The organism is Nodularia sp. UHCC 0506 (genome assembly GCF_034931045.1).
Lineage (GTDB): Bacteria > Cyanobacteriota > Cyanobacteriia > Cyanobacteriales > Nostocaceae > Nodularia.
The window spans coordinates 59,387-117,057 of record NZ_JAYGHH010000003.1; the positions used below are offsets into that span (position 1 = coordinate 59,387).

Consider the following 57,671-nt stretch of genomic DNA (forward strand, 5'->3'; position numbering starts at 1 on the left):
TTTTCTCCCCCTGCTCCCCGCTCCCTGCCCCCTGCTCTCAAAACGACGGGGTATTTTTTTATTTGGAAGTCTCTATAAAGGTTCTTGTCCGTTCCTCTTCAATTCCCAGCATTCAAAGTCACAAAAAACCATTGACTATTTACTCATGAATCCTTACCTATACCGCATCTATAATAGTTAGTCAATTTCTCTCATCCTGGGAACTTGCCATATAAAATCCGTGTCGTTCAAAACACTGAGCAACTTATGTAACCGCAATGTCGAAAATCGTGCTAAACCAAGGGATAAGATTATCGTTGATGATAGTTACGCTCGGCATCACATCTGTAATTCATGCCGTATCTAACGCTCAAGAAGTATCACAGATATTTGGAGACATCACTATTCAACGGCAATTTTCTCCAGACCCTTTGACAGTTCGGGGCATGAGTGGTGGCTCAATAGCAGGAAAAATAATTTCTGGGCGGTCTAAAACACCTACTGGCCCATGTACCGGATTTGTCAGTGAAACCCCAGGACATATATTAAAATTAACCAGTGCATTTGACTACCTGAAGTTAGTTGTAGAAAGTCCTCAAGACACCACCATGATTATCAAAGGCCCTGGTGGTACTTGGTGCAATGACGATTTTGAGGGCAAGAATCCCGGCATAGTTGGGGAATGGCTACCGGGAGATTACAAAGTTTGGGTGGGTTCATACGAAAAAGACCAGTATTTTCCCTATACGCTACGAATTACGGAAGTTAACTAAATATCCAATAAATCGCATCTGCACAAGAAAGATGAGGAAGATGAAGGAGATAAAAAAACCAAATCTCCATTCCTCACCAGAATTTAGTAAATTTTTTAGTAATGTAAAAATGCTGCAATCACGGCTTGATAGTTATTGTGGCGATTTTACCTGTTTTTTAGTTTCCCCGAAGGCTTCTCTTCTAGTGCAAAGTTGTATTAAAATTAAGTTAACTTTAATTAAGATACTTTTTGACATCGCCTGAATACCCTATTGGTTATATGGCGATCTACGATCAAAGATCAGATTAAACAAAATGACACACCTCATCTAGTTACAGGTGATAGCATCATCAGTTTTTAGAGACGGTTAATTGTATTGGCATCTAGAGGCAAATTAAAATGAAATTCTCCTGGAGAGTCGCAGTACTCTGGACATTGCCTGCTTTGGTAATTGGCTTTTTCTTCTGGCAAGGGGCTTTTGCTGGCGCACCTGCTGACATGAGTAGAAATGCAGCCAACACCCGCATGACCTATGGTCGCTTTCTGGAATACCTGGATGCTAACCGTGTTACCAGTGTGGATCTGTATGAAGGCGGCAGAACGGCAATTGTCGAAGCAAACGATCAAGATATCGAAAATCGTGTCCAACGGTGGCGAGTGGACTTGCCAATTAATTCTCCTGAGTTAATTACCAAGCTCAAAGAAAAAAACATTAGTTTTGATGCCCACCCCATGCGTAATGATGGCGCTATCTGGGGACTGTTGGGGAATCTCATTTTTCCAATTTTATTGATTACTGGATTGTTCTTTCTGTTCCGTCGCTCTAGTAATATGCCCGGTGGCCCTGGTCAAGCGATGAACTTTGGCAAATCTAAGGCTCGTTTCCAAATGGAAGCCAAAACCGGAGTCAAATTTGACGACGTAGCAGGTATTGAAGAAGCTAAAGAAGAACTACAAGAAGTTGTAACTTTCTTGAAACAACCAGAAAGGTTTACTGCTGTAGGCGCACGTATTCCTAAAGGTGTGTTGTTAATTGGGCCTCCAGGAACTGGTAAAACTTTACTAGCTAAAGCTATATCTGGAGAAGCTGGTGTACCTTTCTTTAGTATTTCTGGTTCAGAATTTGTGGAAATGTTCGTTGGTGTGGGTGCATCCCGCGTCCGCGATTTGTTCAAGAAAGCTAAAGATAACGCACCCTGTATCATCTTTATTGATGAAATCGACGCTGTGGGACGGCAAAGGGGTGCTGGTATTGGTGGCGGTAATGACGAAAGAGAGCAAACCCTCAACCAATTGCTCACCGAAATGGATGGCTTTGAAGGCAATACAGGGATTATTATTATTGCTGCTACCAACCGTCCTGATGTATTAGACTCGGCTTTATTGCGTCCTGGTCGCTTTGACCGTCAGATTGGTGTTGATGCACCTGATATTAAAGGACGTTTGGAAGTTTTACAAGTTCACGCCCGGAATAAGAAGCTCGACCCTAGTGTATCGTTAGAAGCGATCGCTCGTCGAACTCCTGGTTTCACTGGTGCAGATTTAGCCAATTTGCTCAACGAAGCCGCAATTCTCACCGCTAGAAGACGTAAAGAAGCAATCACCATCCGCGAAATTGATGATGCGGTGGATAGAGTTGTCGCTGGTATGGAAGGTACTCCTTTAGTAGACAGCAAGAGCAAACGCTTGATTGCTTATCATGAAGTCGGACACGCTTTAGTCGGGACTTTGTTAAAAGAACATGATCCTGTGCAGAAAGTAACTCTCATTCCACGCGGTCAAGCACAGGGTTTAACGTGGTTTACTCCCGATGAAGAACAAGGGTTGATTTCCCGTTCTCAACTCAAAGCCAGAATTACTGGCGCGCTAGGTGGACGTGCTGCTGAAGAAGTCGTATTTGGTGCGGCGGAAGTTACAACTGGTGCCGGTGGAGACTTGCAGCAGTTATCAGGAATGGCTCGCCAAATGGTGACTCGTTTCGGGATGTCCGACTTAGGGCCACTATCCTTGGAAAGCCAACAGGGAGAAGTATTCTTAGGTCGTGATTGGACAACCCGTTCTGAATATTCTGAATCCATTGCGGCTCGAATTGATGCTCAAGTCCGGGAAATTGTAGAAAAGTGTTATGACAACGCTAAACAAATTATGCGTGATCATCGTACTGTCTGCGATCGCCTAGTAGATTTGCTCATCGAAAAAGAAACCATTGACGGTGAAGAATTCCGCCAAATTGTCGCTGAGTACGCTGAAGTACCTGAAAAAAACCAGTTTGTACCACAACTGTAAGGATTTGAATTGAATTTGAGATTAATGGGGATGGTTGATACCGTCCCTATTTTTTTTACTAAAGATAAATTCATACAGCACTTCCCGGTTTTATGAGATACACATCTAGCGGGCAAGATGCCCGCACCACAAGAGTTTTATGATTTAACTTTGTACCTCATTAGAGCGGAATCTGTTGTAAATCAAATAGGATGGATATATAATAGTATGTTATTTGTCAATGGTATTACTTAACTGAGGCATAAATAAAATTGAGGCTTTGATTTATTATGAATTTACAGAAAAAATCGCCAGAAGTTTTACATTTTAATTTGGATTTCTTTTGCTATTTACCAGATAATTTTAATCCTCATTCACGAGAATTTCAATTAACTTCTTCTTTGCATTTTATATCAAAACCTAACTCTGAGGTTTATATCATTATTTATGAAAATGTAATTTATACCGTTATAAATTTTTTTATGACAGTTGGAAATATAGGGGATTATATTCCGGTAATATTTAACCCTTGTCTCTCAATACCAAATGAAATATTGGATTCACAAAGTAGACTTTCAAATCAGGAATTACTTTATATTTTTTCTGAAATTAAAAATAATAAAGATATAAAAGACAAATTGCTTCACTCATCGAATAGTGAATCGAATAGTGAAAGGTTATATGAGTTATTGCTGGAAACAGGGAATCCAACAAAGCATTTATACTATCACGTTGATGCCTGGAATATAATATTGTCTTTTCTAACTTATTCTAATAGCTTCCCTGTCAAACCTGTAACTAAAACTTTTATTACCAACATTAAAGATAGATGGATATATTCAGGCTATGAAGAAAACATTAAGATTAATGGGAAGGTAATATCTTATTTGAAAAAAGTGGGAAGAAAATTTTGTTGTTTTACAGGCTTTGAAGGTGAATGTTTAGCAAAATATAGAGAATATACTTCAAAAATTGAATCTCAGTCACAGAAAACAATCAAAAGATTAAAATATAATAATTTATGGTTTTTTGAACCGTGGGATTATTCGGGTGTTATGGGTACTATTAAGAGTCATATACGTGATAAATTGAAATTAAAACAAGGAATAGAAAAAATTGAACATAAATGGGGAGAAATGTCAGATGGGAGAATATGGATAAAAGTAGAAGGAATTCATTTATATTCGGAAGGGGGATTTAGCAGTAAATATATAGACTATTCTAATCCTACTAGTTGGCCTGAAGATATGCAATATTCTATAAGAGATGACTGAAATTTATCAGCCTACTCAATATATAGCAATCCTGAATGATATATGAGAGTTTAATAAGCCTCAAACGCCTATAAAATAAGGATTTTTATCTCTGTATTTTCTCACATTTGGGCTAGGATGGCTATATATATATTGAGTAAGCTGATTTACACAACTAACGTGCCTTGTCCAATAGCTGAAAGCTCAATCATTTTTTCCCGAAGTAATTCTAGGACTTACGCGCGATTAACGTATTTGCGTCATTGCGATCAGAAGGAAGCAAACTCAAACCCACAGATTGTTTGTAAACCGTGCGTAAGCCCTGTAAGATATCCTTGGAAAGGCTTCTTATATCTTGTCAGAAAAATAGTAGGCCTCAAACTTACGGTTCGGTGCTATCGTTACCACCGCCACAGTATCTGGTCGATTTTTCCTGATATTAGGAATTAATTGTTGTATCTCCTGCTGGGATGGTTCCCAAGCGAACTTAACAACTGCTCTCTTGCTTATATAGGATATGGAGGGCATTTGTGGTTCTTGAATTTCAACTGGGATCAATTCAAAGTCACCACATTGATATGGACTAGATTCTTTTGCCCAGCGGCAAACAATAATATTGGGCTTATCTTCCAGCAATACTTGGCCCACCCACATAGAGTCCGATTTTCCCTTCTTTATCTCGGATATCTCTGTCATAAGGTCTTCGTCTTGAGCATCATACTTGAAAATACTGCCATGATTAGTCTTGAGCATCATACTTGAAAATACTGCCATGATTAAATTTGAAAGCCATGAACTTTACTTGTTTAGTTCTTAGAGCTTTATAATACCTACTGTATTTCGGATTACAATCAAGTCCAAATCCCATTTTAGTTTTACCTTTCCAAGTCTTTGACTTCTTTGGGAACCCCAGCCGTTAAAACTTCATGGCCGAATGCCGTTACCAAAACATCATCTTCAATGCGAATCCCAATCCCCACCCAGCGAGGGTGAGTTTCTGGTTGGTCTTCTGCGAGTTTGGTATCGGGAACTATATAAAGTCCTGGTTCCACAGTTAACACCTGTCCAGGTTGCAAAATCTGCGGTTGGTTGAATCTATAACTGCGATCGCCGCCTCAAGCACAGGTGTATAGTAGATGAAAGCATGATTGGGAGGCAGCAATCGTCATGAACGTAATTGTGGCTAAGTGGACAATTGACGAATATCACAGCATGATTGACTCTGGTATTTTAGACGATCGCAAGGTGGAATTACTGGAAGGAGAAATCGTCGAAATGCTTCCAGAAAGGGAACTTCACGCTTATTGTAGCCATGAAGCTGGTGAATATTTAGCAAAGTTATTGGACGATCGCGCTAAAATACGTCAAGCTAAACCCATTACCCTACCCAACGACTCAGAACCAGAACCTGATTTAGCCATTGTCCAACGTTTAGGACGGGAGTATCGAGAACATCATCCCTATCCAGAAAATATTTTTTGGTTAATTGAGTATGCTAACTCTAGTTTAGAGAAAGATTTAGCACTAAAATCCAAAATCTACGCCGCAGCAGGTATTTTAGAATATTGGGTTGTAAATCTCAAAAAGTTACATTTAGTGGTGTTTAAAGACATCATAGATGGAGAATACGCGACAAAACAAACCTTGACTACAGGAACAATTCAACCTCTGGCGTTTCCAGATATTTCTATTTCTGTAGAACAGATATGCGATCGCAATCAGTAAACAAGCCCTAATCATATCTTTGGGACGGCGTACACCATCCCATTTATTTTATCGTTCTACTTCCGCAACTTCTTTGGGAACCCCAGCCGTTAACACTTCATGGCCTGTAGGCGTTACCAAAACATCATCTTCAATGCGAATCCCAATCCCCACCCAGCGAGGATCTGTTTCTGGTTGGTCTTCTGTTAATTTAGTATCTGGAACAATATAAATTCCTGGTTCCACTGTCAGCACTTGACCGGCTTGTAAAATCTGCGGTTTATCTTCACCGTGTTGATAAACACCCACATCATGAACATCCAAACCTAACCAATGGCTGGTGCGGTGCATATAATAAGGTTTATATTTTTCTTCTTCAATTAACTTGTCAATTTCACCTTTGAGGATACCAATTTCTACTAATCCTTCAGTGATGACACGCACGGCAGCATCGTGAACTGCGTTAAAAGTATTACCGGGTTTTGCTTGCGCGATCGCTTGTTTTTGAGCCTCTAAGACAATTTCATATAATGTTTTTTGCTCTGGTGTAAACTTACCACCTACGGGAAATGTCCGGGTAATATCAGAGTTGTAATAACCATAAGCGCAACCAGCATCAATTAATAGCAATTCCTGATCCTGCATTTGCCGATGATTTTCAATGTAATGTAATACACAGGCATTTACACCAGAAGCCACAATGGAAGGATAGGCTGGCCCCATCGCACCCCGCATTTTAAAAATATGTTCTATTTCCGCCTGGATTTCATATTCATAACGCCCAGGTGCTGTAAATTCCCTAGCGCGATTGTGTGCTTCCACAGCAATGTCCGCAGCTTGGCGCATCAATTCTAATTCAGCTTCACTTTTCACCAATCTCATGCTGTTGAGGATGGTTCCAGTATCTTCAATACCAGTCGGGCCTGTACCACGCTTGGGATATGTCCGTAGTAGATTTTGGTAATGTCGGAGAACTGTATCATTAAAAGTGCGATCGCGTCCTAAATGATAGTAAATGCGATCAGCCTTTTCCAAATACTGAGGCAACTTTTCCTCTAGTTCAGCGATGGGGTAAGCTGCATCAGCACCATACTTTTCCTTGGCTGCATCCACCCCGCAAAGATAACCAGTCCAAACTTCCTTTTCTCGATCCTTCGGTTGAACAAACAACACAAACCGATGTTCTGCATGATGTGGTGCTAATACTGCAACTGCTTGCGGTTCATTAAAACCAGTTAGATAGAAAAAATCACTGTCTTGGCGATAAGTGTATTCCACATCGTTGTGCATGACGGCCATTGGCGCACTCCGAAAAATCGCCGTACCATTACCAATTTTTGCCATTAAGCGATCGCGACGCTGTTGGTATTCTGCTTGCATAGCTAATCAATTTGTAAATTTTAATATTATTCTACACTTCCGACAAATTTAGACTAGAGGAACTTGTGTCTAATTTCAATTATTTTAACCAATATTTCTGGCATTAATTACTTACACTTAGATTAATCTTTGGCTTGAATTCAAAAGCTATGCTTTTCATGTATTTAAAGTAACCGTATCTCTGCCAAAATAGCCGCTAATTAAATATAGTCTTTTCATGATAATTAGGATTAATAAATATTAGCTAATTGTCCATAAATCATGATAATTAATCAGGAGTATTAGAAATCATTCGCTAAAAAAAATAAATGTATAGAAACACTGATAATTATTAAAAATAAATGTTCATAAAGAAATATGGAAATAAGAAAAAAGGTTTTTAAAATACAGAAACCAATTCAAAAAATCAGGTAAAACTTATAGGACAACAAGTCATAAGATAAACCATGTTTGGACAACAAAAGCAACAAAGTTCATATGTTCAATCATTGCAACAATCAGTGTCTTTATTAGATTATTTTTCTACAGATGAAGACAACGGATTGACTAATACTTTACCAAGTAGCAATAGTTCCTCACCCTTAAATACTATACCAACGATTCCCAATTTATTTGGCGGAGCAAACCCTAACCCTAATCCTTACTTAACCAGTGCAGCGATTGTTCCTGATTTCAACGCTGATGGTAAAACAGATAAACTTTGGATAAATGCTGAAACAGGTGAAATCATCGTTCGCCTTATGGATGGGACAAGCATTAGCGAACAGGCTTCCTTGGGTCAATATGACCTATCATCTATGTCCTACAAAATTGCCGATTTCAACGGTGATGGCAAGACAGATTTCTTATTGCGTAACCAAGCGACAGGTGAGAATCGCATTGTGCTAATGGATGGCACACGAATTGCCAATACAATCGCACTAGAAACAGTTGACCCAACTTGGACGGCTAACATTGGCGATTTCAATGGCGATCGCAAAACCGATATTTTCTGGCATAATGCTGAAAGTGGTCAAAATGCTATCTGGACAATGGATGGCATCACAGTTATTGATGCAGCCGTTCTAGAAACCACAGACACAACATTTGCTCCCACCATTGTTGATTTCGACGGTAACGGCAAAAGTGATGTCTTCTGGCGCAATCAGACAACTGGTGAAAACACAGTCTGGTTTATGGATGGTAATAACAAGACCGAATTTGGTCTGCAATCGCAAGACTCATCTTGGGACTTTACCCTAGGTGATTTCAACGGTGACTTTAGAACTGATCTTCTGTGGCGCAACAGCGAAACAGGTGAGAACAAGATTTGGACAATGAATGGTATTTTTGTCACTGAAGGAGCGTTAGCAACACTAGACTCATCCTGGGCCTCTTCTATTGGTGACTTCAATGGCGATGGTACAACAGATATCTTCTGGCATAATCAAGTAACTGGTGAGAATACCGCCTGGTTGATGAATGGTACAACAGTCAGTACAGAAGCCTTCCTACCAAGCATTACTCCTGGTTTGTCCCTATCATTGGGTGACTTCGATGCTAATGGTACAACTGACATCTACTGGCGTGACCAACAAACAGGTGTAGATAGAATTTGGTCGATGAATGGCACAACAGCAACTGAGTCTTTTGTTGCTGAAGAAAATAGACTTACCCCAGAATGGTTTACCGCCTAAATCAGCGCTGAGTCTAAACTCAGTTTAAACCCTATGCTTCTTTTCCCCTCCTCGCTTGCGGGGTGGGGTTAGGGGGTGGGGTCTTTTATTAATGAAGATTTATCAATTAAAATTTGTAAGTTAAAACCTGAATTTCACTATTTTCGGGGAGATTACTAGAATTAATCGCAACAGTATCAGAGTTAGCACGACGTACTTTCATGCCTTCCATCAAACTTAAAAATTCATCCACTGGCACAATATCACAAGCAGCAGGATCAGCAGCCTGTGTACGGTAGTGAGTGGGAATTATCAACCGAGGATTTAACACCTCAGTGGCCTGCTTGGCTTCTTGGGCATTATACGCCTTATCACTGCCTCCCACTGGAATTAACGCCACATCAGGACGACCCATCAAAATTCTTTGTTCAGTGGAAATAGGTGCAGCCGCGCCTCCTAGATGCAAGATATTAATTCCCCCTTGCTGCCAACGCCAAGCCGTATTTATCCCAAATTGCCTACCACCTCTGCGGTCATGGTCTATAGCAATTCCCTGTAATCTTATACCTTGAAACTCGTAAGCACCAGGCGCATAGACTAACTTCGGGTTTCCTGGTAGTCCATCTACTGCACCTTCATCTAATAATTGACTACTTATTAAGACTAAATCTGCTGTGACTTTTGGTGAACGATAGCCAGCTGTACAGCCGACTGTGTGAAATGGATTGACAAGAATCCTCACTCCGCCACCAGTAAATAAAAAGCAAGTATGACCCAACCACTGAACTGATAAACCGCTAGATTGCGCATCAGCTTTCAGGTGGGAACCCAAATTAGTAACCAGTGCTGTGACTAAACCTGCCCCAGCATAGCCCATCAATTCTCGTCGTTTCATTAATTACTCTCTTGACTCTAATTGTTCCAGAAAATTGCGTAATAACTGCTTTCCTAAAGATGTTAAAACACTCTCTGGATGAAACTGGACTCCTTGAATGTGAGGATAGTTCCGGTGTCGCACTCCCATAATGGTGCCATCTTCAACCCAAGCAGTAATTTCTAGAACTTCTGGGCAGGTGTCACGGTCAATCACTAAACTATGATACCTGGTTGCGACCATCGGATTTTCTAACCCCTGGAAAACACCGACTCCAGTGTGAGACACCTGAGAAGTTTTACCATGCATTAAATCTGTGGCCGAAACGATTTTACCACCAAATACTTGACCAATGCTTTGATGCCCTAAACAAACACCCAAAATTGGTAAGTTATGACCTAGTTGTTTAATCAAATCTTGGGAAATTCCGGCGTTTTCTGGACGACCAGGCCCAGGAGAAATGACTACAAGATCAGGATTTAATACTCGAATCTCGTCTACTGTGATTTTGTCGTTACGAAAAACTTTAATATCCGATGCTACAGGGAAATCTGCTGCTAGTTCTCCTAAATACTGCACCAAATTATATGTAAAACTATCATAATTATCGATGACTATAATCAAAGCTTATAACTCCTGGTTGATATCACCCCATACTATTTTTATAGCAACCGCCAAGGAGGTTAGGCCATTCTTGATTTCTGAAAGCCTTGAAGCAACTTGGTTTCTACTCAGCACTAAGCACTTTGCTATAGTTATTAATCATTGCAAATAATCCAGACATATTAATGGATGTCCTGCCTGAAGCCGATATCAAGAAGACATTGACAATCTATGCCCACCTATAAAATATTATCAGGGTAGGAGAAGAAACCAAGCTAGAAATTTGACATAATTAAAATCACTAAAGGCGGTAACAAGAGCGTACCTCCAACCAATACAGCGACTAAGGCGGAGACTAGCACAGCACCAGCAGCGCAATCTTTGGCAATTTTCGCCAACTCATGATAAGTCTGCTTCACTGTTAAGTCTACAAGAGACTCAATCGCTGTATTCAGTAATTCCAATGCCAACACTAAACCACTGGTGATAGTAATGACGGCAATTTCTATTGCTTGTAAATGTAAGAAAATGCTTAAAGCGATCGCTAAGGCACCAACACTGAGGTGGATACGAAAGTTGCGTTGAGTATGAAAACTGTAGCTGATTCCAGCCCAGGCATATTTAAAGCTGATGAATAAATTAGAAGCAACTTGCCAGGACAGTTCCCGTTCCTTAGTGACTAGTGTTGGTAGACAGTTTGGTGTTGATGGAGGGGAAACTTGTTGGGACATAAGCTTAAAAACAGAACAATAAAGTAATTACAGAAAAATCTCACTGATTTTACGATTTTTGATGATGCAATCAAGTTGGAAGTATTTTTCTACAGAAGTATTATAAACACTTACAGACATAAAGTATCCCTAATATTCTATGTCAATATCAATACTAATTGTCTTCAGTAATATTACTTGCTGCTTTAGCATTTGCATCAACTGCTCTTCATCTGGATGATCCCAACCCAACAGATGTAGTAGCCCGTGAGCTGTTAACCAAGCTAATTCGGTTAGCAAACTATGCCCCTGCTGTTGAGCTTGACGTTGAGCCGTATTTACCGAAATCACAATATCACCTAGATACAAAGGTGCATCAACCATTTCCGGACTTTGAGGAAAATCTACCTCTAAAGCCGCAAAAGACAAAACATCTGTGGGTTTATCTTGATGACGATATTGAGCATTCAATGACTGAACTTCTGCATCATCTGTTAAACGCAACCCTATTTCATAACTTGGCGCTGGCGGAAGATGAGGATGTAGAGTTTCCAGCCAGCGATTAAACCAGTTTTCCCAAGTTTCCGTAGCAATTCGATTATCGTTATTTCCAATCTCAAGAGCTTCTATGGTTGAAGATTCATAAAACAAATCCTGTACATCTAGTTCAACTTGCACCAATTTTAAACTCTCCTCACAGCTTTTAACTTTGGTTTGTTGTTAGTGAGTTAGGTAAGCAAGACCTACGAAAACAGCTAAAAGCCCTATAGCAGTTAGTCCAAAATGTTTTATGGAAGTGCCTCCCTTACGTACCATGTTTCGCATGGCCAGTTTCACGTAGCTAGGCTTGGATTCTGTTGGTGAGTTACTCATATTTGATCACAAATCTCTTTTATATATAAATGTAACAGTTTACCTAAGATTCTATTGCCAGTGTGCCTATTTTGAGTGCTGAGTGCTGAGTGGGAAAGTGCTGAGTGCTGAGTAAGTTTCTTACCCCCTGCTCCCTGCTCCCTGCCCCCTGCCTCTTCTCCCTGCTCCCTGCCCCTCCCTATATAGGAGTACTTTCTACTAGCTGGTTTTCTTGGCGGAGATAGGCTTGGATAAACGCATCAAGGTCGCCATCCATGACATCAGATATGGCAGTGGTTTCCACGTTTGTACGCAAATCCTTAACCATTTGGTAAGGGTGAAACACATAGTTACGAATTTGGTTGCCCCAAGAAGCTTCCACCATATCACCTCTAATTTCAGCCACTTCTTGCGCCCTTTGCTCTCTGGCAATGACCAACAGTTTAGCCTTAAGACGGGCAAGGGCTTTGTCTTTATTTTGCAGTTGAGAGCGTTCTTCTGTACAACGCACAGCTAGACCAGTGGGTAAATGAACAATTCGGACTGCTGTTTCTACTTTATTGACATTCTGCCCACCTTTGCCGCCAGCTCTGGATGTAGTAATTTCCAAATCTTTTTCGGGAATATCCAGTTGTACGGAGTTGTCTAACTGTGGCATGATTTCCACTCCGGCAAAACTGGTTTGCCGCTTACCATTAGCATTAAAGGGCGAAATGCGTACTAAGCGATGTGTGCCTGTTTCCGAGCGGAGATAACCATAAGCGTAGCGACCAGTAATTTCCAGAGTGGCTGATTTAATCCCAGCTTCATCACCCTCTGATTCTTCAGATAAACTGACTTTGTATCCGTGGGATTCTGCCCAACGGGTATACATCCGCATCAGCATAAAAGCCCAATCTTGGGCATCTGTGCCACCAGCACCAGCATTAATGGTCAAGACTGCCCCTTCAACATCATAGGGGCCAGAAAGTAACTGTTGTAATTCCCACTGGTCAAGTTCACGATTGAGCTTGGTAACTGTAGATTCTGCCTCTTGCAATAGTGCTTCGTCAGTTTCTAACTCCAATAGTTCCACAACTGCTTTGGTATCTTCCAGACTAGAACGCCACTGCTCGTATTGTTGGAGGTGGGCTTTAAGGTCGTTAAGTTCTTGCAGCGTTTGTTGTGCTTGAGTTTGGTCGTCCCACAATTCTGGCTGTGCTGCTATTTGTTCTAAATCTTGTATTTTGGCAGTCAGTGCAGGGATGTCAAAGATAGTCCTGGGCTTTACCCAGACGACCAGACAATATTTCGATTTCGCGTTTGAGTTCTAATACTTCCATAGTACTTGCTAAAGAAGGTCAATTCACCATTATAGTATAAAATTGCCTTTCTTTATCTTGCCACAAAAAACCGTGGTTGATCAACAGTAACCACGGTGGACAATTAATGATGAATTTTGATTATTTCTAGTGACGCTCAATCACGACCATTCAAGGCAATTAGCAACCGCAAGATAAACACAAACAAATTGACGTAGGTAAGGTACATCGACAAAGCAGCAGGTAGATATTGGTCATCACTATAAGTCCGAGGCAAGATGTAGAAATCAACCACAGATACGCCAATAAACAGGAAAACCCCTAAACCTGAAATACCGATTTCTAACCAACTGGGTGTGTACACACCAAACATGGCAAATGCAAATTGAACAAGACAGACAACAACCAAGGCAATTACACCCAGACTGATGGTTTTTGTTAAAGCCATCCCATCTTTTTCGGAGAGATTGGAACCAATTTGACGAGCCACAATGAAGGTAACGCCACAACCAAGGGCAGCTAAACCAATGCCTTGAATGCCAACACCTTGGGTTTGCAAGGCCACGAATACTAAGCCACTCAGGGTATATCCAGATAAGAGACTATAGGTTGCTAGTAGAGGCAGTGCCAAACCTTTGTTACCTTTTTCCGCAACATTTCGGGCAACAAAAAACAGAATTAACTGCACAATCATTGCACCAATAAAGCTGGGAAAGAAAATACCGGGGTTGGTACGAAGAACCCCCAAACCGCCATAGCTTCCCAAGGCGGTTAGCATAAGACCTCCACCGACAAAGGGTAAGGCATTGGCAATGACATTCGGGCCAATGAGGGCTTGAGTTCTAGCCTCACGAATAGCGTCACGAAAGTTGCTGGTATTGCTCATAGGTTGATTTTTTGAAATGAATATCCGGTTTATTTCCATTTTTACCAACTTTTGTCGTGAACAGCCAAAGTTCACTAAATACTGTTGCTTTCTTCAACTGAGTATCAGGCTTGGTTTCGCGCAGGTAAAAATACGGCCATGGGGTAAGGTATACATTTTTCAACATAAATAGTTGGCTTCTGTTGCAAAAACTCAACATTTTTTGGGGAACAATTATTAATTTGGCAACATAAAATAACTAGCAACAGCCAAAAAAAATAAAATATGCGTAAAATTACCGATGACTCTAGTAAGACTTTCCCTAATTTCAGTAAAACGACGATGGTTTATTCAGCCTCGACTAAGGAAAATAATGAGAGATTTGAAGGCAATATACGCAACTCCATTTTTTTGAGAAAAAAAGAGTTATAAACAAGGAATTTTTATATGGCAACCTGTGAAACCTCTATGCGAATTGATGGTATGGAGTTATTGCACTCATACCACCAAAGTCCCTCTATTAAACTTCGTAATCAACTTGTACAGTTACATACTGGCTTAGTCAGAAAGATAGCTCATAAATTCAGCCATCAATGTAATGAACCTTATGAAGATTTAGAACAAATTGGTTATTTCGGTTTGATTAGAGCTATTGAACGCTTCGACCCTAGCCAAGGATATGCGTTTAGTTCCTTTGCTGTGCCATATATTCGCGGCGAGATGCTGCACTTTTTACGCGATCGCAGTAGTCTATTAAAAATCCCCCGTCGTTGGCAAGAACTATATAACGAGGGGCAAAAAATTCGTAAAGAATTATCAATTTCTTTGGGTCGCTCTCCCAGAGATACTGAAATTGCCGAGCAACTGCAAGTCTCTGTCCAAGAATGGCAAGAAACAAAGTTAGCATCTCAAAATCGGATGCCTTTAAGTTTAGACGCTACCGCAGCCCATTACGTGGATTGCCAAATAACACTGGGTGAGGCGCTTCCTTGTCCTCGTTCTACTGCGCTTCAGCAGCAAGATGAAGAACGGCAACAACTCCAAGGAGCAATTAATATGTTGGAAGACAAGCCCCGGATGGCTGTGGAAATGGTGTTTTTAAAGGAACTTTCTCGTAAAGATGCGGCGAAAAGTATTGGCACTAGTCCAATGACAGTAACACGATATTTGCAAAAAGGCATTCAGGATCTAATTTGCTATTTACAACCACAAACAGTCCCTACAGGGTTTTGAATAGTGCTGAGTGCTGAGTTAAGAGTTAAGAGTGCTGAGTGCTGAGTGCTGAGTGCTGAGTGCTGAGTGCTGAGTTAAGAGTTAAGAGTTAAGAGTCAAGAGTTAAGAGTCAAGAGTTAAGAGTTAAAAATCTTAACAAGGACTAATGACTAATGACTAATGACTAATGACTAATTATCTTGATTTTAAATCAGCGATCGCACCTTTAGTCATAGCAGCAATGGTTTTATCACTGGCTTTCGGCAAATGATAATACTTACCTGCGGCTGTTTGCGATAACTCTTTTGCAAAACCAGTAGACACAAATTTACTCTCAGTATCAATTACCAATAGTTGCATCCCCAAGGCTCGAATTCTTGCGGCAATTTCTAACAATTCGGCTTTAATATCTGGTTTTTCACCTGGTTCTAACGGTTCACCCAAGGAACGCGCCAAGGGAATATTACCCCGTCCATCAGTGATAGCCACAATTACAACTTGCCCAATATCACCACTCATTTGGGCATTTACACCCACACGGACTGCTTGAGTTAAACCATGTGCTAGAGGCGAACCACCGCCACAAGGTAGCCTTTCTAGACGATTACGGGCTAAGGCTATGGAACGTGTTGGAGGTAATAAAACTTCTGCTTGTTCTCCTCGGAAGGGAATCAAGGCTACTTGGTCACGGTTTTGGTAAGCTTCTGTTAAAAGTTGTAGTACAGCACCCTTGGCTGATTGCATCCGGTTAAGAGCCATTGAACCAGAAGCATCCACTACAAATACTACTAAGGCTCCGGCTTTGCGTACTAAACGTTTGGAACGAATATCACCTTGCTCGACAATAACTTTTTTATTGGGCTGTCTTTCCCTTCTAGCTTTTTGATAAGGTGCAGCCGCCCTCAAGGTCGCATCTACCGCAATGCGGCGGACTTTCCCTTTGGGTAACATGGGTTTAATGTAGCGTCCCCGGTCATCAGAGAAAATAATGCTACGATTACCAGATTTGCCTTGTCGTTTTGCCATTTGGGCAAAATAAAGCACACTCTCATCCAAAATTACCCCTTCAGGATCAAATACAAATTCCTCTGGAATGTCGGGGGGTTGTTGTTCGTCTTGTTCCTGTTCTTCCTTGTCTTCTTCGTCGTCTTCTTGTTCTTGCTGGTCTTCTTCGTCTTGATTTTGAGGTGGTGGGGGTGGGGGTGGTGGTGGTTGGTCTGGTGGTGGGGTCTGGACGATTGTGGAACGTGGTACAATTACCAATTCCACAGCCCGGCGCAAATCTTCGGCGTTGACTGTTGTTCTTCCTTCTAAAGCGGCCGCAGCTTTAGCCACACGCACGGCGAATAATTCAGCCCGATGTCCTTGGACTCCTCCCCTAATTGCTTCATCGACTAAATAGGCAATTTGTTCTTGGGTGATGGTGACTTCTTTCAACCATTCCCGTGCTAGAAGGATTTGGGTTTTGAGTGAGTCTAAGTCTTCTTCGTATTGCTGGAGAAATACTTGGGGAGATTTAGAATAGGCGATCGCTTGCTCTACAGCTGATACTCTTTGATCTAAGCCCAGTACACCGTCAGCAGACAGAGAAATGGCAATTCTATCGAGTAAATGCTCTCGTAGTGCGCCTTCTTCTGGATTATAGGTGGCGATAAATAAGGATTTGCAAGGATGCTGAAAACTAATTCCTTCCCGTTCAATTTGGTTGCGTCCTTCAGATAATACTGTTAAAAGCTGATTGGAGATTTGATCATCTAATAAATTCAGTTCATCTACATACAACACACCCCGGTTAGCTGAAGCGAGTAACCCAGGCTGAAAAATAGTATCACCTTGCTGGACTGATTTTTCTACATCCACAGAACCCAGGAGTCTATCTTCTGTCACTCCTAAAGGAATCTGGATAAAGGGTGCAGGAATAATTTGGGTGGGGACATCTTGAATATCTTTGTCTCCATACTCAGCAAACAGATAATCATCCCAATCTTCTGGGTGGGTGGGGTCGCAGTTACTGATTGAGCCTTGAACAACTTCGATGGGTGGTAGTAAGGCGTGGATAGCACGAGCCATGACTGATTTTGCCGTACCGCGACGGCCTGCGATCGCTACTCCTCCCAAACCGGGATCGACTGCTGCTAATAGTAAGGCTATTTTTATGGCTTCTTGACCGACTACAGCTGTCAAGGGAAAGGCTGTGATTGTGGGGTTAATCGTGGGCGCGGGCATGGTTGGCAAAATAGCTGGTCACAGTTGTTAGCATAGCAATTTTTGGTACATGAAGTTAAGAGTTTTTCTCACGCAGAGGCGCAAAGGCGCAAAGAAAAAGAGTTTACATCATCATTTTGGCGTATTTTTTCTCAGTTACGAGGGTGTTTCTTCGCGTTGCTTATGTGATGAAAAAATTTTGATATAAAGTCGGCAGCAAAATTAATTAGCTAATTTGAAAAAATATGGTTTTTGTGATGTTTTTAATCTTTAATCACTCTAGTTCTAAAGGCATAGTTACTGTGAAGGTGGAACCAACTCCGACTTCAGAAACTAAATCAATTTTACCTTGTAATAGTTTTACTAAACGCGAAACTATTGCTAATCCTAACCCTGTACTATCGGGAAGATAAGACCGATTACTAGAATTAGCGCGAAAGTAGGGATCAAATATTCGGGTTTGGTTTTCTGGTGTCATGCCAATTCCTGTGTCAGAAACTGCGATCGCCCACTGATTGTTATCTAGTAAGTGACATTGTATGCTAATAGTCCCAGAATCTGTATATCGAATCCCATTACTCACCAGATTAATCATGATTTGCTGCAATTGAAATTCATCGGTGACTATTTTTTTTGGTATGCTATCGTAATCCACTACCAGTTTTAATTTTTTTTCATCAGCTAAAGGCTGCAACATTTCACACACATTGTTGATTAATTCCCGGACATTAATCAGTGCGGGGTTAAGTTTTATCTGACCTGCATCAAATCGGGAAATTTCGAGGACATCGTTAATCAAACGGAGTAATTGTCTACCATTGCGTAATACTCTCTCAATATGTTCAAGGTTGGTGTAGTTGTCTTTTACTTCTGGCTTTTTGCGTTGTTGGCGTAAAAATAAATCTGAGTAACCAATAATCGAACTTAATGGATGTTTAAGATCATGGGCGAGTTGAGAAATATGATCTTGGTTTGCGATCACTAAGCGATTTAGTTGCTGATTATGAAGCGTTAATGACGAATGCAACTGCTTTAATTCTTGTAAGCGTTCTTCAATATAACTATTAACACACTGTGCGATCGCTTCGTCTATAACAGCATCAATCAAACGCATAGAACGGATAATTTCTGAAGCTGTTCCTTGCAATAGGGCTGGTTCAAGAGTATTAAATATTACTACTCTGAGTAAATGATACTCATGAGTAATTTCTGCCTGGTCAAAACCTTGTTTAGCCCGAAGAATTCCATGATGCCAACTGGCCGTAACTATCGATTGAATATCATTACCCTGAGACATTGAAAGCACTGTTACCATTGCTTTTAAGACATCGGGAAGATCATTTTGGATGGCTGTATAAGGTAAATCTTCGGCACTTTCAATTTTTCTATCTTTCAGAACTGCTGCCACCCATTGATTGAGAATGATATCAGTCTTTTCAGCCAGTAATAGACTAAAATCCATTATTTTAAAGTGCGTTTGGAGTAGTTGAATAAACTTACAGATAAAATAATTTTAGCAAGTATAGTACAGATCCATCCATTCAAAAGGCGGCCACCGATTTCGGTTCCGCCTTCTTAAATTTATATTATCGAAGAGTGATTCACATCAATTTTTAGTGGGAATTTATCAACAATATATTTTAGCTCCTCCTGTCAGGTTAATATCTAATAATGTGGAGGATGTCGCGGAGGACACTATATCCAGCTAAATCCCAAAGTAGGTAAGCCAGAAAGCCAATCATTGCTAACCGACCATTCCATAGTTCGGCTTGAGGATTCCAACCAAACAAAAAGGCGTTGCGGTCTACACCATTATAAGCTTTAGCAACTGGTGGTAAATCAGTGGAAGGACGAGTTTCTCTAGTTTCCATTTTTTTACTCCAAAATCAAACTAATTCTTCAAATTTAATCATTAATAACCAATGAGATGTAGCACGTCCCTGAGAACACTATATCCAGCTAAATCCCAAAGTAAATAGGCAAGAAAGCCAATCATTGCAAACCGACCATTCCACAGTTCGGCTTGAGGAGTCCAGCCAAACAGAAATGCGTTGCGATCTCTGCCATTGTATTCCAGTGCAACTGGTGGTAAATCAGTGGAAGGGCGAGTCTCTCGAGTTTCCATGTTTTTTGTCCTAAATTATTTATTGCTTAACTTTAATTTACCTATTAATCAGTAAATTGCTTTCCATCTGTGGGTACAAACTACACACACCTCTTGTGGACGATTATCAAAAATTTATATGTATGGGCATCTCCATCTTGGGGAGGTGATAAAAAATCTAATTATAAATAAATGTAAATTAACACTTGAGCGAAAATAATATTTCTATAATTTAAACACAAGAGTTTGTGGTTAAAAGGGATGTAGAATCATCACCTATTATCCTAGAATTAATGAAATTTTAATTTCATAAAATTGAATAATTTCAACAATTTTACACTGTTAGATAGTAAAACTTCTATCTAGCGTTAGATATGTTTTTCAAACTTTAGATGGATGCGTGAAATGGCTAAATTCCAGGATTCTGAAAGTGATCAAGAATGGGTATTGCCATAGATACACCGAATAAATAGATGAAATTCCTCATCCTCCCCAAACTTCAACTTAGAAAAAGGAAATATAATGTTTCAATGTACGGAAAACATACTAGGAGTCTACAACCCACTACTGTGGATAGCACAGATTCCAGTAGTTCCCACGGGGATTACACCAGCGCAAGCATCAGTTCTCAATTCTGGGCCGCGCTTTTTTGTCGCTTTAATCTCTGGTGTGATCCTCGCTTTTGCATTCCAACTATTATTAACTAACCTCTCCGTCGCAGCTGGTATTTCCTACTTGGGGCGGCCATCCGACTCAGATGCAGTTGTGGGGGAAGTGGGAAGTTTCAGAGGTACGATTCGCAAAATTGGCACAACACTGGGTTTGTGGACATTAGTAACTGTGACGATCGCTTTATTAATTGCTTGCTTTCTCGCCGTTAAATTAAGTCTACTGGTTTTAGATCCCAGACTGGGCGCGATTTTGGGATTAGTTATTTGGGGTGCATACTTTTTGCTGCTGGTGTGGGTGAGTTCCACTACCGTGGGTTCCTTAGTTGGGTCGGTAGTCAATTCCGCCACTTCCGGTTTTCAAGCGATTATCGGGACTGCTACGGCTGCGTTAGGTGCGAAAGCAGTAAATCAGCAGGTAGTCGCAACGGCTGAAGCTGCGGCCTCTGCTGTGCGTCGAGAAATAGGTCATGCTGTTGATCCTGGTAGTATTCGGGAAAATATAGAAGATTATTTAGAACAGCTACGTCCCCCAGAATTAGATTTATCCAAGATTCGCAGAGATTTTGAAGGCTTACTCAAAGACCCACAATTGCAAGCCATTGCTGGAAGTCCAGACCTGCGCCACATTGACCGTCAAAAATTTATTGATTTAGTTAGCAGTCGTACCGATCTTTCTCAACGAGATGTTAACCGGATTACCGATACGCTATACAATGTCTGGCAGCAGGTAGTAAGTCAGCAAAAACCCATCCGAGACAACTTAGGTGAGTTAGTAAATTATCTCAAGTCACTGCCACCAGGACAAGCGAAGACAGATGAACTCAACACCAAATTGGATCGGTTAATTGCAGAAACACGGACTTCTGAACAAGCAACAGCAGAAAAACCCGGTCTGATGCAGCAGACTTTACAACAGGGAATCACCGCATTGACTGGTATTGTGTTAGGAAGGGCTGATTTATCTGATATTGATGTGGAAAAAATTTGGCGATCGCTCACCACAGCTAAAGAAAAAGTCACCGCACAAGCTGATAAACTAGGTTTACCGATACCATCAGAACCCTATAGCCCCATTCGGGCTGATGTGGAAAACTATCTACTCAATACATACTCTTGGCAATTGAGTCCAGAGAGAATTGCCGAAGAATTTCGTCATGTCATCTATGACCCTGCCGCCGACCCTGGTATAGTTAAAAGTGAACTAGAGCAGCTTTCTCGCCAAGATTTTGCCAATACCTTGCAACAACGGGGACTACTAACCCAAGCACAAATCCAAAGGATTGCTGACCAGTTAGAAACTGTCCGTCAAGAAGTATTAATCATTGTTAGTGCTGCGGAACAAAGAGAAATTGCACAAGACTTACAAAGGCGAGTAGAAAGTTATCTCCTTGTTACCAATAAAGCAGAATTGACTCCAGAAGGAATTGAACAAAACTTTAAACCATTACTAGAAGATTCCGAAACCGATTACGAAACTCTATCGCTGCGATTTTCACAATTTGACCGTCAGGAAATGCGGGAAATCTTGTTAGCACGCAATGATATTCAAGCAGAAGAAGTAGACCCGATTCTCAACGAATTAGAAACCCAGCGCGATCGCGTTTTGGTAGAATCTCAAGGATTGGCAGAACAAGCCAAATATCAAGCCGAAACTTTATGGTTGAATGTAGAATCATATCTACGAAATACTGGCAAAGCCGAGTTAAATCCTGATGCGATTCGCGCCGATATTCAAAGGCTGCTAAAAGATCCCCAATCGGGAATAATTGCCATGCGTGCGCGATTAGCTCGCTTTGACCGTGATACTTTAGTACAGTTATTGAGTCAACGCCAAGACTTGAGTGAACAACAAGTTAATCAAATTATTGATGCGGTGGAAGACTCTTGGCATAATATCCGCCATACACCTGAAGCTTTAGCACACAAAGCCCAGGAACAGTACGAATCTGTAACCGCGACCATTGCCGATTACTTACGAAACACAGGCAAAGAAGAATTAAATCCTGAAGGCATTCAACGAGATTTTACCAGACTATTTGCACAACCCAGAGAAGGAGTTGTCGCTCTGCGCCGTCGCTTGTCTCAGGTAGACCGAGATACTTTAGTCCAGTTACTCAGTCAACGGCGAGACTTGAGTGAAGAGCAAGTTAATGAAATCATTGATTCTGTGCAAACTTCCATTCGGAATATTGTGCGCGCGCCTCGGCGTTTAGCTACCCGCACACAGCAAAGACTAGAAACATTCCAAGCTTATTTGTCAGAGTATTTGCAGCAAACAGGGAAAGCAGAACTCAACCCAGAAGCGATTAAACGCGACGTACAATTATTGTTGCATGATCCGCGCGTGGGCATGGAAACCTTGAGCGATCGCCTCGCACATTTCGACCGTGACACAGTAATTGCTTTGCTAAAAATTCGGGAAGATATGACCGATGCAGAAGCCGCCAGAATTGCTGATAATATCGTCTCCGTGCGGGATCAATTTGTAGAACAAGTCAGGGGGATTCAACGGCGCATTCAAGATGTCGTAGAAGGGATTTTTGCCCGGATTCGTAACTATCTCAACTCCTTAGAACGCCCAGAACTCAACTATGATGGCATTAAGCGGGATATTCGCACCTTTTTTGATGATCCACAAGCAGGGTTTGAAGCGTTACGCGATCGCCTGTCACATTTCGACCGCGACACCCTAGTGGCGATTCTCAGTTCCCGTGAAGACATATCTGAAGCAGATGTCAACCGAGTTATTGACCAAATTGAAAGCGCACGCAACAAAGTATTGCAACGTGCCGAACGCATACAGCACGAAACCCAACGCCGTCTAGAAGAAGTCAAGCATCAAGCCCAACTGCAAGCAGAAGAAACCCGCAAAGCCGCCGCCACAGCATCTTGGTGGTTATTTGCCACAGCCTTCGTTTCAGCCGTATTTGCCGCATTAGGAGGAGCGCTAGGTGTGGTTGTAGTGTAATTCGTAATTCGTAATGCTCCCTTTCCTGCGGAACGCTACGCGAACGGGAGAGCTACGCTAACGTAATTCGTAATTCCGAGATTACAAGCGTTTCATTGATTTGCAAGAGTTGCCTTATTTACGCCATGCTGTATTAGTTTCTAGGATCTGGGGGTTGGAAAAAACTTTCCCCCTGCACCCTGCCCCCTGCCCCCCTGCCTCTTCTCCCCTACCCCCCTGCCTCTTCTACTCCCCACTTGCTTCTCCCCATTGATTAATAGCGGAAAATATGGAAGAGTAGTCATCATTAGCAAAGGACATTTTTACGGCTGTTTGCACAAGTTGGCGCACAGCTTCAATACTTCCCAGATCCAAACCCAGAGATTTGGCTTCTGAGATAAACAAATCTGTATCTTTGAGCAAGTGTTTTGTGGGGAAATTGGGATTAGTATAATTGCCATCCAACATCCGCCGCAATTTTTTGTCAAAGGTAGGCGCATAAAGCGAACTTTCACGCAGGATTTGCATAAATAAATCTATGTCGATATCTTGACGCTCAACAAAAGCTAAACTCAGCGCAAAGCTAGTTGTTAGGGAAGCTATTAGTTGATTGAGTGCCAACTTCACACCGGACGCAGCTCCTACCGAACCTACAAGTACAGGTTTGGAACCAAAATTTTGCAGTAGTTTTAAATGGCGTTGATATTGTTCAGGTTCAGCGCCTACCATCACAATCAACTTGCCAGCCTTTGCTTCGGGAATACTACCTAATACGGGAGCTTCTATATACTCGCCACCGCCACCAATTACGGCATCTCTAATTTCTTGGCTTTCTGTAGGAGTAATAGTCCCCATCTGAATTACAGTGCGTCCTTCTAGAGTTCGCCAAGAGGTATCAGAAAGCAAAACATGATAAATTGCTGCGGCGTTAGTCAACATGAGAATAATGCAATCAGCCGCACGAATTGCTTGGCGGGGATGTAGGGCAATTTCCGCACCAGCTGCCTGTAATGGGGCTAATTTTTCTGGGGTGCGATTGTAGGCTACTAGCTCGATGTTGGCTGCTAACAACCGTTGAGCCATTGGTAATCCCATGAGTCCAGTTCCCAGAAATGCCACCTTCATTTTTTACGTTCCTTTATTACAGGTGTAGCTAGTCGTATGTTTGATTGTACGCTTAGTGAACAATTATCTTTGTCCAGTGATAACTGTTCACTGTTCACTGATAACTGACTAAAAATTAGCCACCTGCGGCAAATGTCACCATAATAATCACCGATAGTAAAATGCCGGGGCTAAGTAGTGTTATCAATAAAAAAAGTTCATGCGCCGTCATAATTAATACTTTCCTGTTGAATTTATCTGCACAGTAATCAATGCCATGCTAATCTATATCGGCATCAGATAGCATTCTTAGCTTTTTGGTATTTTAGCTTGGTATCGTTAGTCCTTTTAGTGGTTGAGCTATTTCTGTCGGCTGGAGTCCTTTGCTTTGAATTAGCACTCCAAAGTTACCTAATTCTGTAGGGTCTATGAGTTGGTGTAATGCCTCTCGTCGTTGTAGAAGTTGTGAAAGGGGTAATTCTTGCTGAGAAATGGCTGAAATACGCTCGCCTAAACCCAAAGCCATTAAAAATAAACCTTGCTGGATAAACCCAATTTTTTCTAACTTGAAGCGATCGCCCCAGCGTTCCAAAGCTGTAAAATCAACATGGGCAGTAATATCTTGCGTCCCGACGTTGATATAAGGATTATTGTGGTGGCGATGATTGTAGTAGCATTGTAAACTTCCTTGCGAACGCCTGGGATTATAATAACGATGAGCTGGGTAGCCATAATCAATAGTTAACACATACCCCCGATGCAAGCGGTCGGCTACAATACTCAACCAGTCACCAGCAGCTAAATTAATTTCGCTGCGATAGCCATGTTCATAACCACGAGAAGTTAAATCAATCTCGACTAAATCCAGATATTTTTGCAGTTCAGGTGTAGAAAGTTCTCCCGTCACTTCCACAAACGGCTCAGAATCATCTTTTCCGGTTGTCACATAAACTTCGTGCATTTCCCCATCTACTAAAATAAACTGATGCACAGGCAAAGCATCCACCAATTCATTAGAAAAAAAGCAGCCAGTAATTGAGTCAGAAGGGATATCTGCTAAACTGCACCAACGGACAGTAAAATCTTGCAAGCGTTGCTGCTGTTCTCGCTGAAATCCTGGCGACTTCTCCACAATCACATAATCCAACGCCGCAAAAAAATCTGGATGATGTAGCCCAGAGTAATTGAGGATGTGCATAGCCAGCAGTCCTTGACCGGCTCCCATTTCCACTAAAGAAAAAGGTACAGGACGAGCTAAAATCTCCCACATCTGCCAAAATTGTTCCGCCAGTAACTCGCCAAAATCGGCACCGAGATGAGGCGAAGTAAAAAAATCAGCACCCTGAAATCCAATTTTCACAGCATGACTGGAATAGTAACCGTGTTCAGGGTGATATAAAGCCAGATCCATAAATTCAGCGAAAGTAATTCGCCTTTGAGGAGTGGTAGAAATATGATAGGCGATCGCGTTACACAATGCTGAATTGGAACTCATGGAAAAGCTATCAAAATTGTAAAGTGGGTAATGGCTACGTCAGAGCGAAAGCCTCACCCACCATTATCCTTGATTTTAAATAATCCCTAATTTAAAATTGTGTCGCCTCAATCTGCATCATCCTTATCCTGCACATTCCCCATGATTATCAGTCAATAAGTTATCTATATCTGACGTAAAAGGGCAATCTTTAGGGAATTGGTTATCATATTATTTAGTCATATTCTTAACGGCATCTTATAAGCTTTTTGACTTTTGACTTTTGATTTCACGGCAGTATTAGTCATTTCATCCGCAAAACGTCACCGTAGGCAGATGTAATTATCTCAAATTAATTAGCACAATTATTTTCAGAAGATATTAACGATGAGCATACACAAATATAATAATCTAAAATTTATCTAAATTATGAATGAGCCAAGCATCAAAAGGTTTTGGGAACAACTGAATAATACAAAATTGATCCGCTATGTATTACTATTAGCTCTGGGTTGGGCAATTGTGCAAGTTTTGGCTTATTTTTCCACAGTGATTATCATTTTTATATTTGCTGGAATTTTGGCATTTTTGCTGAGTTATCCAGTGAAATGGTCGGAACGGTTTGTACCACATGGCATAGCAGTTCTTGTGGTTTTTTTAATAAGTTTACTAGGTTTGGTTGGGTTGATAGCCACTCTAGGTTTTGCTATATTATCTCAATTTCAACAAATACTGGAACAAGCACCTCAATTTGTTGAATATGTTATTTCCCTGTTAGACACATTACAAAACATTCTAACTAGATTCAATTTGAAGGTTAATTTTCAAGTAATTGAGGAGGAACTACGCAATCAATTTTTAGCGGGAATTGGTACGGGATGGACAATTTTTCAAATTTTATTAACTAATTTAGTTGATTTAATTTTGATTGCCGTGGTAGCTTTTTTTATGTTACTAGATGGTAAAAAAGTTTGGGATTTTATTATCAAAGTTTTCCCGAAAAATGTTGGTAGAAAGCTGACTTTGGCAATCAAGCAAAACTTTTTAGGCTTCTTTTGGGGTCGTCTATTGTTATCTTTATTTTTTGGTATTTCCGTATTTATTGTATTTATTTTTCTTAAAATTCCTTATGCTCTCTTTTTAGCCGCGATCGCAGGTGTATTTGATTTGATTCCTGGGATTGGCGCTACAATTGGAATTACCTTAGTTTCTCTGATTATTTTACCTCAAGGAATTTGGGTGAGCATACAAGTAATTATTGGTTGTATTGTCCTTCAGCAAATAGAAGAAAATTTACTAATGCCCCGCATTATGCAAGGCTCAATAAATATGAATCCAGTCTTTATGTTCTTTGCCTTATTAATAGGGGCAAAAATTGCAGGTTTAGTAGGCATTTTTCTCTCAATTCCCATAGCGGGAGTATTGATTAGTATGTTTAAAATTGAAGAAATGCAGGGGGGAAATTAGAAAACCAAAGAAAAAAGTAATATAACACCATAAAATTCCGAGAACTGTAACAATAGTGATTACAAATGCTTTGAGTTAAATTTACCAGTGAACGCCCCTACCTACAACTCAGAACAAACCCAGTCGCGCAAAGCGGATCATATCCGGATCTGTTTAGAAGAAGATGTGCAATTTCATCAACTTAGCAGTGGACTGGAACGCTATCGCTTTCAGCATTGCTGCTTACCAGAACTAAACCACGACGATATTGATATTAGTACAACTTTCCTGGGTAAATACCTCGCAGCACCTTTGTTAATCTCTTCCATGACTGGAGGAACCGAACCAGCTGCAATAATTAACCAACGCCTAGCAAAAGTCGCTCAACACTATAAAATTGCTATGGGTGTTGGTTCTCAGCGCGTGGCGGTGGAAAAACCCCAGGTGGCTGATACCTTCGCTATTCGTAAGTACGCACCAGATGTTTTGTTATTTGCCAATTTGGGCGCTGTACAACTGAATTACAAGTATGGCTTGGATGAATGTCTCAAAATTATTGATATCTTAGAGGCTGATGCTCTAATTTTACACATTAACCCACTCCAAGAATGTATTCAGCCTAGTGGAGATACTAATTTTCGAGGCTTGCTTGACAAAATAAACGATTTGTGCGTGACACTAACAATACCAGTTATTGCCAAGGAAGTAGGTAATGGTATCTCAGCAGTAATGGCAGAAAAACTTTTAGCAGCTGGTGTCACGGCCATTGATGTGGCTGGTGCGGGTGGTACTTCTTGGGCAAAAGTGGAAAGTGAACGGGCGGAAAATGCCTTGCAAAAACGCTTAGGCAGGACATTTGCTGATTGGGGTTTACCCACGGCAGACTGTATCACAAGTATTCGCGCGATCGCTCCTAATATCCCCTTAATTGCTTCGGGAGGACTACGTAATGGCCTAGATGTAGCCAAAGCGATCGCTTTAGGAGCCGATATTGCTGGTTTAGCTATGCCTTTTTTACAAGCCGCAGTGGAATCAGAAACGGCATTGTATGATTTAGTTAAAGTGTTACTTGCGGAAATTACCACAGTATTATTTTGTACTGGCAATACCACATTAAATAACTTGCAGAATTCACAAAGTTTACAAAGAATAGAATAAATTGTCCCGCAATTTATCCCAAACTTGGGGCTACTCGCCAATTATGCTACATAACTAAAATGCGTAATTTTTTCAAACAAACTTTTGCCAGTCTACTAGGTACTGTACTAGGACTGATGATTTTCTTCGGTATCAGCACAACAGGAATATTATTACTGTTAGTTGCAGTTACCTCCTCTAGAGATACTACTCCCGAAGTCAAAGACAAGTCAGTGGTGGTTTTTGACTTGTCAATGAATATCACCGATAGCGCACCCGGTTCTAGCGAATTGCTACAACGAGCCTTATCAGGAGGCGAAGCCCCAAGGATGACACTCCGTCGTGTTCTGGATACCTTGGAAAAAGCCAGGCTTGATCCACGAATTGTCGGAATATATTTAGACGCAAGAGAGACAAATATATCCGGAAATACGGGTTTTGCTTCCCTGGCAGAAATTCACCGGGCCTTGGAGAAGTTCCGCGAATCGGGAAAAAAGGTTGTCGCCTATGGAGTGGGTTTAAGTCAAAGGGACTATTACCTGAGTTCCGTGGCCAATACAATCATACTTAATCCCATTGGCTTAATGGAAGTCAAGGGTTTGAGTAGCCAACCGATGTTCCTGACTGGGGCTTTAGAAAAGTTCGGCGTTGGTGTTCAGGTAGTGCGCGTCGGCAAATTTAAAGGCGGAATTGAACCATTTATCCTCAATGAATTGAGTCCAGAGAACCGTCAACAAACCCAAAAATTACTGGATGATGTTTGGGGCGATTGGCGGCGTACAGTGGGTTCTAATCGCAAAATTACCCCGGAAAAGTTGCAAGCGATCGCCGATACTCAGGCAATACTCACAGCCAGTGAAGCTAAAGCCAGTGGTTTGATAGATCGAATAGGTTACATGGATGAGGTAGTTACCGATCTCAAAAAATTGACAGCCAGCGACGAAACAGATCGCTCCTTCCGGCAAATTGACCTGAGAAACTACGCTCAAGTCCCCGGTAAAACTTTAGGTGTAGAACGCACCTCCCAAAATAAAATTGCTGTAGTTTATGCTGAGGGCGAAATTGTCGATGGGACAGGGGAAGATGGGCAAGTTGGAGGCGATCGCTTTGCCAGAGTCTTGAATCAAATCCGCCACGATCATGATGTCAAAGCTGTTGTTTTGCGAATTAATTCTCCCGGAGGTAGCGCTACAGCATCAGAGGTGATGCAGCGAGAAGTACAATTAACACGCGAGGTCAAACCAGTAGTGGTATCTATGGGTGATTTCGCCGCCTCTGGTGGTTACTGGATTGCAAGCGATTCCAGCCGCATTTTTGCCGAACCAACTACAATTACAGGTTCCATTGGCGTATTTGGATTACTTTTAAATGGGCAAGCACTGGCAAATGATAATGGCATTACCTGGGATACTGTCAAAACGGCTCGTTATGCCGACAATCAAACTTTGACGCGTCCGAAATCACCCCCAGAGTTAGAAATTTATCAGCGCAGCGTTGACCGCATTTATAGTCTATTCCTCGATAAAGTTGTTCAAGGTCGGAAACTACCAGCACAAAAAGTGGCAGAAATTGCCCAAGGACGAGTTTGGTCAGGGATAACAGCCAAAGAAATCGGTTTGGTGGATGAAATAGGTGGTCTAAATGCCGCAATTGCATATGCTGCCCAGGAAGCTAAACTGGACAACGATTGGCAATTGCAAGAATATCCCAGAGTCAGTACCTTGGAAGAACGCTTTTTTGGCAGGGCAATTCAAGAAATTGCAGCTATTTTAGAAATTGCCGGAGTATCAGTTCAACCTTCTAACCCTCTGATCGCAGAATTCCAGAAACTCCAACAAGAAATGCTCATTCTGCAAAAAATGAACGACCCTCACGGGATTTACACTCGTTTACCCTTTAATTTTCGGCTGGAGTAGGGATGGGGAGTTTCAATTTAAAAATATCCCATTGCTGAGGTAGGCAGGGGAGCAGGGAGCAGGGGGATAAAGAACAAAGATAGTCTGATGAAATGGGGCAATTTATTTTCTGGAAATCCCTCAAACCCTGTGGAGATATTTTATACAACGTCTCTAGACTCTAAATCTTTGCCATAATTATTAAATTTATATAAAGATTTATGAGAACTTTGTTTAAGTCTCGATGTTTGCGATAGTGTATATAAGGGTTAAATATGCGTAATCAATTGTCTTGTGCCATTACGCAAAAATCATCAAAAACCCGCAGGTTCTATGGTCTTTTAACAATCACAAAGATTCTGGTGACTATAAAACAAAAAAAATTTGCAGGTCGTCCCCAGTAATCGTCCATGTAATTTTTCGGACGGGTAGCTTTCTCGTATAGCATCCCCGATGATGGCTGGACTTTATTTAAGTTATGTAGTGGTGATTACCGTACAAAAACGAATTTTCCAACCAATTAGTAGAGTTTGTTATGGTATAGTTAGAAAGTTAAGACTAGCTTTGCCAATTACAATACTCCGCGCATCGATGACAATTGCAAAACGGAAAGCAGTTTTGATTAAGCATTTACCAAACATAATCTGAATTGAATCGAGGCTATGACTCAGCAAGTGATTCACCCAATGGTGAAATTGCAGCGTAACGTGCAATCACTCATCGAATCCAATATCATCAAACCAACTGATAGCATTTGGAAAATTGCATTACTCTATGGCAACGACTGGCAGCACTGGAAACAGGAACTGCAAGACTTTGGTTTTGAGATGCAAGATCCAATTGGCGATTTGCTAGCAGTAGAAGCTTGGGACGAAGAGTAGGGCATAAAGCATTGGGAGTAAATATTTTTCACACTCCCAACAGCCAAATTCCGATTGCCCACTCCCTACCCTTGGCAAGCAGCTAAAGCTACAGCCAGTTCTTTAGCACTTTGGTAGCGATCGCGTGGCAACTGCTGCGTGACGCATTCAATCACTTCTCTCAGTTGAGGGCTAATCGTGGGAATATTAACCACATCAAAGCGGGAACTTTGACCCCGGTGGCGATAAAACTTAAACGGATTTTCGCCTGTGAGCAGAAAAATTAGTGTCGGCCCAATGGCATATAAATCGGATTGAGTTAAGGGTTGTCCTCGTTCTTGTTCAGGAGCGCAATAACCTTCCGCACCAATGCGAGTGCCAGGGGTAGTACCAATCTCCTTCACAGCCCCAAAATCTAACACCACTACATGATTATTATGATTTCGCACCATCAGGTTAGCGGGTTTGATATCACGGTGTATTAGTGGTGGATTTTGGCTATGGAGATATTCTAATATGTCGCAGGTTTGAATCATCCAAGCGATCGCCTGACTGGGTGTGACTGGCCCACTAGCATAAACTCTTTTCTCTAAATCCTGTCCATGAATTAATTCCATAGCCAGGTATTTTTTGCCACCAACCACAAAAAAGTCGTAATACTTAGGAATCCCCGAATGATCTAGGGATTTGAGAGTATGGGCTTCCCGTTCAAATAACTCTTGCGCTTTGGCAATTTTAGCCATCTCAGCATTCATTTGCTTTAAAACCAACAATTGTGGTTTTTTTTCCATCAGACCTGTGCCATCCCAAGCGAGATAAGTAGTACCCATACCCCCTTGTCCGAGAGTTCGCAACACCTGATATTGACGAATTTTATGTTGAACAGACAGAGGCTGACCGCAATGAATACAAAATAAATTATGCGGCGAATTGCCTGCGTGGTTGCAAGTGTAGGCTGAATTGGCCAGAGTGTTTTTGAAAGATTTGCCACCTTCGGGCGATCGCATTAAAGTATTTGGTATCTTCTGCAACTGAAATTGTAATATTGGCCCTCCCTGCGCCAATTGCAGCAAAGAATTATCCGGTAAAAGACACTGAAGCACAAGCTTACCGTCTAAAAAAGTGCCATTAGTACCTTTACTGAACACTTCCCAAGAAGCAACATGATTATTTTTGGCAGAATTAACTTGCCTCAATTCTAAATGATGCCTCGAAACCAAACTATCAGATAAAACCACATCATTATCCCCCGACCGACCAATGCGAATGACGGAGGAACTTTCAAAGCACCACTGCTTGAGTGACGTTTTTTGTTGCGGTTCTAACAGAGTCAGAATAACCACAATACAACCTGCATAAGCTTAAACAATTAGGGATGAGAAATTAAGAATGGGGAAGTAATTCAATATAGTAACTGGTTTTTTGCTCATAACTCAGCACTCAGCCTCCTGTATGGGCGGGTTTACTAAAGATTTGGAAAAACCACAGACTAACTGCTGAAATCCGCCCCTACCCACTCAGCACTTATTCTTAACTGTCCGTATTTGGGCGGACTTTAGCCCGGATTAAGATAGCAGTAATATTGTCATGACCATTATATTGGTTTGCTAAATCAATTAATTCTGTAACTCCCTTTTCCAAGTTAGCGCCAGAACTGAGTAAGGGAATTAGTTGACTCTCTCCATGAGTTTCTAATACATCATTATCTGATAAACCATCAGATGCCAGGATAAAGAGGCTATCTTCCGTAATCTCGAAAAACTTGACATCAGGATTAATGGAATTGTGATCACGAGGCCCCAAGGCTTGAGTCAACTGGTAAGCATCGGGACGAGCATAGGCTATAGCAGCTTCCACTCCTCTAGAAATTTCTCGTTGACCTACTTCATGATCTACTGTGATTTGTTCTAATCCCCGCTTGCGTGTCAGGCGGTAAAGGCGACTATCTCCCACATGAGCGACTGCGGCTTGAGTACCTTGAATTAAGAGCATCACCAAAGTAGTACCCATCCGTTTAATACCAGAACGGACTTCTTCTTGATTTACCTCATAAATTGCTTGATTAGCTAAATGTACTGCCTCTATGAGCATACATTCCAGAGGGATTTGCTTTTCAACCCAATGTTCATCAAAATATTGTCTGAGAGTCTTAACTGCTAACTCACTAGCTACCTCACCCCCAGCGTGTCCACCCATACCATCGCAGAGAATATACAAACCACGGGCTTGTATGACTCGGTTTTTGGGCAATTCCAGTTTGCTGATTTTGGTTTCAATCCCAAAGCAGTCCTCATTGTGATTACGTTGACGACCGACATCGGTGCGTCCGGCATCTTCCAAACTACTCAATTGCATTGACAGTACAACCGTTGGCAAATCATCAGCTTTAGCCAAGAAATCCTCTAAATTGTCTGATTGCAAAATTGTGTGTGCAGCAGTATTGTTTTCTTCCATTGGCATTGGGTAAGAAGTTGTGGTGATGGGTGTTTCTAATTCATTAGCTATTTCTTCTAAACGCGATCGCAACTGCTCAATTGTCTGAATTTTACATAATTCCAAATCTTCTAAAATCTGGATGACAGAACCAAATTGAGTCCGTTGGGATTCTCTAAATAGTGTTTGCCAAACTTTCCCCAAAGCTTGGATAGTTAAAGGTTTCTCTGCGGTTGTCAATGATTCGACTTCGCCCTCTTCAGATGATGGCTGCTGAATTGGTTCATTCAGTTCTTCTACATATAATTGCTGTAGTGCCAATGTTTGGTCTTCATCTAAGCGTAAATTCGACAGAACCAACAAACTTTGACGACAATGCACTGTTTCCAATACATCCCAGAGTTGAGTCATCTGATAGAGACAATGTAAAATTTGTAACCCTGACGTTTCTTCAGATTGCCATAAATCGATTAACGACTGCCAATCAGAACGGTCTTCGATTAGTAGCACCTGCATATCAGATTGCTGCCAGGCATCATGAATTGCGGGGATACCTGGGTGAGTTTGAGATTGTAAGACAATATAAGCTTGAGCAAGGCGAGAAATTTCACTCATTTCCACTGATGGCATCATCAGTCCCTGTTGCTGATTAGCTAATATGGCCTCAATCGGCGACATTTGATATGGCTGACAGTCCAACACTTTCACACACATTTCAGCCTGAGACAAATGTTGTTCTCCAGCTGATAGCGGTTCTAACAATTGATAACGCTGTTCTTGGTCTAAATAAGAACCTGCGGCGAGTTTTAATAGAGAAATGGCGGGAGTCAGGGCGATTCCTTGATTATTTTGTCCTACAGTTATTTCTTCAGTTTCCTCCTCAGTTTCTAATTCCCAGACATCATTCCCTTCCTTAGCAATAATTGCTTGCCAAACTGTTCCGCATTCCGCACCACAGTTATGACAATGTTGTGCGTTCACCAGCACTTCGGTGCTGCACTCAGGACAAGCCTTGTGAGTCAGGGACGCACCACAGCTTTGACAATATTTGTTAGTGTTGGGGTTTTCAAATGTACACTGAGGGCAAATCAGCATAATGGAAGTTCCTTCATTCCCGTTCCAAGCTGCTTTTAGTCACTGATATCCAAAGTCTCACAATTGGCTGCCTCTGCCTAGAGTAGAAGTACAATTAATTGTGGTTTTACCAGTGAATTTTGTATTTGTATTAATTGTGACCCATGTTAGCCCAATATTTCAGATATTGGTAGCTATTTTTTCTCAGCATTTCTCAGCCTGAAGATGTAGACGATTTTAGCCTTACTTCCGCCTTACAGTCATCGCCTGAGCAAATTTTTGGTTTTTTTAGGCAATTTATCCAAAAATTCCAGTTCTGCTGACATCAAGTCACGCCACTCACCTAACTGTAAACCATCCAAATGGAGATGAGCTATGCTCACCCTAACTAGTCGCAAAGTTGGAAAACCTACAGCCGCAGTCATTCGCCGTACTTGACGATTTTTTCCTTCAGTTAATGTCATTTCTAACCAAGCCGTTGGGATATTTTTGCGAAACCTAATTGGCGGGTTGCGTTCAGGAAGAGGTGGTGCTTCTAACAACAGTTTGACTTGTGCTGGCTGAGTGCGGTAGTTTTGAATTTCTACACCTGTTTGTAACTGATTGATAGCATCCACATCAGGAATGCGCTCAACCTGCACCCAGTAAGTGCGTTCATGTCCAAAGCGAGGATGAGCGAGACGATGTTGTAATTGTCCATCATTGGTTAATAATAATAAACCTTCACTGTCCCAGTCCAAACGCCCCACAGGATAAACATCCTGAACCTGGATATAGTCCTTCAAGGTGCGGTGTTTCGGTGTTTCCTGCGTAAACTGGCTGAGAACTCCATAAGGTTTGTAAAAAATAATATAGCGGTAATGGTTAGCCATTAGTTATTAGTCATTGGTCATAGGTCAATTTTAATCGTTCATTTATATTCATCTGTGTGTAATCAAATTTGCCAGGCTGAGTTTCACCTCATGAATTGTAAACAGCCCGACCCGCATTTATAAGCAAGGTGATACAATTTCATTCATGCTAGGGGTGCCTGAGTTTTCAGGCTGAGATCACACCCTTAACACCTGAGTCTGGCTAATACCAGCGGAGGGAAGCTGTTTATCGAGGAATTCAATATGCGGACAGAATGGGTTGCCAAGCGTCGTGGACAGAGTAATGTTACTCAGATGCACTACGCACGCCAGGGTGTTATTACTGAAGAAATGCACTACGTGGCCAAGCGGGAAAACCTCCCGGCGGATCTCATTCGTGATGAAGTGGCACGGGGACGGATGATTATTCCGGCTAACATTAATCACACTAATTTAGAACCGATGGCTATTGGCATCGCTTCCAAATGTAAAGTTAATGCTAATATCGGCGCTTCTCCCAACTCTTCTAATCTTCAAGAAGAAGTGGATAAATTAAACCTAGCGGTAAAATACGGTGCTGATACCGTTATGGACTTGTCCACAGGTGGGGGTAACTTAGATGAAATTCGCACCGCTATTATTAACGCTTCACCTGTTCCCATTGGGACAGTACCAGTTTATCAAGCTTTAGAAAGTGTCCACGGCACAATTGAAAATCTCACCGCCGATGACTTTCTGCACATTATCGAAAAACACGCCCAACAAGGTGTAGATTATCAAACTATTCACGCCGGGATTTTAATTGAACATTTACCTTTAGTCAGAGACCGCATCACTGGTATTGTCTCCCGTGGTGGTGGAATTTTGGCGCGGTGGATGCTGCATCACCACAAACAAAATCCTCTGTATACCCATTACAACGACATCATTGAGATTTTCAAAAGATATGATGTTTCTTTTAGTTTGGGTGATTCCCTCCGTCCTGGCTGTACTCATGATGCCTCAGATGCTGCACAATTAGCAGAACTGAAAACCCTCGGACAGCTAACCCGCAGAGCTTGGGAAGATAATGTACAGGTGATGGTAGAAGGGCCTGGACACGTCCCAATGGATCAAATTGAGTTCAATGTCCGCAAGCAGATGGAAGAGTGTTCTGAAGCACCTTTCTATGTATTGGGACCATTGGTAACAGATATTGCTCCTGGTTATGACCACATTACCTCGGCAATTGGCGCAGCAATGGCTGGTTGGTACGGTACAGCAATGCTGTGTTATGTGACACCCAAAGAACATTTAGGCTTACCCGATGCTGAAGATGTCCGCAACGGTTTGATTGCTTATAAAATAGCGGCTCATGCGGCGGATATTGCTAGACATCGCCCAGGTGCGAGAGACAGAGATGATGAACTCTCAGCAGCCCGTTATAACTTTGATTGGAACCGTCAGTTTGAATTATCTTTAGACCCAGAAAGAGCTAAGGAATATCACGACGAAACTCTACCAGCAGATATTTATAAAACTGCTGAGTTTTGTTCCATGTGTGGTCCTAAGTTCTGCCCCATGCAAACCAAAGTTGATGCTGATGCGTTGACTGAACTTGAGAAGTTCTTGGCGAAGGAACCTGTAACTCAAGGTTAAGTTAATTCTCGTTAAATGTCGTTACTGGGGTTAACCTGGTAACGATATTAATGTTGAGGGTGAATTTGGAACAATCGAAATATTTATATTGAAATTAAACCCTAAAAATCAATGAGTGAATCAATTAAATGGACTGCTGACGCTGAAGCTAAACTCAAGGAAATCCCTTTTTTTGTCCGTCCTTTTGCCCGTAAAAACATTGAAACCTATGCTGAAGAGAATAGTATTTCTCTAATCACTCTCGAAATTTATGAAAATGTGAAAAAACAATTTAATTAAGATTTGAACTCATATCATTGTCTGAAAAATATTTATAATTCAATTTCACGCAGAGGCGCAGAGTCGCAGAGAGTTTTCATGAGTGTTTATGATAACTCATTAAACTGACTTGACATAACGTGAATTTGATGAATAGGAAAGTGCATAAAGCTTGCTATGTATCACTTTTTTTCAACAGGGATAGAGCAGGCGATCAGGAATACAACTTAGCCTCTAACTGTTTTAATATCCACTTAGGATCATTCTTATCTCCTGTGAAAAATTTCCAAGCTGCAAAACCGGCACCAGCAGCAATTACAGCTGCACCTCCAGTCATGACACCAACTCCACCAAGAGCAGCCATGATAGAACTATAAGCTGCTGCTCCTGATAAAGTGCTAATTGCTGTCCCTGTACTAGCAACACCAAAAGCACCCATAGCAGCCCAAGCTGTACTAACAGCAGCAGCACTTGTTGCAACTCCAACTCCGGCTGCAATTCCTAATTTCTTCTTATCTTCAGCATCCATTTGGCTAACAGAAGCAACAGAGACTAAAGCCGCTGCACCAATTAACGCGGCTCCACCCGTTGCTACTGCTAATCCTCCTAACATTCCTAAACCACCCGCAGCTACAGAGCCACCACCTAACAGAGCTAAAGTTGCATTAGTCGCTGCACCTCCAGATAATGTACTTATAGCTACTCCTGTTCCTGCTTTTATTCCAGTTGTTGATGCAATTTGTATAGCAGTTGGGACTATTCCAGCAGCTTTATTCACTGAACTACGGACTTTTTTCACTTTGGCAAAAACATCATCATTTTTCTTTCCGTTCTGATTGCTCACTGGTTCACGCATTAACTTGTAAATTACTTTACAATCATCTGGTATCTGAGAATCTAAGATGAGTGAGTCTAATAATTTCAAATTTGCTTGCTCGGAAACTTGTTTACCATCTCTGAGTGCAACATAGTTACTAAGTATCTCGGATTTGTATGTACTACTTTTGATGCTAGAACAATTATCAATTATATCTACTATAAATAGATCAGCCGTACTTGCTCTAGCAGTCACACTGTAACGAAAGTATATTTGTTTAAGTTCATCAAGCAATGAACTATTTTGAATAATCGTATCAAGTTGATTTAAAATATCAAAATCAGCTATGTTTTCTCCGGCTTTGATACACTGATATGTTCCTCTAATAAACTGCCTCTCATTCTTATTTAGGTTAGATGCAGTTAAGGCATTTTCAATACATTGTTCTATTTTGCATAATCTAGAATTTTGACTTGCAATATTGTAGCGCTTAGAAACTGAAGAATTGACTTGAGATGATGAAACAATAAAATCTAATAAATTTAGAGCAGGTAAGTCATCTATAGATTTAGCATCGCTAATATTCTGGTATACATTCGCACATTTTTCTTTGCTTGTTAACTTAATATCCGCATTGTTGATTAAGTCATATATTATTTTCTCTATGTTTGTACTATTGTCAAACAATGTATGGACAGTGATAATAATATCATTTTCATTATCTATATATTCTGGTGAAAAATTTTCATAAATTTTACTAATAATTCCTTTAAAAGAATTCTTATTTTTCTGTAAATTACGTTTTTTCAAGCGTAGTTTAGTTTCTTCCAAACAGTTAGCAGGAATTTTTACTTCATAGGTTTTTCCTGACCTTGATGTAACTTGTTGCGTTCCACCTTGCTTGGCTGTTCCATAAGCTACAAAAATGTGCTGTAACTCGTCTTGTTGAACTTGCATATTTTGTTCTGTCATGACTAAATAGTATAGTAAGAGTCGGGGTAGGAAATATACTAGTCAATTGTGACTATAAGTCTAAGTAATTAGCAACCGAATAAACACTTATAATTATGCAAATAATTTGGAGAAAAGCAGTATTATCAACCATACCCTCAAATGACAGCTTAAAAAATAAGGGTATCAAATGACAGAAGAGCGATCGCCTGTAGTAAAGGGTGCGATCGCTTTGAGATAAAATAGAATAAACCAAGTATTTTTTCTGTCTATCCCAACGAGTTACAGATGAATTATTTAGACCTACATCAAAAGATTGAACAACAGATATCTGAACTACCACCAGAACAGCTTGCCTTAGTTAGTGATTTTCTTGACTCTCTTCAACCTAAAATTACGGTAAATGAACGCCAACTGCGTCGCATCTCCCCAATCAAGCGAGGTAAAAAAGCAGGTGATTTGCTACGTTATGCTGGAACTTGGCATGGTAATGATCTTGAAGATTGTCTGCGTTTAGTTGAAGAAACCCGTTCCCAGGCGCAGTTTTAATCTTTGTTACTATGTCTTATTTGCTCGATACTAATCACTGTAGCTACATTATCAATGGCAATCCTAAAGTTATCGATGCCTTAAAATCTTGCTTTGCTACTACAGTTTGCATTAGTATTATCACTTATGCTGAACTACTGTATATGACAGAAAAATCAGAAATGAAATCTCAAAATTCTGGTTCAGTCCAAGCATTTTTGTCAGAAATTGACCTGTACTTTCTTGATGAAGAAACTGCAATGATTTACAGTCGTCTTAAAACATCTGTTTTTAATCATTTTGCACCCAAGGAAAAAAGTAAACGTCGTAGTACTAGTATTGAAAATTTAGGATTTAGCGATCATGACCTTTGGATAGCAGCAACAGCTATTCAGCACAGCCTCACTCTCGTTTCTGCTGATAGCGATTTTAGCCGAATTTATCAAGTTCAAGCTTTTTCATTAGAGTCATGGGCATAACTGCTGGTGTTGATGGGTATTTTTGTAAAATTTTTAGCGTCGCGGAGTCCAATATCTCTTAATGAAAAGGCTTCTATAGCAAAAGTATTTGTTATCCAACTTGCCAATGTTGGCGGTAACTGAGCATCAATCCAAATATTCATGCTGTCAACCGGACAAAATCAGTGCGACGTGCAGCAAACAAAAGACAAGCTTGAATATCTTCTGGTTCTAAATCAGGAAAGTCCTCTAGAATTTCGCTAACGCTGACATTTTCCGCTAACATCTCTAAAATGTCGCTGACTCTAATTCTCATACCTCGAATGCAAGGACGACCCCCACATTGACCCGGAATTTGCGTGATACGAGTCAATAATTCACTCATTGAATTAATGGTTTATTGGAATATAAAATTATATTTTAACATAATTTTGATATTATAAATTGCCTATATACGCTTTTTTCGACATTTTCAATGTTCATGATGATTGTTATATACAGATTTTATTGCTTAATTTATTTTGATAAAATGTGCGATCAAACAGAAACCTTTGAGAGAAAATTTATTAGAAATTTTAGCCGACTGGCGTAAAAACTTAGAACTGAGAGATAATTTAAGTAGGGAAAAAGATTGCCAAAATTCCCATTGCAGAACGCACGCAGTTACTTCTTTCTTTGGCAAATGTATCGCGTGAAGAATTGTTAGAAAAATTTAGAAAAGATTAAAATTATAATATCTTTTTCAAAAGTGCGGCGATCGCATATCATGAAATTAGCAAGCTGACAAAGTGCGATCGCTTGGAAAAAAGAACATAAACCAAGGATTTTTTTATCAATAATTTATTACTATATAGTTTCAACACTCTCTAAATTTTGAAGTGCTAGAAGAAAAATTTACAGAAAAAGAATTACAACCTTTAACCCAAGGATTTCAACTACAATATACACATCCTCACGGAAAACTTTATCAAGGTAATTCCCTAGATTGGCTGAAATCACTTGACTCGGAAAGCATTGATCTAGTTTTTGCTGACCCACCTTATAACATTAAAAAAGCTGAGTGGGACAACTTTAAAAACCAAGAAAAATATATCGAATGGTCTATTCAATGGATTAGCCAAGCTTCACGTATTCTCAAATCTACTGGCTCTCTTTATATTTGTGGATTTTCGGAAATATTAGCTGATTTAAAACATCCAGCATCAAAATATTTTAAAAGTTGTCGTTGGTTAATTTGGCACTATAAAAACAAAGCTAACTTGGGTAATGATTGGGGACGTTCCCATGAAAGTATCATTCATTTTCGTAAATCTGATTCCGTTAAACTAAACATTGACGATGTGCGAATTCCTTATGGCGCACACACACTAAAATATCCCTCTCACCCCCAAGCCGAAACCAGCGCCTACGGAAAAGGAGCAAAGCAGAAACATAATAACTGGACACCTAATCGAAAAGGAGCAAAGCCTAAAGACGTAATAGAAATTCCTACTACTTGTAATGGAATGGATGAAAAAACACCCCACCCAACTCAAAAACCAGAAGAATTAATCAGAAAATTTGTATTAGCATCTTCTCAAGCAGGAGATTTAATTATTGATCCATTTTCAGGTTCAGGAACAACTGTTGTAGTTGCAGAACAACTTAATCGTTACTGGATGGGATGTGATCTAAATATTGAGTATAACTATTGGGCTACTAAACGAATAGAAAATGTCCGTCGCCTGACCAAAGAAGAATGGTTAGCCTTTGATCGCAAAAATGCTGAAAGAAGGGTATCTATCAGATGAAGATAGAAAGTTTGTAGTCAGGACTTTAGTCCTGAATTAAGGGCTAAATCACCAGAATTTTACTGAGATGCTTCTACAAGTATTGAGATAGAAATATCGAAAATTGTGTTGGGAGAGTCGCAGCGCGACCCTAATTCCCTAATTAATTAGCTAATTCTTGATATCGTTTTTGCAGGTCAGTAATCGTGAACACCGTCTGAAAGTTCAACCCCATCGACTGGTAAAACTCTGCGCCACCTTGTAGTCGGTCTACAAGTGTAATTACGGTATCAACTACATAACCAGCCTCCCGCAGACGCTCAACGGCTTTCATGGCTGATTTTCCCGTAGTTACCACATCTTCCAAAACAATGACTTTTGCACCTTCGGGCAAATTAGGCCCTTCAATGTAAGCCCTTGTGCCATGACCTTTGGCTTCTTTACGAATAATCAATGCTGGTATGGGGCGATTTTCATAGGCAGAAACCACACTCACTGCTGACACAATGGGATCAGCACCTAATGTTAAACCTGCTACAGCTTGAGTATCTGGAGGTAAGAGGGATAAAAGAATACGACCAATTGCTAAAGCTCCTTGGGGGTGCAGCGTTACCTGCTTACCATTGATGTAGTAAGAACTGCTTTGTCCCGAAGAAAGGACAAAATCACCTTCTTGATAAGCGAGTTGGCAAAATAAATTTAGTAGCTTGTGGTGCAGGGTATTTAAGTCAGTAGTAGCTGCACAAATATCAGATTGGGTAAAGGTTTCAGTAGTATAAGTCATTACAAAACAGGCAAAATTATGTTACACCAAAGGTTGAACTGATGAGAGTTCTGAAATTAAGCATAAGTTACGATTTGCCCAAAAGTTGAGGAGTACAAAATATGGGGATAAAATTTCAAACCTTTGGTGGTTTATTAGCGTTGCTAGTTTCTGGTGTGGCTTTTCCTGCTGTTGTGGTTGCTCAGACGGAAACACCCAATTATGAAACGACAAATGATACATTTGAACGATCTTTTTTCCAGAACGATCGCAACTTCTACGAAAATAGCACTCCCAAGCGTCAAATAGACGCATTTGTGGGTACTGGTTCGATTTTGCGTAATTCTTTCCCAGAAAATGAAATCTCCCGTGATGCTGAGTTGGTTAACATTCTATATCGTGATGTTCTCCAACAGCAGGTAGGCAATGATCCCTATCTTCGCACACCAGATTTACCAAATCCTTATGACACATCAATGCTGATGTCTCCTCGCTTTAATGCTAATAGGCTGAGAGTTGGGACTGAGTTTCGGTTTGAAAATGTGACAAGACGCTAAATCTCACCTGGGGGGCTGGGAAACTAAAGAGACGCGATTAATCGCGTCTTTACTCAGCGCTGAAAAAATCCAGGGTGCAGGAGTTGAACCTGCCTTGGGCAAATTATGAGTTTGCTGCCTCAACCGCTCGGCCAACCCTGGTCGAGTTTCCATTATAGCGTAATTTTACGGCTTGTGTAGACTCAATAATAGTTTATCAGATATTTATACTACTGGCGTGGCCAGCTTAAAATGATGCAAAAAATTGTAGTTGGGTTGAGGAACTAAACCTAACATCATTGTTGTCAGTCCACTACTAGGCGGTAGCGGGGCGGGTTTATGAAAATTATCATTGGTAATTGAGCATATCTGTAAACCCTACATCAAGGCTGTTCTCATTTATGTGAAAATCGCTATATATTTAAAGTATTTTTAGGTGGGAGCTACGCACCGTTTTTTGAATACGCTTAGAATAGACCAGGATTTTTCCGCAATAACTTGTCAGCGATGAAAATAAATTCCACTGTTTTTTTAACTTTAACGTTGTTAATTCTGATGCTGGGTGCAGGTTCTGTGAGTGCTTTCTTAGGCTTTGAGATGGGGAGTTCAGCGCTCAAAGGTGTTACAACACCAGATGGCCGCCCTACTACCAAATTTTCTAGCAGTAAAACCAATAACTCTCAAGAGTTAGGGGTAGCATTATTGAAAGAAGATGAGATCCTGAAAATTGTCAAGGCTAGAATTGAAGGTAAGACTAAGGCAGCTAAATCAGACAAGTTAGAGGAAAATGACGAGGAAGCTAGTAGCAGTAGGCAAAAGCCCAAGGAACAACCCCCAGCAGTGGTTGCAGAAAAACTGCAACCAGGATTCCCCGTGACTGCTGAAAGTGAGGGTGTAACTTTTGCTGTGCAATCTGTTCGCTACTCTGGCGGTGACTTATTAATGAGAGTGAATATGCAGAATAAAGGTAGTGATTCTGTGCGCTTCTTGTATAGTTTTTTGGATGTTAGCGATGACAAAGGACGAACACTCAGTGCTAGTACAGAAGGTTTACCATCAGAATTACCTCCCGATAGCCCAGCCGTTGCAGGGACAGTAATTATTCCTACGGCTTTATTAGATGATGTCAATAAAATATCTCTGTCTTTAACAGATTATCCTGCTCAAAAATTAAAGCTAGAGGTGTTAAATGTTCCTGTAGAAAGGTAGAGGAGGAGTGGGTAAAAGTTCTTTGTCTACCTCAGACCCGATATTTAATCCCAAAATGGGGGCGTGATTTTTACACGAGCTTTGGCGGTGAGCGGTTTTTCTAGCTTAATTTGGACGGATGTGGGGCTGAGATTGTTATCAGTGCTATTGCTGATTGCGATCAATGCTTTTTTTGTGACGGCAGAGTTTTCAATGGTGACAGTCAGGCGATCGCGTATCCATCAGCTGGTTGAGGCTGGTGATATTCCGGCGATCGCTGTTCAAGGACTACAACGTAGTATTGAAAGATTATTATCTACAACTCAGTTAGGTATTACTCTTTCTAGTTTGGCGTTGGGATGGATTGGTGAAAGTTCGATTGTGGTACTGGTGAAGTTATGGATCAAATCCTGGCCTTTACCCTTACAGACGAGTAATGTGATCGCTCATTCCTTATCAATTCCCATCGCCTTCTTTTTGATCGCTTATCTGCAAATTGTTTTAGGTGAATTATGTCCTAAATCAGTAGCGATGTTGTACTCAGAAGAACTGGCGCGATTTTTGGGGCCTTCTATTAAAGCGATCGTCCGTTTTTTTAATCCCTTCATCTGGATTCTTAACCAATCAACCCGGTTTTTGTTAAGAATTTTTGGCATTGAATACACTGGACAAAGTTGGCGATCGCCTGTGACTCCAGAGGAATTACAGCTGATCATCTCCACAGAAAGAGAATCTACTGGTTTAGAGCTTTCAGAGCGAGAATTGCTCAATAATGTCTTTGAATTTGGGGATGTTATAGCCGAAGAAGTGATGACTCCCCGCACTAGCATTGCAGCCTTGTCAAAAGATGCTACTTTCCAGACTTTACTTCAGGAAATGATTGCTACTGGTCATTCCCGCTATCCCATTATTGGAGAATCTTTAGATGACATTCTCGGCATAGTTTATTTTAAAGATTTGGCACAACCCCTAGCAATGGGGAAATTGACCCCAGAAGCAAGTATCCAACCGTGGATGCGTCACGCCCGCTTTGTACCCGAACAAACCCCCTTGAGTGAACTATTGCCTATGATGCAGCAAGAAAAGCCAGCTATGGTCATAGTTGTTAATGAATTTGGTGGAACTGTGGGATTGGTTACTATCCAAGATGTAATTGCTGAAATTATTGGAGACGCAGGCGAACCTGACAACATTGACGACTTGCTGGTGGAAATGTTAGACAACCAGACATTTTTAGTGCAAGCCCAAATCAACCTCGAAGATTTCAACGAAGTTTTACATCTCCACTTACCTTTAACAAAGGAATACCAGACTCTAGGGGGCTTTGTGCTGTATCAACTCCAAAAAATCCCCGTCAAAGACGAAGTATTCTACTATGAAAATCTAGAATTTACCGTCGTGTCAGCTGTCGGACCACGCCTCCATCAAATTCAAGTGCGACGCTTGTAGAAAGTGCTGAGTGCTGAGTGCTGAGTGCTGAGTGGGGGAGTGCTGAGTAGGTTTCTTTACCCTTGCTCCCTGCTTCCAGTCGCCCTAAGCGTAAGGTAATGGGTCTTGCAAGCCCAATTCGGCAAAGGCTGCCAGTCTTAAACGACAAGAATCACAGACACCACAAGCCACATCGTTACCTGCATAGCAAGACCAAGTTAAATCCCAAGGAACTCCCAATTGGTTGCCAACTTGAATGATTTCAGTCTTTTTTAAATCAATTAGGGGGGCAACAATTTTGATAGGTTTGCCCTCACGTCCTTGTTTGGTTCCTAGCTGGAAAACTTTCTGCATCGCCTGGATATAGTCGGGACGACAATCAGGATATCCAGAGTAATCTAGGGCATTTACACCAATATAAACCCGTTCAGATGCGATCGCTTCCGCATATCCCAGCGCAAAACTTAAAAAGATCGTATTCCGTGCAGGTACGTAGGTGACAGGAATATTTTCAGACATTTGCTCAAGCGATCGCTCTTGGGGTAAATTAATTGTGTCATCTGTCAGTGCCGAACCCCCCCATTGTCGTAGATCAAAATTGACCACCTGATGTTTAACTACACCAGCTTTTTCAGCCACTAGAAAGGCTGAATGTAACTCTCGTCGATGTCGCTGCTGATAATCAAAAGAAATTGGGTAACATTCATAACCATCCGCTTTGGCTTGATACAAAACTGTGGAAGAGTCTAATCCTCCAGACAATAAAATTACAGCTTTCATCTCGGTTTTAACTTTTGGATTTCCCATAGCCAAATTACACTTCAACAAAACGCCATAAACAATGCTACAGTCCTCCTAAACCCATTTTGGTTACGGCGGTTTTTACTGTATTCACCATAGCCAAACAAAACTACCTATACCAGCATCTGAAAAAAGATAGACGGCTCAATATGTAGAAATTGCAGAGAATTATGCAAAAATTGTTTGAGTGTTTCGGCGGTGGTAACTCCCAATATATTCTTTTTTCATACCACCATCACCGTGCAGTTTTTTCTGTCTGTACTTTTAATAACAAAATAATCTGATCTTTGAATTATGCCAAGTTAAAAATTGATCCAAGTCATTAATTGCCTCACGGTTTTTATGAGTTATTACTTACGTCTCACTGGGTTTAGCAAGTCAATAAAAGAACATCTCATATTTTATGTAAAGAACAAAATATTGATCAATTTACAACTGAACACATAAAAAAAGCCAAATTTGGGGAACTGATTACAAACTTTGAAATTCTTCATAAATGTAACCTCTATGTTACCATCTGGATGGTTTTCGACAGAGCATAACTGGCTTTCAAGTATAAATGCCAACGGCCGTAGCGTCTCTAAATTTGGTGGTTGAGGAGAGAATAATAGTGCAAAATAGCATGTCAGTGGCAGAACCAAATTCATATACACAGCGCAGTCAACCAAAACCAATTCGCATAGGCGTAATTGGGGTGGGTAACATGGGACAACATCACGCTCGCATACTGAGTTCAATGAAAGATGTTGAACTAGTGGGTGTGTCAGATATTAATGTAGAACGAGGGTTAGAAACCGCTAGTAGATACAAGGGACATTTTTTTGAAGATTACTGTGATTTGCTACCCCATGTGGAAGCAGTTTGTGTTGCTGTCCCCACTAGGATGCATTACGCAGTAGGCATAAACTGTCTTTTGGCTGGAATTCACGTTTTAATCGAAAAGCCCATTGCTGCCAGCATTTCTGAAGCAGAATCGCTAGTAAATGCTGCGGCTGATTCTCAATGCATTCTGCAAGTGGGGCATATTGAGCGTTTCAATCCAGCATTTAAGGAACTGAATAAAGTTCTGAAAACAGAAAATTTGCTGGCCCTAGAAGCTCATCGCATGAGTCCTTACTCAGACCGAGCAAATGATGTTTCAGTGGTTCTGGATTTAATGATCCACGACATTGACCTACTATTGGAACTAGCTGCTTCTCCAGTGGTAAAGTTAACGGCTAGCGGTACTCGTTCTTTGGATTCTGGTTATTTAGATTACGTCACAGCTACCTTGGGCTTTGCCAACGGTATTGTTGCTACTTTAACTGCCAGCAAAGTTACTCACCGGAAAATTCGCCGCATTGTGGCTCATTGCAAAAACTCATTTACAGAAGCAGATTTTCTGAATAACGAAATTTTAATTCACCGACAAACAAATCACAATACTCTGACTGACCATCGACAAGTGCTTTACAGGCAAGATGGTTTAATTGAGAAAGTTTACACCACTAACGTCCAACCTCTGAGTGCAGAATTAGAGCATTTTGTCAATTGCGTACACGGTGGAAATCAACCTTCGGTGGGTGGTGAACAAGCCCTCAAAGCTTTGAGATTGGCAAGTTTAATTGAGCAAATGGCTTTGGAAGACCGCGTTTTGAATCCATTAGACTGGCAATCTGAATCGAGAGTACAATCATTGACCCCAACAGTTTAAAAGAGGAATGGGGCATTGATAGTGGAAAATAAAGTTTTCCCATTGTCTGTTTGCCCCTACTCCGTGGTTTTTTTGAGCAGTAGTAAAACACTGGTTTGATTGGCAAGATAGTCAAGCACTATTCTTTAATGGCCTAAGACTGGGAATCACACTTTTATTGCTTTGCTCCCAGGTATGAACAACTTATTGAGTTCTGTCAAGCCTAGTGGGACTAGCTGCGTTTAATCCGTGCTGTTAGCCTTCGTGTAGCGTGGCATTTGCCAGTATATACCCGTATTAACTACCTTGGCGGTTGCTAGATTAGCAATATATACTTGCTATTGTTTCTATTTTATACAATTATAAGTAGCAAGGTGTGAGTAAATTTGCTAACGTATTGTAGATGCGTATTGGTAGTCAGTACGAACTTGTGGACAAGTCCCTGGACTCTAGACATATAATCGTGCTGAGAATTTGGTTTCTAGGATTTTTGGCTAGTTACTTAAACGTCAACCCAAAAACACTAGAAGCTCAAATATACTGATTTTATTGAGAATTGAGGGTTAAGACTGGTAAAAATTCGCCCACACTACCCTAAATGATGCTGAAATTGTGATTGTTTAAGCTAAACATTTGACGTATTTCTAGCTACACTTGACTGAACCTAGAATTTTTGGTAGCTCAAATGTTTGTAAGATGAGCATGATAAATTTTTAAAGTTAAGTAAGGATTAGGAGCTTTCATGACAGACCAACCTTCCGCAGCTACCCCAATGAATGCCGCTGCCATACCTCTAAATAGAGTGTCAGCATCTACCCCGATGAATGCTAATCCTGGAACCAATAGGCCAAATGTTGGCTCTGGCAAAGCTATTCTCAGTGTTGATTTAGGCAGAACTTCCACCAAAACTTGTATCAGCCGCGAACCAGCTAATGTAGTGTTCGTGCCTGCCAACGTTAAGAAAATGTCCATAGAACAAGTTAGAGGTGGCGTTTTTGAAGCCAGAGCTACTGACCCTCTGATGGATTTATGGCTGGAGTATCAAGGCAATGGATATGCTGTTGGTCAACTAGCAGCAGACTTTGGCGCAAACTTAGGAGTCGGCCAATCTAAAGTAGAAGATGCACTGGTAAAAGTGTTAGCAAGTGCGGGCTACTTCAAGCTCAAAGACGAAATCTCAGTTATACTGGGTCTACCTTTTCTTTCTTTAGAGCAATTTGAAAAGGAAAAAGCACAGTTGACCAGTCAAGTAACTGGGCCTCATGTATTGAACTTCCGAGGCGAATCCGTTTCACTGAACATTACCAAAGTTTGGGTAATGCCAGAAGGTTATGGCAGTCTTCTTTGGACAGAAGCGCAACCTAAAACAGGTGGTAGAGTTCCTGATTTCACTAAAATATCGGTGGCAGTTGTCGATATCGGACATCAAACCATCGATCTTTTGATGGTAGATAACTTCCGTTTTGCTCGTGGTGCTTCTCAAAGTGAAGACTTCGGGATGAACAAGTTCTATGAAATGGTATCTGCCGAAATAGACGGAGCTGATAGTCAGTCTTTAGCACTGATTACTGCGGTCAACAAACCCAAAGGTGAACGCTTCTATCGTCCTAAAGGTGCAAGCAAGCCTACCAACTTGGATGATTTTCTGCCCAACCTCATAGAAATGTTTTCTAGAGACATTTGTAGTCGTGTGTTAGCCTGGTTGCCAGAGCGGGTAACAGACGTAATCATCACCGGAGGCGGCGGTGAATTCTTCTGGGAAGACGTTCAACGTTTACTCAAAGAAGCCCAAATTAATGCCCATTTATCTGCACCTTCTCGCCAGGCTAACGCCTTGGGGCAGTATATTTATGGAGAGGCGCAATTGTCTGCCGTTCGAGCTGCTAGGGCTTAAAACTGATGTTCCAATGGTCAAAAAAGGTAGTTAAATCGGTCACGTTCACCCCAGAGGTTGCTGATGAGAGTTTGTTAGCAGTTGTAGACAACTATTTAGAGCAACTACCTGACAAAACTTTTAGCGACATCTGTAAAGAAGCCCTATGGCAAGCTTTATGTGTACCGGAAACTGTAAAACCTAGTCCAAAAACAGCAACAACAAATTCGGTTGAACAAAAAATCGATGAGTTGCAACGTCAAGTGACTGACCTAGAGGAACGTTTTTTTGCTAAGGAATCTCATCGTTTGGAGTCGATAGAACACCATATTTTGCAACTTACGCAACAAATAGCGCATTTGGCTGTTATGGTGACTGAGCAGCCAGTTATTCAGTCTTCAACTCCATCAGCGACGGTACCAGAAGTAGCTAATACTACCTATGCTGATAACCCTCCAGAAGAGGTTGATCCCGTCATCAGCCGCCTAAGTCAGTTTCTTGATGATTTTTAAGAAAGAATTAGGTTTGTGAGCATTTTTCGCTCCTTTTAGCAATCCTTAATAGTTTTTACTATTAAGGATTATTAATATTTTAGAGCTTTAAAGTTTCTGTAAATATGCTGAACTAGATGTATAATAAATACGCCGAAGCTTAAGCCTTGATGTAGGGTTTTCTGTTCGCGTAGGGAACAGTTTCAGCTATCTGTCATCCCCAAATTTTCTGATTGATTCAACCCAAAATTCACACTTTTGATGGTACACCCTTCAATAAGCTGGCACCTACTTTCGGGTTTATCAGCCTCAACCCTGCAATTTATTTGGGTTTTATCTTTATTCAGCAAGCCCGATGTAGGACACCTTGCTATTGTGGTTAATTTTGCAAAAAGGCTTTGATCTCTAGACTCAACCACCACTTGAGTGACATCACAAGCACCGTACAAATATTTAACTAGAATAAATATTCCCATCACCACATAAACGAACCAAAGGAACCGCACCAGACACGGAGTTATGAGAGTTTGAGCGGCTTTTGGCTTGAGGTGGCTGAGTGCTTTTTTTATTTGGAAGTCTTTTGACTGCTACTATATTGCTTTATATTAAGAAATATTAAGAAATTCTTATTAAAGAATATTGCAATACATTGATTTAATTGTTAACGTGTGTATTGGTAACGATGATGGTGAACGCTCTGAATTTAGGAGAGATAAAACCTATGAGCTATGTCCATTCAGTCCATTGTGTGCGGTGTTGATTTTTGATCGGGAAAACAAGGCTGAAATGCCTTTAATAAACAATGCAGATTACTCCAGGAATATTTCGTTACCAAAGGCTTATTTATAAAGAGGAGGGGCGTTAGCAGATGCGACGAATCGCGTCTCTACAAAACCCAACTGATTTCGAGGTTTGAGTAATCAACACTGTCCTCACATATTGGACTACAGCTATATCTTTTAATTTCAATAACGACTGATTAATTGTCTTACCTTGTGCAAGCCAGCGAGTCGCTTTGATTGTATCTGTCGGCAATCACTAAGAGTAGGGTAAGACCACAATTTTGGAGGTTAAAACCGATGAATATTCAAGGTAAAGTTGCTCTAATTACTGGGGCTTCTCGTGGTATTGGTAAAGCGATCGCACTTGCATTAGCGCAACGAGGAATCAAGCGGTTGATTTTGGTAGCACGCGATCGCCAAAAACTCACCGCAGTGGCTGACCAAATTCAGGAAATGGGCGTAGAAACCACAATCTTGTCTATTGATTTAACCAAGACGGTGGAAGTCAATATTGCTGTAGCCCAATTGTGGCGCAACTATGGGCCGATTCATCTGTTGGTTAACTGTGCAGGTGTCGCCTATCAAACTTCCTTTTTGCAAACCAAACTACCCCAAGTGCAAGAAGAACTCTCAGTCAACTTATTGGGAATGTATAATCTCACCAGCCTCATAGCCAGACGCATGGTGAGTCAAAAACAAGGAACTATCGTCAATGTTTCCAGTTTGATGGGGAAAGTAGCTGCACCGACAATGGCGACTTACTCAGCCACCAAATTTGCCATCATCGGCTTTACCCAAGCCTTGCGGCGCGAACTCGCCGAACACAACATCCGGGTGATTGCTTTATTACCCACTCTCACAGATACAGATATGGCGCGGGACTTAAAATTATTTCGCTGGGTGATCCCCATGAACCCCGAAGAAGTAGCGGCGGTACTTGTGTCTGGACTACAAAAAGATGCACCAGAAATTTTAGTTGGTTGGCAAAGTCATTTAGCAGTTTGGTGTCAACGTCTAGCCCCTTGGCTGTTAGAGTTGATTTTACAAATCGCCACTCCGCCCACCTTGGCAAAACCACAGCGTCCCGTCAAACGCAGTTTTATGAGAAGAATTTACCGCTTTAGTGATTTATTGTGGTCAAGAACCTAAATTTTCTCTGTTTCTAAAATTCGCTCATTTTATCCTGCGGTCAATCACTTTAACTTTTCAGATAAAAACGGTAATAACCCACCAGGTAGAACACATTGACCGCAATTAGCATTCCCTTGCCCCAGTTTGTTAACGTAGAGCTAAATAGAAAAACTGTAGCTAAGAATACTAGTAAAAATTCCATCAAAGCCGCAATAGCACCATAATGATCACGATCCCAATAAGAAACGGGACTGATAAAACGGTAATTACTCAAAGGAAAAAAGTGCCGATGCGCGTCGTTGTTGTGGACTGGGAAATCTAACAAAGAATGTAGCACCATACTAATTAAGCCAATCTCGATCAATGGCCAATTCCAGAAATGGGCAATCAACAATCCCAGCACAGCCAGGGGGACTGAATGAAACGTACTCACAAGACCTTGCCAAAAAGGTTGATAATAAACCTCTGACCAAATCTGCTTTTCTGGCAGACGGTAAACAAACTTCATCACCAAGTAGAACACAAAGATGGGAACATCTGGTAAGACCGCACCGATGAGAATCGCTGGACTTGCCTGATCTCGTAGTTGTTGATTAAAAATGACCAGATTGAGAATTGCATGGCTGGGAGTATTCATGTAATCGGTGCAAAATGAATAGATTTAACTTATTTCGGAGCAAGCATAAATGCTGACATTACCTACCACGCTTCCTACTTTGCCCGAAATCATCGACGATTTACCAAATATCTCCGGTTGGGAAACAGAGGTGCTTTCTGTAGTTAACCATGATGCACCTGTCTTTTTACCCTCCACAAATATCCGCTTAGAGGATGTAAAAGCTGTATTTGCGATCGCCTTACATATGCACCAGCCCACCATCCCGGCTGGAGATAATGGCAGCTTAATCAGCAATCTGCAATATATGTTTGAACATACCCACGAAGGGGACAACCATAACGCCGCACCTTTCGCCCATTGTTATAGTCGCATGGGTGATTTGATCCCCGGACTCGTCCATCAAGGTTGCAACCCCCGTGTCATGTTGGATTACTCAGGTAATCTGTTGTGGGGACTCAGACAAATGGGACGCAACGATATTTTAGATAATCTCAAACGTATCACCTGCGATCGCACTTATCAACCTTATGTAGAATGGCTGGGAACAATGTGGGGTCATGCTGTGATTCCTTCCACACCCATAGCTGATCTTAAATTGCATATCGTCGCCTGGCAACATCATTTTGCTGCCATTTTTGGTTGGGACGCACTAGCGAGAGTTAAAGGATTTTCTCCCCCAGAAATGCACCTCCCCAATCATCCTGATACTTTATTTGCATTTATCAAAGCCCTCAAAGAATGCGGCTATCGCTGGTTACTTGTACAAGAACATTCTGTAGAAACAATTAGCGGACAATCTCTCACTCACAAACACTTACCACATCGTCTAATAGCTCGTAATTCCCAAGGCGAAACAATTAGTATTACAGCCTTAATTAAAACTCAAGGTTCAGATACTAAATTAGTCGCTCAGATGCAGCCTTACTATGAAGCTAAAACTTTAGATAAACAACAAGTAGGAAATGTCTTAATTCCACCCATTGTGAGTCAAATTGGAGATGGTGAAAATGGTGGGGTGATGATGAATGAATTTCCCAGTGCTTTCAAACAAGCTTGGGGTGATATGGTTAATCATGGGGGAGGTAAATCCGGTGTTGTTGGCGTGTGTGGTACTGAATATTTAGAATTAATCACAGCCGCCGGTTGTCAACCCGAAGACTATCCCACCTGTCAGCCGATAGGACAACATCAAATTTGGCAGAGAATTTCATCTGAAAATTGTCAAACTGAAACTGTAGAAACTGCTATTCAAGAATTAAAGCAAATTGACCCTAACTTTCATCTAGATGGAGCTTCATGGACAAATCATATTAGTTGGATAAAAGGATATGAAAATGTGATTTCTCCTATGTATGAATTCAGCAGTTTATTTCATCAAAAAGTTGATAATATATTGGCCACTAACTCATCGGCATACCGTAATCTGCTTTTACATAACCTGTTGCTGCAAACTAGCTGTTTCCGTTACTGGGGACAAGGTTCCTGGACTGACCATGCGCGGAATATTCACCAAAAGGGTGAAAAATTGCTGCAAACCATATCCCAATCCCAATAAAAACTGTAAATTAGTGAATTTAGAGCTATTTTAAAACCTGAGTTATTTTGTGTTTGTAGGTACAACTAAAAATTTCAATATAGTTGAATCTGTCTACCTTCATCATGGTTGAGTATTAATCTATCAGGGTGCATCCACTTAGAAAAAAACAGATAACCCACTATATGGATTATCTAAAAAAATCTATTTGCCAAAACTGGATGCTCCCTGTTGTATTTCATTCAACTGAAAACCGCTATATTAAAGGTAATAATATTTTAAATTCAGTTCCTATACCCAGTTGGGAATGTAAATTTAATTTACCACCATGTCTACCTACGATAATTCGATAACTCATTCCTAAACTAGTTTCTTGATCAGCCCAATTTTCTAAAGAAAAAGATTCCCTAATTTGCTGTTGGGTTTCTTGAGACATTCCCGGCCCATTATCAGCAATACAGACTGAGATCCAGCGAGAATCTGCGTTATCTCCTTCGTTATCTGCTAGAGAAATGACTTCTGTCGTAATTTCAATGCATGGTTTAGTAAAATGATTTTCAGGTTTGTGATTCAACTTTTGCCGCACAGATTCATTCAGTAAAGCATCTACGGATTGGGTAATAATATTCATTAATACTTGGTTTAATTGCCCGACAAAACAAGATATTGGTGGCAGTTTGCCGTAATTTTTTATTATGACTATTTCTCCTTTTAATCGGCTTTTAATTAGCAGAATAATCCCATCTATACAGGCGTGTAAATCTACTGGTTTGGGATGAACTTCATCTAGATAACAAAAATTTTGTAACCCTGTAACCAGTTTTTTTAATCTTTCTGCCCCGGTGCGAATGCTCGTCAGAACTTTTAATAAATCTTTTTCTAGAAAATCTAATTCAATTTCTTCTTTAAGATTGTTAATTTTTTGAGAGTTTTGAGGCAATTCTTTGTCATATTCGGCTATGAGTTTAAGTAAATCTTGACTGTAGTTAAAAACGTAAGTTAAATTACCCCAGATGAAACCAACAGGGTCGAGTATTTCGTGTGCTACTCCATCTACCAAACGTCCTAAACGTGCCATTTTGTCATTTTGAATCATTTGGGCTTGGTTGCGTTCGTAGCGCATCTGAGTTTCTATTCCCTGAATTTGCCAAGCGGCGATGTTGAGGTCATGTATATCTAATAATTTGTAGGTATTAGCTGCTGTTTGTACTACGATTGGTTCTGCTAAAAGTTCAGGCGATCGCCTAAGTGTGTGTTTTAGGGCTGTTAAAATTGGTGTTGTCCCCGGTAACAGCAAAATAGTTGTGCGTGTGTAACTATAAAGGACACCTAATGTTTCCTGAGCAAATAACTCTTGTCCATGAGGACGAATCAGAAATTCTAGCAGTCGTCGCCGTGAAATCATCCCCATAAATTCGCCCTGTTCTAACAAGATTGCTCCTGGTAGCAGGGGGGATTTTTCTAAAAAATGAGCAACTTCAGCGCCACTACAACTCATTTCTACCTGAAAATTGTATATTGGCAGTTCCTCTATGACTGACTCTAAACTGAGGTCGCGATCGCTACCAGGAGATAAAATTAGCGATGAGATGAAGGAATTAAATTCTTGTGGCACTGGTCACTCTAAAATATATATGTATAAAATTTAGCTGGTAATCAGCAAATATTTTTAGTTCTTCTAATCTCTGGTCAATTGAGAGATAGTGAAAAAAAGAATCAGCGTTGAGAATAATGGCTTTGGATGAATCTTAACAGAATTTACACATTCGAGAGCCGTTGCATATATACATCAATGGATTGTGAATAATTCCCTGACTGAAGAGGACATGGAAGAAGAAATAAGAAAAAATGCCACTCATCTGCGGGGAGTGCAAAGTAATTTCCAACTCCCCCTGCTTCTTTACCTCTTCTTTCACCTCAAAAAATGAGAGAATCTTATGTAAAAAGTGACGGTGTATCAGAATTTATGTCAGAGAGTTAAGTAAAAATACTCTTTGTTATTTACCCATTTATTTAGATATTAGTGTTGCAGTTTTGAGATTTTTATAGTAAAGAATCAACTATTGCTTATATTGGATTTTGTCATAAATCGCCAAAATTACAAAATTTAGCAATCAATAGCGATCCCCGAATGTTTAAACACTGTGAACACTTTATGAAATTTTATGGAAGATCACATCATGAAGCACTAGTTTACAGCAAGTATAACTATTACATAGTTAAAAGTCACGCAGCTAGATGTTTATTTCCCAAACTTGGAACAATTTCGGAAATGGGACTATCTTCAAATCAGTCAGCATCAGTAAATGCACACAATTAAACAAAACTATCTACAACTCGCTAGCATTACTCATCCCTGAAGCGTAACTAGAAACAGAACACTAACTTCCTGTTCAAATCAACTTGAGTTACCCATAGATGTTTTTGATCCCCATTCCGATAGAATAGCTAAACATAACCTAAAAACTTTCAACCGCTTTTGACTGCGACACCCATGAATCAACTGAACAATGGTTTCACTATATTTCTGAGTTTGCTAGTCGAGGCGATGCCGTTTTTGCTGTTTGGGGTTTTATTCTCCAGTGTGCTACTGATTTTTATCGATGAACGAAAATTAGTAGCTAGAATGCCCAGAAATCCGGTATTAGGTGCTTTAGCAGGCAGTCTCATTGGCTTTATGTTCCCGGTGTGTGAGTGCGGTAATGTTCCCGTAGCACGGCGATTACTGATGCAGGGAGTACCCACACCTGTAGCCATTGGTTTTTTGCTGGCAGCACCAACGATTAACCCCATTGTAATTTGGGCAACTTGGTTAGCCTTTCGAGA

General features: G+C 40.8%; 51 protein-coding genes, 1 tRNA gene, 1 pseudogene and 1 riboswitch (1 of these 54 cut by a window edge). Of the genes and pseudogenes, 25 read left to right on the plus strand and 28 right to left on the minus strand.

All coding sequences use genetic code 11. From position 1 onward, the window contains the following. Positions 1 to 257: 257 nt before the first annotated feature. The 3 genes from VB654_RS03460 (at position 258) to VB654_RS03470 (ending at position 4,272) form a co-directional block, all read left to right on the plus strand. A complete protein-coding gene (locus VB654_RS03460) occupies positions 258 to 752 on the plus strand; it encodes a hypothetical protein (RefSeq protein WP_323212047.1) in 495 nt (164 codons plus the stop codon). A 380-nt stretch (positions 753 to 1,132) separates the two neighbouring features. After that, positions 1,133 to 3,019, plus strand: coding sequence for an ATP-dependent zinc metalloprotease FtsH2 (ftsH2, locus tag VB654_RS03465; RefSeq protein ID WP_323212049.1), 1,887 nt, complete (start codon positions 1,133 to 1,135; stop codon positions 3,017 to 3,019). A 269-nt stretch (positions 3,020 to 3,288) separates the two neighbouring features. Beyond that, positions 3,289 to 4,272: a hypothetical protein gene (locus tag VB654_RS03470; protein ID WP_323212050.1), complete on the plus strand. Its 984-nt coding sequence runs from the start codon at positions 3,289 to 3,291 to the stop codon at positions 4,270 to 4,272. Positions 4,273 to 4,599: 327 nt separating this feature from the next. On the opposite strand, the gene VB654_RS03475 is transcribed toward VB654_RS03470, so the two are convergent. Both VB654_RS03475 and VB654_RS03480 read right to left on the minus strand, forming a co-directional pair. Further along, on the minus strand, positions 4,600 to 5,025 hold the full coding sequence (locus tag VB654_RS03475) for a hypothetical protein (protein WP_323212052.1): 426 nt from the start codon (positions 5,023 to 5,025) through the stop codon (positions 4,600 to 4,602). A gap of 101 nt (positions 5,026 to 5,126) precedes the next feature. Further along, a pseudogene (locus VB654_RS03480) lies at positions 5,127 to 5,342 on the minus strand (M24 family metallopeptidase); the annotation flags it as partial. Between the two features lie 76 nt (positions 5,343 to 5,418). Here VB654_RS03480 and VB654_RS03485 point away from each other — a divergent pair. Beyond that, complete coding sequence (locus VB654_RS03485; RefSeq protein ID WP_323212054.1) at positions 5,419 to 5,976, plus strand: Uma2 family endonuclease; 558 nt, start codon at positions 5,419 to 5,421, stop codon at positions 5,974 to 5,976. 48 nt (positions 5,977 to 6,024) lie between these two features. Here the strand turns inward: VB654_RS03485 and VB654_RS03490 are convergent, their stop codons facing one another. After that, positions 6,025 to 7,335: an aminopeptidase P N-terminal domain-containing protein gene (locus VB654_RS03490; protein ID WP_323212055.1), complete on the minus strand. Its 1,311-nt coding sequence runs from the start codon at positions 7,333 to 7,335 to the stop codon at positions 6,025 to 6,027. A gap of 446 nt (positions 7,336 to 7,781) precedes the next feature. Here VB654_RS03490 and VB654_RS03495 point away from each other — a divergent pair, with 446 nt between their 5' ends. Then, on the plus strand, positions 7,782 to 9,011 hold the full coding sequence (locus VB654_RS03495; RefSeq protein ID WP_323212056.1) for a VCBS repeat-containing protein: 1,230 nt from the start codon (positions 7,782 to 7,784) through the stop codon (positions 9,009 to 9,011). A gap of 106 nt (positions 9,012 to 9,117) precedes the next feature. On the opposite strand, the gene VB654_RS03500 is transcribed toward VB654_RS03495, so the two are convergent. The 8 genes from VB654_RS03500 to VB654_RS03535 all read right to left on the minus strand — a co-directional run bounded on the left by VB654_RS03500 (position 9,118) and on the right by VB654_RS03535 (position 14,382). Then, positions 9,118 to 9,885 carry an MBL fold metallo-hydrolase gene (locus VB654_RS03500; protein ID WP_323212057.1) on the minus strand — a complete coding sequence of 256 codons (768 nt, stop codon included), beginning with the start codon at positions 9,883 to 9,885 and terminating at the stop codon, positions 9,118 to 9,120. A 3-nt stretch (positions 9,886 to 9,888) separates the two neighbouring features. Next, entirely contained in the window at positions 9,889 to 10,488 is a 600-nt protein-coding gene (locus VB654_RS03505) for an aminodeoxychorismate/anthranilate synthase component II (protein WP_323212058.1), read from the minus strand. 254 nt (positions 10,489 to 10,742) lie between these two features. Then, positions 10,743 to 11,198: a diacylglycerol kinase family protein gene (locus VB654_RS03510; RefSeq protein WP_323212059.1), complete on the minus strand. Its 456-nt coding sequence runs from the start codon at positions 11,196 to 11,198 to the stop codon at positions 10,743 to 10,745. A 129-nt stretch (positions 11,199 to 11,327) separates the two neighbouring features. Continuing rightward, a complete protein-coding gene (gene ybeY, locus VB654_RS03515) occupies positions 11,328 to 11,855 on the minus strand; it encodes an rRNA maturation RNase YbeY (protein ID WP_323212277.1) in 528 nt (175 codons plus the stop codon). Positions 11,856 to 11,897: 42 nt separating this feature from the next. Next, positions 11,898 to 12,050, minus strand: coding sequence for a DUF3285 domain-containing protein (locus VB654_RS03520; RefSeq protein ID WP_323212060.1), 153 nt, complete (start codon positions 12,048 to 12,050; stop codon positions 11,898 to 11,900). 178 nt (positions 12,051 to 12,228) lie between these two features. Continuing rightward, positions 12,229 to 13,351, minus strand: a protein-coding gene (prfB, locus tag VB654_RS03525) for a peptide chain release factor 2 (RefSeq protein ID WP_323212061.1) whose coding sequence is annotated in 2 segments (ribosomal slippage) — positions 12,229 to 13,278 and positions 13,280 to 13,351 — 1,122 coding nt in all. Because the reading frame shifts where the segments join, the coding sequence is not laid out codon by codon here. Between the two features lie 136 nt (positions 13,352 to 13,487). Then, positions 13,488 to 14,216 (minus strand): Bax inhibitor-1 family protein, encoded by a 729-nt coding sequence (locus VB654_RS03530; RefSeq protein WP_323212062.1) that lies wholly within the window; start codon positions 14,214 to 14,216, stop codon positions 13,488 to 13,490. After that, complete coding sequence (locus VB654_RS03535) at positions 14,191 to 14,382, minus strand: hypothetical protein (protein WP_323212063.1); 192 nt, start codon at positions 14,380 to 14,382, stop codon at positions 14,191 to 14,193. The genes VB654_RS03530 and VB654_RS03535 overlap by 26 nt, the downstream gene beginning before the upstream one ends. Before the next feature lie 260 nt (positions 14,383 to 14,642). Between VB654_RS03535 and VB654_RS03540 the strand changes: the two genes are divergently transcribed. Continuing rightward, complete coding sequence (locus tag VB654_RS03540; RefSeq protein ID WP_323212065.1) at positions 14,643 to 15,428, plus strand: RNA polymerase sigma factor SigF; 786 nt, start codon at positions 14,643 to 14,645, stop codon at positions 15,426 to 15,428. 174 nt (positions 15,429 to 15,602) lie between these two features. Here the strand turns inward: VB654_RS03540 and bchD are convergent, their stop codons facing one another. From bchD to VB654_RS03560, 4 genes are all read right to left on the minus strand, one after another. Next, positions 15,603 to 17,633 (minus strand): magnesium chelatase ATPase subunit D, encoded by a 2,031-nt coding sequence (gene bchD, locus VB654_RS03545; RefSeq protein ID WP_323212067.1) that lies wholly within the window; start codon positions 17,631 to 17,633, stop codon positions 15,603 to 15,605. Between the two features lie 253 nt (positions 17,634 to 17,886). Then, positions 17,887 to 19,074: a sensor histidine kinase gene (locus VB654_RS03550; RefSeq protein ID WP_323212068.1), complete on the minus strand. Its 1,188-nt coding sequence runs from the start codon at positions 19,072 to 19,074 to the stop codon at positions 17,887 to 17,889. A gap of 196 nt (positions 19,075 to 19,270) precedes the next feature. Then, complete coding sequence (locus tag VB654_RS03555) at positions 19,271 to 19,483, minus strand: chlorophyll a/b-binding protein (RefSeq protein WP_323212069.1); 213 nt, start codon at positions 19,481 to 19,483, stop codon at positions 19,271 to 19,273. 41 nt (positions 19,484 to 19,524) lie between these two features. Then, positions 19,525 to 19,737, minus strand: coding sequence for a chlorophyll a/b-binding protein (locus tag VB654_RS03560; RefSeq protein WP_006196702.1), 213 nt, complete (start codon positions 19,735 to 19,737; stop codon positions 19,525 to 19,527). Between the two features lie 501 nt (positions 19,738 to 20,238). Between VB654_RS03560 and VB654_RS03565 the strand changes: the two genes are divergently transcribed. Next, the gene (locus VB654_RS03565) at positions 20,239 to 23,355 is read left to right on the plus strand and encodes an MFS transporter (protein ID WP_323212070.1); all 3,117 of its coding nucleotides are present in this window, start codon (positions 20,239 to 20,241) and stop codon (positions 23,353 to 23,355) included. A gap of 225 nt (positions 23,356 to 23,580) precedes the next feature. Here VB654_RS03565 and VB654_RS03570 read toward each other — a convergent pair whose 3' ends face one another. Together VB654_RS03570 and VB654_RS03575 are read right to left on the minus strand one after the other, a co-directional pair. After that, on the minus strand, positions 23,581 to 24,459 hold the full coding sequence (locus VB654_RS03570) for an NAD(P)-dependent oxidoreductase (protein ID WP_323212071.1): 879 nt from the start codon (positions 24,457 to 24,459) through the stop codon (positions 23,581 to 23,583). A 304-nt stretch (positions 24,460 to 24,763) separates the two neighbouring features. Next, entirely contained in the window at positions 24,764 to 25,933 is a 1,170-nt protein-coding gene (locus VB654_RS03575) for a class I SAM-dependent methyltransferase (protein WP_323212072.1), read from the minus strand. 408 nt (positions 25,934 to 26,341) lie between these two features. Here VB654_RS03575 and VB654_RS03580 point away from each other — a divergent pair, with 408 nt between their 5' ends. From VB654_RS03580 to VB654_RS03595, 4 genes are all read left to right on the plus strand, one after another. Next, positions 26,342 to 27,379, plus strand: coding sequence for an AI-2E family transporter (locus VB654_RS03580; RefSeq protein WP_323212073.1), 1,038 nt, complete (start codon positions 26,342 to 26,344; stop codon positions 27,377 to 27,379). A gap of 87 nt (positions 27,380 to 27,466) precedes the next feature. After that, a complete protein-coding gene (gene fni / locus VB654_RS03585; protein WP_323212074.1) occupies positions 27,467 to 28,516 on the plus strand; it encodes a type 2 isopentenyl-diphosphate Delta-isomerase in 1,050 nt (349 codons plus the stop codon). A gap of 59 nt (positions 28,517 to 28,575) precedes the next feature. After that, a complete protein-coding gene (gene sppA, locus VB654_RS03590; RefSeq protein ID WP_323212075.1) occupies positions 28,576 to 30,411 on the plus strand; it encodes a signal peptide peptidase SppA in 1,836 nt (611 codons plus the stop codon). A 641-nt stretch (positions 30,412 to 31,052) separates the two neighbouring features. Continuing rightward, positions 31,053 to 31,271 carry a DUF4327 family protein gene (locus tag VB654_RS03595; protein WP_323212076.1) on the plus strand — a complete coding sequence of 73 codons (219 nt, stop codon included), beginning with the start codon at positions 31,053 to 31,055 and terminating at the stop codon, positions 31,269 to 31,271. A 65-nt stretch (positions 31,272 to 31,336) separates the two neighbouring features. On the opposite strand, the gene VB654_RS03600 is transcribed toward VB654_RS03595, so the two are convergent. The 3 genes from VB654_RS03600 to VB654_RS03610 form a co-directional block, all read right to left on the minus strand. After that, a complete protein-coding gene (locus VB654_RS03600) occupies positions 31,337 to 32,593 on the minus strand; it encodes a protein kinase domain-containing protein (RefSeq protein ID WP_323212078.1) in 1,257 nt (418 codons plus the stop codon). A gap of 187 nt (positions 32,594 to 32,780) precedes the next feature. Beyond that, positions 32,781 to 34,778 (minus strand): serine/threonine phosphatase, encoded by a 1,998-nt coding sequence (locus VB654_RS03605; RefSeq protein WP_323212079.1) that lies wholly within the window; start codon positions 34,776 to 34,778, stop codon positions 32,781 to 32,783. Positions 34,779 to 35,017: 239 nt separating this feature from the next. Next, the gene (locus VB654_RS03610; RefSeq protein WP_323212080.1) at positions 35,018 to 35,629 is read right to left on the minus strand and encodes an rRNA large subunit pseudouridine synthase E; all 612 of its coding nucleotides are present in this window, start codon (positions 35,627 to 35,629) and stop codon (positions 35,018 to 35,020) included. A 140-nt stretch (positions 35,630 to 35,769) separates the two neighbouring features. Continuing rightward, positions 35,770 to 35,866, plus strand: a riboswitch (TPP riboswitch). Positions 35,867 to 35,872: 6 nt separating this feature from the next. Here VB654_RS03610 and thiC point away from each other — a divergent pair. Both thiC and VB654_RS03620 read left to right on the plus strand, forming a co-directional pair. After that, positions 35,873 to 37,246 carry a phosphomethylpyrimidine synthase gene (gene thiC, locus VB654_RS03615; protein WP_323212081.1) on the plus strand — a complete coding sequence of 458 codons (1,374 nt, stop codon included), beginning with the start codon at positions 35,873 to 35,875 and terminating at the stop codon, positions 37,244 to 37,246. Positions 37,247 to 37,357: 111 nt separating this feature from the next. Then, on the plus strand, positions 37,358 to 37,525 hold the full coding sequence (locus tag VB654_RS03620; RefSeq protein ID WP_323212082.1) for a PCP reductase family protein: 168 nt from the start codon (positions 37,358 to 37,360) through the stop codon (positions 37,523 to 37,525). 193 nt (positions 37,526 to 37,718) lie between these two features. Here the strand turns inward: VB654_RS03620 and VB654_RS03625 are convergent, their stop codons facing one another. Further along, a complete protein-coding gene (locus VB654_RS03625) occupies positions 37,719 to 39,293 on the minus strand; it encodes a hypothetical protein (protein WP_323212083.1) in 1,575 nt (524 codons plus the stop codon). A 267-nt stretch (positions 39,294 to 39,560) separates the two neighbouring features. On the opposite strand from VB654_RS03625, the gene VB654_RS03630 reads away from it, so the two are divergent. Together VB654_RS03630 and VB654_RS03635 are read left to right on the plus strand one after the other, a co-directional pair. Further along, complete coding sequence (locus tag VB654_RS03630) at positions 39,561 to 39,821, plus strand: hypothetical protein (RefSeq protein WP_323212084.1); 261 nt, start codon at positions 39,561 to 39,563, stop codon at positions 39,819 to 39,821. A gap of 11 nt (positions 39,822 to 39,832) precedes the next feature. After that, on the plus strand, positions 39,833 to 40,279 hold the full coding sequence (locus VB654_RS03635; RefSeq protein ID WP_323212085.1) for a type II toxin-antitoxin system VapC family toxin: 447 nt from the start codon (positions 39,833 to 39,835) through the stop codon (positions 40,277 to 40,279). Here VB654_RS03635 and VB654_RS03640 read toward each other — a convergent pair. Further along, positions 40,249 to 40,422 (minus strand): hypothetical protein, encoded by a 174-nt coding sequence (locus tag VB654_RS03640; protein ID WP_323212086.1) that lies wholly within the window; start codon positions 40,420 to 40,422, stop codon positions 40,249 to 40,251. The genes VB654_RS03635 and VB654_RS03640 overlap by 31 nt on opposite strands. After that, on the minus strand, positions 40,419 to 40,643 hold the full coding sequence (locus VB654_RS03645) for a DUF433 domain-containing protein (RefSeq protein WP_006196680.1): 225 nt from the start codon (positions 40,641 to 40,643) through the stop codon (positions 40,419 to 40,421). Before VB654_RS03645 ends, VB654_RS03640 begins: the two co-directional genes overlap by 4 nt. 493 nt (positions 40,644 to 41,136) lie before the next feature. Here VB654_RS03645 and VB654_RS03650 point away from each other — a divergent pair, with 493 nt between their 5' ends. Beyond that, the gene (locus VB654_RS03650; protein WP_323212087.1) at positions 41,137 to 42,048 is read left to right on the plus strand and encodes a site-specific DNA-methyltransferase; all 912 of its coding nucleotides are present in this window, start codon (positions 41,137 to 41,139) and stop codon (positions 42,046 to 42,048) included. A gap of 142 nt (positions 42,049 to 42,190) precedes the next feature. Here the strand turns inward: VB654_RS03650 and pyrE are convergent, their stop codons facing one another. Then, complete coding sequence (gene pyrE, locus VB654_RS03655) at positions 42,191 to 42,811, minus strand: orotate phosphoribosyltransferase (protein ID WP_323212088.1); 621 nt, start codon at positions 42,809 to 42,811, stop codon at positions 42,191 to 42,193. A 101-nt stretch (positions 42,812 to 42,912) separates the two neighbouring features. Here pyrE and VB654_RS03660 point away from each other — a divergent pair, with 101 nt between their 5' ends. Beyond that, entirely contained in the window at positions 42,913 to 43,347 is a 435-nt protein-coding gene (locus VB654_RS03660; protein WP_323212089.1) for a hypothetical protein, read from the plus strand. Between the two features lie 68 nt (positions 43,348 to 43,415). Here VB654_RS03660 and VB654_RS03665 read toward each other — a convergent pair. Beyond that, positions 43,416 to 43,488: transfer RNA gene (locus tag VB654_RS03665), tRNA-Ile, on the minus strand. Positions 43,489 to 43,833: 345 nt separating this feature from the next. Between VB654_RS03665 and VB654_RS03670 the strand changes: the two genes are divergently transcribed. Both VB654_RS03670 and VB654_RS03675 read left to right on the plus strand, forming a co-directional pair. Further along, the gene (locus VB654_RS03670; RefSeq protein WP_323212090.1) at positions 43,834 to 44,535 is read left to right on the plus strand and encodes a hypothetical protein; all 702 of its coding nucleotides are present in this window, start codon (positions 43,834 to 43,836) and stop codon (positions 44,533 to 44,535) included. 63 nt (positions 44,536 to 44,598) lie between these two features. Further along, the gene (locus VB654_RS03675) at positions 44,599 to 45,963 is read left to right on the plus strand and encodes a hemolysin family protein (protein WP_323212091.1); all 1,365 of its coding nucleotides are present in this window, start codon (positions 44,599 to 44,601) and stop codon (positions 45,961 to 45,963) included. A gap of 84 nt (positions 45,964 to 46,047) precedes the next feature. Here VB654_RS03675 and queC read toward each other — a convergent pair whose 3' ends face one another. Beyond that, a complete protein-coding gene (queC, locus tag VB654_RS03680; protein WP_323212278.1) occupies positions 46,048 to 46,722 on the minus strand; it encodes a 7-cyano-7-deazaguanine synthase QueC in 675 nt (224 codons plus the stop codon). 631 nt (positions 46,723 to 47,353) lie between these two features. Here queC and VB654_RS03685 point away from each other — a divergent pair. The 4 genes from VB654_RS03685 to VB654_RS03700 all read left to right on the plus strand — a co-directional run bounded on the left by VB654_RS03685 (position 47,354) and on the right by VB654_RS03700 (position 52,710). After that, positions 47,354 to 48,436 carry a Gfo/Idh/MocA family oxidoreductase gene (locus VB654_RS03685; protein ID WP_323212092.1) on the plus strand — a complete coding sequence of 361 codons (1,083 nt, stop codon included), beginning with the start codon at positions 47,354 to 47,356 and terminating at the stop codon, positions 48,434 to 48,436. 721 nt (positions 48,437 to 49,157) lie between these two features. Continuing rightward, on the plus strand, positions 49,158 to 50,309 hold the full coding sequence (locus VB654_RS03690; protein WP_323212093.1) for a ParM/StbA family protein: 1,152 nt from the start codon (positions 49,158 to 49,160) through the stop codon (positions 50,307 to 50,309). A gap of 5 nt (positions 50,310 to 50,314) precedes the next feature. Continuing rightward, complete coding sequence (locus VB654_RS03695; protein WP_323212094.1) at positions 50,315 to 50,800, plus strand: plasmid segregation centromere-binding protein ParR; 486 nt, start codon at positions 50,315 to 50,317, stop codon at positions 50,798 to 50,800. A gap of 1,058 nt (positions 50,801 to 51,858) precedes the next feature. Next, complete coding sequence (locus VB654_RS03700) at positions 51,859 to 52,710, plus strand: SDR family NAD(P)-dependent oxidoreductase (RefSeq protein WP_323212095.1); 852 nt, start codon at positions 51,859 to 51,861, stop codon at positions 52,708 to 52,710. A 49-nt stretch (positions 52,711 to 52,759) separates the two neighbouring features. Here VB654_RS03700 and VB654_RS03705 read toward each other — a convergent pair whose 3' ends face one another. Beyond that, on the minus strand, positions 52,760 to 53,329 hold the full coding sequence (locus VB654_RS03705) for a hypothetical protein (protein WP_323212096.1): 570 nt from the start codon (positions 53,327 to 53,329) through the stop codon (positions 52,760 to 52,762). Between the two features lie 49 nt (positions 53,330 to 53,378). On the opposite strand from VB654_RS03705, the gene VB654_RS03710 reads away from it, so the two are divergent. Next, on the plus strand, positions 53,379 to 54,866 hold the full coding sequence (locus VB654_RS03710; RefSeq protein WP_323212098.1) for a glycosyl hydrolase family 57: 1,488 nt from the start codon (positions 53,379 to 53,381) through the stop codon (positions 54,864 to 54,866). 235 nt (positions 54,867 to 55,101) lie between these two features. Here the strand turns inward: VB654_RS03710 and VB654_RS03715 are convergent, their stop codons facing one another. After that, positions 55,102 to 56,460: a sensor histidine kinase gene (locus tag VB654_RS03715; protein ID WP_323212099.1), complete on the minus strand. Its 1,359-nt coding sequence runs from the start codon at positions 56,458 to 56,460 to the stop codon at positions 55,102 to 55,104. A gap of 879 nt (positions 56,461 to 57,339) precedes the next feature. Between VB654_RS03715 and VB654_RS03720 the strand changes: the two genes are divergently transcribed. Then, positions 57,340 to 57,671: the 5' end (the start) of a permease gene (locus VB654_RS03720; RefSeq protein WP_323212100.1), read on the plus strand. 724 nt of this gene lie beyond the right edge of the window; the window shows 332 of its 1,056 coding nt (coding positions 1–332); its start codon is at positions 57,340 to 57,342; the stop codon falls past the right edge of the window.

What these genes read in the sequence shown, in the direction of transcription:
- thiC (WP_323212081.1), top strand. Translation starts at nt 35,873, where the DNA reads ATGCGGACAGAATGGGTTGCCAAGCGTCGTGGACAGAGTAATGTTACT.
- VB654_RS03635 (WP_323212085.1), top strand. Translation starts at nt 39,833, where the DNA reads ATGTCTTATTTGCTCGATACTAATCACTGTAGCTACATTATCAATGGC.
- VB654_RS03560 (WP_006196702.1), bottom strand. Translation starts at nt 19,737, where the DNA reads ATGGAAACTCGAGAGACTCGCCCTTCCACTGATTTACCACCAGTTGCA.
- VB654_RS03620 (WP_323212082.1), top strand. Translation starts at nt 37,358, where the DNA reads ATGAGTGAATCAATTAAATGGACTGCTGACGCTGAAGCTAAACTCAAG.
- VB654_RS03570 (WP_323212071.1), bottom strand. Translation starts at nt 24,459, where the DNA reads ATGAAGGTGGCATTTCTGGGAACTGGACTCATGGGATTACCAATGGCT.
- VB654_RS03690 (WP_323212093.1), top strand. Translation starts at nt 49,158, where the DNA reads ATGACAGACCAACCTTCCGCAGCTACCCCAATGAATGCCGCTGCCATA.
- VB654_RS03580 (WP_323212073.1), top strand. Translation starts at nt 26,342, where the DNA reads ATGAATGAGCCAAGCATCAAAAGGTTTTGGGAACAACTGAATAATACA.
- VB654_RS03535 (WP_323212063.1), bottom strand. Translation starts at nt 14,382, where the DNA reads ATGTTGAAAAATGTATACCTTACCCCATGGCCGTATTTTTACCTGCGC.
- VB654_RS03490 (WP_323212055.1), bottom strand. Translation starts at nt 7,335, where the DNA reads ATGCAAGCAGAATACCAACAGCGTCGCGATCGCTTAATGGCAAAAATT.
- VB654_RS03500 (WP_323212057.1), bottom strand. Translation starts at nt 9,885, where the DNA reads ATGAAACGACGAGAATTGATGGGCTATGCTGGGGCAGGTTTAGTCACA.
- VB654_RS03670 (WP_323212090.1), top strand. Translation starts at nt 43,834, where the DNA reads ATGAAAATAAATTCCACTGTTTTTTTAACTTTAACGTTGTTAATTCTG.
- VB654_RS03610 (WP_323212080.1), bottom strand. Translation starts at nt 35,629, where the DNA reads ATGGCTAACCATTACCGCTATATTATTTTTTACAAACCTTATGGAGTT.
- VB654_RS03475 (WP_323212052.1), bottom strand. Translation starts at nt 5,025, where the DNA reads ATGGCAGTATTTTCAAGTATGATGCTCAAGACTAATCATGGCAGTATT.
- VB654_RS03645 (WP_006196680.1), bottom strand. Translation starts at nt 40,643, where the DNA reads ATGAGTGAATTATTGACTCGTATCACGCAAATTCCGGGTCAATGTGGG.
- VB654_RS03550 (WP_323212068.1), bottom strand. Translation starts at nt 19,074, where the DNA reads ATGGATTTTAGTCTATTACTGGCTGAAAAGACTGATATCATTCTCAAT.
- VB654_RS03700 (WP_323212095.1), top strand. Translation starts at nt 51,859, where the DNA reads ATGAATATTCAAGGTAAAGTTGCTCTAATTACTGGGGCTTCTCGTGGT.
- VB654_RS03565 (WP_323212070.1), top strand. Translation starts at nt 20,239, where the DNA reads ATGTTTCAATGTACGGAAAACATACTAGGAGTCTACAACCCACTACTG.
- VB654_RS03705 (WP_323212096.1), bottom strand. Translation starts at nt 53,329, where the DNA reads ATGAATACTCCCAGCCATGCAATTCTCAATCTGGTCATTTTTAATCAA.
- VB654_RS03595 (WP_323212076.1), top strand. Translation starts at nt 31,053, where the DNA reads ATGACTCAGCAAGTGATTCACCCAATGGTGAAATTGCAGCGTAACGTG.
- VB654_RS03460 (WP_323212047.1), top strand. Translation starts at nt 258, where the DNA reads ATGTCGAAAATCGTGCTAAACCAAGGGATAAGATTATCGTTGATGATA.
- VB654_RS03625 (WP_323212083.1), bottom strand. Translation starts at nt 39,293, where the DNA reads ATGACAGAACAAAATATGCAAGTTCAACAAGACGAGTTACAGCACATT.
- bchD (WP_323212067.1), bottom strand. Translation starts at nt 17,633, where the DNA reads ATGCCCGCGCCCACGATTAACCCCACAATCACAGCCTTTCCCTTGACA.
- VB654_RS03470 (WP_323212050.1), top strand. Translation starts at nt 3,289, where the DNA reads ATGAATTTACAGAAAAAATCGCCAGAAGTTTTACATTTTAATTTGGAT.
- pyrE (WP_323212088.1), bottom strand. Translation starts at nt 42,811, where the DNA reads ATGACTTATACTACTGAAACCTTTACCCAATCTGATATTTGTGCAGCT.
- VB654_RS03660 (WP_323212089.1), top strand. Translation starts at nt 42,913, where the DNA reads ATGGGGATAAAATTTCAAACCTTTGGTGGTTTATTAGCGTTGCTAGTT.
- VB654_RS03530 (WP_323212062.1), bottom strand. Translation starts at nt 14,216, where the DNA reads ATGAGCAATACCAGCAACTTTCGTGACGCTATTCGTGAGGCTAGAACT.
- VB654_RS03520 (WP_323212060.1), bottom strand. Translation starts at nt 12,050, where the DNA reads ATGAGTAACTCACCAACAGAATCCAAGCCTAGCTACGTGAAACTGGCC.
- VB654_RS03485 (WP_323212054.1), top strand. Translation starts at nt 5,419, where the DNA reads ATGAACGTAATTGTGGCTAAGTGGACAATTGACGAATATCACAGCATG.
- VB654_RS03510 (WP_323212059.1), bottom strand. Translation starts at nt 11,198, where the DNA reads ATGTCCCAACAAGTTTCCCCTCCATCAACACCAAACTGTCTACCAACA.
- VB654_RS03710 (WP_323212098.1), top strand. Translation starts at nt 53,379, where the DNA reads ATGCTGACATTACCTACCACGCTTCCTACTTTGCCCGAAATCATCGAC.
- ftsH2 (WP_323212049.1), top strand. Translation starts at nt 1,133, where the DNA reads ATGAAATTCTCCTGGAGAGTCGCAGTACTCTGGACATTGCCTGCTTTG.
- sppA (WP_323212075.1), top strand. Translation starts at nt 28,576, where the DNA reads ATGCGTAATTTTTTCAAACAAACTTTTGCCAGTCTACTAGGTACTGTA.
- VB654_RS03575 (WP_323212072.1), bottom strand. Translation starts at nt 25,933, where the DNA reads ATGAGTTCCAATTCAGCATTGTGTAACGCGATCGCCTATCATATTTCT.
- VB654_RS03540 (WP_323212065.1), top strand. Translation starts at nt 14,643, where the DNA reads ATGGCAACCTGTGAAACCTCTATGCGAATTGATGGTATGGAGTTATTG.
- VB654_RS03695 (WP_323212094.1), top strand. Translation starts at nt 50,315, where the DNA reads ATGTTCCAATGGTCAAAAAAGGTAGTTAAATCGGTCACGTTCACCCCA.
- VB654_RS03495 (WP_323212056.1), top strand. Translation starts at nt 7,782, where the DNA reads ATGTTTGGACAACAAAAGCAACAAAGTTCATATGTTCAATCATTGCAA.
- VB654_RS03605 (WP_323212079.1), bottom strand. Translation starts at nt 34,778, where the DNA reads ATGCTGATTTGCCCTCAGTGTACATTTGAAAACCCCAACACTAACAAA.
- VB654_RS03555 (WP_323212069.1), bottom strand. Translation starts at nt 19,483, where the DNA reads ATGGAAACTAGAGAAACTCGTCCTTCCACTGATTTACCACCAGTTGCT.
- VB654_RS03640 (WP_323212086.1), bottom strand. Translation starts at nt 40,422, where the DNA reads ATGAATATTTGGATTGATGCTCAGTTACCGCCAACATTGGCAAGTTGG.
- VB654_RS03630 (WP_323212084.1), top strand. Translation starts at nt 39,561, where the DNA reads ATGAATTATTTAGACCTACATCAAAAGATTGAACAACAGATATCTGAA.
- queC (WP_323212278.1), bottom strand. Translation starts at nt 46,722, where the DNA reads ATGAAAGCTGTAATTTTATTGTCTGGAGGATTAGACTCTTCCACAGTT.